This is a genomic window from Pseudomonas sp. PSPC2-3 (assembly GCF_049898265.1).
GTDB classification, from domain to species: Bacteria; Pseudomonadota; Gammaproteobacteria; order Pseudomonadales; family Pseudomonadaceae; genus Aquipseudomonas; species Aquipseudomonas veronii.
Genome location: NZ_JAFCXJ010000002.1, coordinates 114,941 through 172,611 on the forward strand (window position 1 = coordinate 114,941; position 57,671 = coordinate 172,611).

Consider the following 57,671-nt stretch of genomic DNA (forward strand, 5'->3'; position numbering starts at 1 on the left):
TGGCGGCAAACGGGTAACGGCTGGCGAAGGCGGCGTTCCAATGGCTGACGATCGAGCGCTGCCAGTGGCTGTTGAGGCCCGCGGCGGACGGTTGCAACACGCGTTGCCAGGCCTGTTCCAGCGGCTGCACGAACAGCGTCTGCGCCGCCCCGCCCCACTCCGCGCCCAGGCTGGCGGCCAGCAGAGCACCGTAGGATTGGGTGTCGGTGAGGTCGATGCTGCGGCCTTGAAACACGCTTTGTGCCAGGGCCTGGGTCATTTCCAGCGGGTCGGGCGCGGTGCTGATCTGCTGCAGTTTCAAACGCACCCGTGTCACGCGGGTGAGGAAGGCCGGGAGACTGAGGCCGTCTGTGTTGGACTTGTCCAGCAGCGCCAATAACGGGCCGAAGGTCGCCGCCAGCGGCCCCCTGGCGGCCTGGGCCAACGGCTCGATCGCTGGAGCCTTGTCCGGCCCGATCAGCTTTTGCGCGGACTGCACCAGCGAGTCGGCCAGGGCCTGGGGTCGGCTGCCCGCCTGCGCCTGGTAGGCCACGCTGTTCAGCAGCGCGATCAAGGGCGATTGGCGCACGTCGCTCATCAGCGTCAATTGGTCGATTGACTCATCGAGACTCGCGGCCTGCTGCCAGCGCAGGCTGTTGAGCAGATCCTGCCAGGCGCTGGCGTAGTCCTGGAAGTAGCGTTCGGTGAGGCGGGCGCGCAGTTGCTCAGGACTCAGGCGGGTGTCGACATCGGCGGGTTGGTCGCTGAGCACCCAATCGATTTCCTCGCGGCGCGCCTCGGCGATCGCATCGATGGCTTGGCGCACCGAGCCTTCCCAGGCCTGGCGGGTGAACACGCCGGGCACGCTGGCCTCGGTGGTGAACAGGGCCTGGGCGTCGGTGTCGCCGACCAGTTGCTGCAGGCCCAGGGCCGGGTAGTGATGGGCGGCGTCATCGAGCAATTGTTGGTACAGATTGGCTTCGGCATTGCGTTGACCCAATTGGCCGAGCAGGACCTGCCGGACTTGCGCGACCAGCCGCGCATCGGTGTCGATGCGCCAAGTTGGATTGGCGGCCAGGTGTTCAGCGTAAAACTGCCACAGAGTGGGGCCCAGGGCTTGCCAGAGGCCCGCGCGGGAAGGCTCGACTTCGCCGAGGGTTTTCACCAACAGACTGGCGTCGGCTTTTGCCGGACGCGCCATCATCAGGTAGGCCTTGAGCTGGTCGTAGGCAGCACGGGCGCGTTCGGCGCGCTCGGGATTGTCCGGGGCCAGCTTGACCAGGGCCGTGAGCTGTTGGCGTAAAGCGGCGACGGCCGGGTCGCGGATCAGGCGGTTATTGGCTTCGACGTAGCGCGGCCACACGGTTTCAAGCAACACTGGGTTTTGACTCAGGCCGAAGCGCTGATACCACGGAGCGCCGCCTTGAACGCGATCATCCAGGCGCGCCAATTCGCGGACCAGTTCATGGAGGGCCAGGAGCTGTTCGTCGCCTTGTGATGCGCGTTGCAAGGTCGACAACGAGCTGTGTACCTGGGCAATCTGCGTGCGGTTGCTGATGAATGACAGCAGCAGTCCTGCGCTCCACAGCATGGCTAGGCCGAGAGCCAATGCGTAGCCAACTCGCGGCACGCTCCAGCCCAGCCGGCGGCCACGGGGGTTATCGCCGAGTACGCCGTGCCACACCGGGGCCACCGACCACGCCTGTTGTTGATCATGCGGCGAGCGCTGTACCGGCAGGCTGAACCACAACCCCCGCAACGGCACGCCACGGGCAAATTCGCCGGCCAGATGCGCCAAGGTGTGACGCCAACGATCAATGCCCTCGCCCTTTAAATCTCGCGACAAACGCAGCAGAAAATCATCCTTCATCACCGCGTTCATCTGCGCCAAACCCGCGCGACGCAAAGGCTCCAGCAAACGATTCAGCGCGGCGTCCAATACCGCCGCCGAGAAGCGCGCGGGCAACTGACAGCCCACCGGCTGCGCTTTGCGCGTGTCCTGCGCCCATGCACTGCCGCAGACCTGCCAGAGGGATAACGGCAACTGCCAGCGCAAGTCACGGGCAAGGCGCTGCACCTGGCGTACACCTTTGCCCATCGCGACATCGTCGGCGGCCTGGGTTTCGTTCAGCGCCCAGACGACTCCGTCCAACGCACGCCAGCGGCTGAGGCCGCTCCATTGCTTGAGGAAAGACTGATCCAGCGCGGCCTGCGCACTACCGCCCCACAGCAGGACGGTGCCTTGGCCTTCGAGCCATTGGTGAGCGGCCAGGGTGGGGGCGATGGCTTCGATTTCGGTGGGTTCGCCGATGATGAGCAGCAGGCGGGTTTTGTGGCGCCAGAAGAGGCCGTAGTGCTCGCGTAGGTGCTCGCGCACTTTTACCGCATCTGGCGATGCGGGTTCCCGGGTCAATCGCGAGTTCGGCGTTTCGGTGACCGCCCTCACGACCTGCTGTGCCTGGCGAAGCGCCAGACGATCCCAGGCCAGCAAAATGACCGGGCAGAACCAGCAGAGCGCGAACCACACCCCCAGCCCCCACAGCAGCAATTGCTTGAGCGGCATTTTCGGCCAGCCCAGATAGCCGCTGCACAAGCCATACAACAGACCACCGAGCAGTACCAGTAGCGTCATGATCAGCAGATAGCCCAACCCCACGCGAACCAACGAGCCCTTACCCACGTCCTTAACTGTTGCCATAAGGCACCGCCACTCCAATCGCCAATCGTTGGTTTCCATCCTGGCTCAGCCAACCACAGGGCTGACCCGCCTCCCCCGCTTGCAGCAATGCCAGGGACATCCCGATAAACGGCGCCAGGTGCGCCAGCACGCCCCATTGCCCGGCCAGTTGATGTTCGACTGCCGACCAGCCGCCCTCTACAAACGCAGCCTGGCTGGCTCGATCCAGTGCCAGGCAGGTGGTCGGCGCAGATTGCAGTCCGGCGTAACGCTGCATCTGTGCACACAGCTCGGCGGGCGACTGGCTTGCAAGGTATTCACCGCGATGCACCAACTGCTGCCCCTGCCAGCTCACTCGCCAGAAGAAACCCGCTTCACCCCCCAGCTCGCCCTCTTCGGCACTTGCCACCGACGCCACGCCGGCGCACAACAACCAGTCGTCCTCGCCACGACAATCGCGATGGAAGGTATCGATCAGGTCATCCAAATCAGTCAGGTTCTGTAGCAGCAAACGGGCCTCGGGCAACACCACTCCCGCCCGGACCAACGCCTCAACGAAAGCAGCCTGGCCGCTCTCATCCCCCACCCAGGCAATTGCCCGCAACTGTGGCCAGCACTCGGACAACCCCGGGAGGGCCAAGGTTAAACGGGTGAGATGCCGTGCCAGTGCAGGTTCACGCTCGCTGATCAAACTCAGCGACAGTGGGCAACGCAACATGGGCTGTGTAGCGCCGGGTATCGCCAAGGATGGCGAGACGCTTGTCATCAAGTTCAGGTAGTCTTCTTGCATGTCACCCGCCGGGCCGAGCAACAACACATCCTGCACCGGCAAACACAGCGAGCGCCGTTGCCACCAAGCCTGCATGGCGACCTCCAGCGCGCGCAGATACACCTTGCGGTTGAACAGCTCGATCTGCCACACCAACACACGCACCGCCAGGATCAGCGCCCAGCACAGCGGCAGCACCGCACTCCACAGCCACCATTCCAGGCGCGGTTGCTCCTGGGGCCACAGCATCAGCAAAACGGCCGACTGCACTCCCCACGGCAGTGCCAACCCCAACCACCAACTGCGCCAACGCGGCTCGCCCGGTTCGATAACGTCGGGGTACTCAGGCGGACGGTTCATGGCGCAACCACCATTGAAGTGGCCGGCAGGCTGCTGACCAACTGGCAACCACACGCGCAACGATGGCCGTGCAGCGCCACAGGTTTGCCGTCCATGGTTGAACCCGAAGCGCCTTCGATAATGTGCGTAATGCCATGCAGGTTGCAGCGAACTTGATCATCCACGCAGGCCACTGGTTTGCCGAAGGCTTTGTAATGCCCCGACAACACCTCACCGCCAAACGGGTGCAGTGGGTCGCCCATGCGTACCAGGGGCATCATGACACCAGCTCCTTAACCTGTTCGACCAACCCGCCAGTGCGTTTCAGATAGTCCAACATGTTCTGCCTGCGCAGGGCTTCTTCACCCTCGATAATGGCTTGTGTTTGCTGTGCCACCACCTCACCGATCGCGAAGGTCGGTTGCAGGATTTTCTCCGCCCCTGGCAGGAAAGGCTCCACTTTGCCACTGACGACATCGATCACCTGGTAGCCCACTGATGCACCAGCCAGCGTGCCTGCCAGTCCTTTCCAGCCATGACGACGGATGCTGTACACCCCGCCCAGTACCAGTGCGATGCCCACCACACGCCCGGCCACCACCACCGGGGTCATGCGCTTGTTGGTTTCGTCGCCGAAATACACCATGCGGTAACGAAAATAATCCCCCCACAACTCCCGCGAACTCGTAGCGTCGTGCATAAACCAGGCACGCGAGTCATGCATCTGGTCGTCAAACAGCGCGACCAGTGCAGCTTTCTGCGGCGAATCGCTGACGCGAAACTTATTGCTGTTGTTCCCGAGCTCAACAAACAGCTCCTTGGCGCGCATTTCACCCTCGGCCTTGATCCGCTCATACTCCTGCTGCTCGTCGTCGTCATTGAGCAGGTACACCGTGTCCCTAAGCGCCACATCGACGACCCAGCCTGCCACGCTGGTCTGATCGCGCCGCCAACCTTGGTAGTCGTGTTCGAACTCCACAGCGGCCTCGCGGATCTGCTGCTGATCCCTTACCGGTTCGTAAGCCGGCGGGCTGGCCGTTCCCAACAGAAGCTGTGCTTCGTTCTCCTGACCCCGGGCCGCCTTGCGCTTTTCTTTGGCGATGGCTATCTCAGCCTCACGTTTGGCTTTTTGCGCCGCTTCCAGCGATGCATTGGTCTGTGTGGCTTGGCCGTAAAAAGGTTGATTGACGTAACTGCCACGGGCCAGACGCTCGATGCGCCAGCCAGTGAGCCAGGCCAATTGCGCGGCCATAGCGTCTTCAAGGGAGTGGCCCAGGCGTAGGGATGGGCCGTTAGACGGAGTTGGCGGGGTGGTTTCTTCGGTTAGGCCCAGGGTGTTGCGCCAGGCGTTGAAGCGGTCGATGAGCTGATCATCTAACGCAAACTCTTTTAAGTTGTCTGTCGACATGGTGCGCGCCCGCTGAATCTGACGCAGTTTATCCGGCAGCACCGCCTCAGGTACCGTCAACGGCGCACCAGCCGCAAAGGCCTCCGCATACAGGTCATGCAGCACAATCTGCGATAGCAACTCGCCCGAACCGCCTCGGGCCTTGCCCTGATCCCCAGGTGGGTAACCGCCGCCCACATCCGAATGCACACCGGGGTAGACCACCTCCCGGGCATAAGGGGGATAAAGGCCATCTGCATAACGGATCGAGTCCAACGGGAAGCACAAGCGCTGCTCATGGGCCGCGACAAAATGCCGGCAGACCTTGATCCACTCGGGGAATGCCTTGACATCGGGTAACTTCTGAGTGCCATCGGCCCAGTCCATATGCCCGTCGGCAAAGGGCGCGGCATGGGCGCTGCCCACCGAAGCCACGGTGTCGAGCAAGCCAAGAAACTCGATGGTCAACGGCAGTCCCAATAATGCCTGCTCTAGGTGTTCGGCCCCTTGCGGGGTATCGAACAGCTCACTCAACCAGGTAACGAAGGTCCGAGCCTCGGCCGCCCCACGGGAAAAACCATAGACGAACAGCTTGATCGCCAGCACCTTGGGCTGCACGGTCGCGACCCTGGTCCGCAAGGGCTCCAGCAGCGAGGCCATGACCTGGCGCCGGCTGCTTTTACCCTGCGCAGTCAGCGGCCAGGTGCTGGCCATGGCTTTGAGCTTGGCCTGGGCGACTGGCAGATCCAACCCCTGCTTGTTGTTCAGGGCGAAGGACAGCGCATCGGCAATTTGCAATAGCCCCCAATTAACCCGGTCCTCCCCTCGATTGGCGAAGGCCAACCCGCGCATGCTGAAGTCCAGCTCGCCAATTTCAGGAAAGGGGGTGCCCACACCGGGGATGTAATAACGAAAATAGCCACTTTCCGGCTGCTCCAGAGTGGCGTGGTAGAGCCGAGCGATATTGGTCGGATGGGGCGGCGTGGCCTTATGGGTGTCGTAGGGTTCGTTGTTGTTAGTACCGTCAAAGAACAAGCTGATATGCAAGCTATGTGCGCAGGTAGAAGCACCACGTAAACCACGCAGGGCATTCAACTCTTGGCGGTACTGTTCCACCTCGATCATTTGTAGATCGTAGTTGGCACTTACGCTCTGCAAATCGCTGGGCAAGCGCCTTTTCTTGGGAAATATGGCCGGCACATAAACCGACTCAGCGTTCTTCACTTCGGACATACGACTGGCTCCTTCATTTCCAATGGTTCCTTGATGGGGCTATTGGGTGATGGATAGCGCCAACAAGACGTGGAGACCTTGACTTGATAGCAGGGTAAAAAATGCACTTCCAACGCACACAATCTGCCCTCATAAGGAGGGAGCTCTACTATGGTGCTATATCTCCCATAGTTTGCCTCATGCCTAGCCAACGCAACCTCATCAAAATTAAATCCATCAGGTTTACGCTTAATTTTTTCGTAAGGGCTCGGATCAGTTTCCCACTCCACTTCAAGTTTCAAGCCTGGCTGCCATTGCCTTGGCAACATCGCACAGCACATCCCACCACCATAACCATGCGGAGATATATTGGCGCCGCCATAGCCATTCACCGAAAAGTAATTAATGGCCGCTGACGTGTGGTTCACTCCATTCAAATTTCCCGCTAAAAATTTAGACTCCCCCACCGAGCACCCAGCCAGTAACAAAAGCAAACAACCGCCCAACCATCGGCACATAGCACTGCCTTCTAAATAGTTCATCCCATGCTCCTTATTCACACTTAAGCTCTGTAAGAAAAATACCTGCACCAAACCTCTTTCATTCAGAACCTCCTGCGACTCACTGGATAAACATCCTTTCTTGGAAAAAGTCAGACACATAAACCGATTTGGCGCCCTTCACTTCGGACATACGGCTGGCTCCTTCATTTCCAATGGCTCTTTGATGGGGCTATTGGGTGACGGATAGCGCCAACAGGAGGTGGATACCTTGACTTGATTGCAGGGTAAAAAATGCACTTCCAACGCACACAATCTATCCTCATAAGGAGGAAGCTCTACTACGGCGCTATGTTGTTGGTAGTTCGCTTTATGCTTGGCATAAGCTTCTTCATCAGGACCGTACCCGGATGTTTTTCGCTTAAGCCTCGCATAAGGATTAGGATCAGTTTCCCACTCCACTTCAAGCTTCAAGCCTGGCTGCCATTGCCTTGGCAACATCGCACAGCACATCCCACCACCATAACCATGCGGAGATATATTGGCGCCACCATAGCCATTTACCGAAAAGTAATTAATGGCCGCTGACGTGTGGTTCACTCCATTCAAATTACCCGCTAAAAACTTGGACTCCCCCCCCGAGCACCCAGCCAGTAACAAAAGCAAACAACCGCCCAGCCATCGGCACATAGCACTGCCTTCTAAATAGTTCATCCCATGCTCCTTATTCACACTTAAGCTCTGTAAGAAAAATACCTGCGCCAAACCTCTTTCATTCAGAACTTCCTGCGACTCACTGGATAAACATCCTTTCTTGGAAAAGTCAGACACATAAAACGATTCGGCGCTCTTCACTTCGGACATATGGCTGGCTCCTTCATTTCCAATGGTTCCTTGATGGGGCTATTGGGTGATGGATAGCGCCAACAAGACGTGGAGACCTTGACTTGATTGCAGGGTAAAAAATGCACTTCCAACGCACACAATCTATCCTCATAAGGAGGAAGCTCTACTATGGCACTGTGTTGTTGGTAGTTGGTTTTATGTTTGGCCATAAAAATTCGAAATGCATCCGAACCTAAAGGCGGAGATTTTGCATAGGGGTTCGGGTCAGTTTCCCACTCCACTTCAAGCTTCAAGCCTGGCTGCCATTGCCTTGGCAACATCGCACAGCACATCCCACCACCATAACCATGCGGAGATATATTGGCGCCACCATAGCCATTTACCGAAAAGTAATTAATGGCCGCTGACGTGTGGTTCACTCCATTCAAATTACCCGCTAAAAACTTGGACTCCCCCACCGAGCATCCGGCGAGTAAAACAAGAAAACAACCGCCCACCCATTGGTACATAGCGCTGCTTTTTAAATAGCTCACCCTCTACTCCTTATTCGCACCAAAGTTCGGCATGAACCCACTTGCATTGCTCAACAGACAACTAAGGCCTATCAGCTAGACAACATCCGCCCTACTCCAATGCAACTCTGCGTATAATTTCAAGTCACCAAAATAGTTTTCTTGACTGGCTTGCAGCACTACGCGATAACAACATGCAAAACACTGCTCATGGGAAAGTTCCGAAAACCTCGCCCTGGCAACTTCGAACAGATTCTGTGCGTCACTGATGCTGCCCAACCGGTCAAATTGAGCGTCAGCCAAGTTGATGGGAGGAAAGGTTTCAGCCAGGGGCTGATTCGACCGATAGGTACCAGGCTGCCAGACAGGCTGCTGGTCCCGGTTCAGCCAACTCCAGAACAGGGTCACCCGCAGAAATTGCTCTTTCTGTTCTGGGCTCAATACGCTGGCCAACACTTCGGGCATTACGCGGGGGTCATAGAAGCGCAGCAATCCCGACTGGCCTCCCCACTCAAGCTGCGAGAGCCCCTGAAGGGACTTAGCCAAAACATCAAACGGCATAGGTGAAATCAACAGCATGAGGCGTGGCAGATGCCCGACTTGCTCAATCAGTTCTTCCAGCCAGGCTTTGTGCCGCCAGTCGTCGAGGTTGATTCGCATCAAAATGGGCGCCTGCGTCAACAGTGCCTCTTCTGGTGTTGCACTGAATAAAGAAAACCAGCGCATGCCCGGTTCCATAAGGCGAAGGGCCGGCAATAGGGATACATCCCAGGCGGCTTGATCAACCACGACATCGACATGCCCACGTTCGCGGAACCGCACAGGCTTTCTATTTGCTCGATCCAGCGTGTGTAGTGTTCTTGCATTTTTCTACCCTCAGTCGGTGGCGCGCATGACCGCGCCCGCTGCTTGCGTTTGAGCAATTTTCAGGCACTCTTCGCACACCGAATGCGGCAACTCACGCAAAGGAAAGCGCTGGCTGGTCGTGGTTTCCCAGACGTGTTGGCCTTTAAGGTTGAGCTTGCCCGGGGTGTGGATGTCGATAGCGCCGCCGGGTGTGATGCGGATATACCCGCCACCACACGCCAAGGTGATGCCGTTTTTAGCCGTCAGTTGCAGATGCCCCTGTACGGTCTGCAGGGTGATGTCTTGCTGGGCAATCAGATTCAACACGTCGTTGTGGGATTCGATTTCCAGCGGCCCCTTGCCGGACACCAGGCGCATGCCTTCCTGCTGGGCAAGCAGGGAAATGGCCTGATTCGCGTGGACGGACAGCCGTTGAGCGGCTGCCAGGTTGATCTCATCGTTGCTTTGCACATACATCGCCTCGCCGCTTTTGAGCAGCAGGCTTTCAGGGGTTACCGCACCAATGCCCTTGGGCGCACTGAGTAGGATGGCCGAGGCGTTCAGGTCTTTGGCGTTGTCCTGGAACTGTTGCAGACCATCAATGGCGGGTTTGCGACTGCGATGAGACTGGGCGATTGCCTGCCAGTCAGCGATTTGTTGTGTGGCTCCCGCGACCAGATCGGTGGCTGGCGCCATGGTGAGCACATCACCAGAAGCCTTGGCCTGTATATCCGTACTGATGAACAACCCTTTGCCTGCACGAATGCTCCCCCAAGCATCTGTACGTAGCTCAAACCCTTCCCCACGCTTTTTACGCTGACCATCCACCAAATGCCCCAGGTTCAGTTGGCTCTTACCTCCATACTCAGTACTGACCTTGATATGCTCCCGCCCCCGCGTGTCATCCATCCGCAGCTTGTTGTTCGCCGGGGTACGCAGCACGTTGCGTTTGTAGTTACGCAAGGTCACATGATCGACATGCTGGCTATCGTGCAACGCGTGCGCGATGTAGGGCCGGTCTGGGTCGCCTTGTTCAAAGGCGATGGCCACTTCGGTGCCGGGAATCAACGGCAGGTGCAGGCCGTGGGTATCTCCGGCGTAGGGTCGGGCCAGGCGTAGCCATAGGCTTTCTTCGCCGGGTTTCCAGGTGTCGCGGTCGAACAGGAAGTTGACCTTGTAGCGCCCTTCGAGGTCGATGTGGCCGTAGGGGTCGTTGGTCTGTGGGCTGGTGACGCGGGCCGGGACGGTGCCGGCGATTTGGGGTTTGGGCTGCAGTGCGGGGCGAAAGCACACGGTGTCTGAATAGGGTATGGCCTGGAAGGTCGCGACCAAGCTGCTATCGCGGGCGGCGGTGGTGGTCAGGCCGGTGATCACCGCGCCCGGTGTGAAGGCTTGGGGCGCGCCGCCGGTGGTGTGCAGCACCTGCCCCGGCGCTAACGTGGCGCTGCTGGTGATGCCGCTGAGTTGGGTCTGGGCGTTGAGGTAACGCTCGTGGCGCAAGCGTGCGTAGAAGTAGCCGCTTTCACTGAGCAGGTCTTCGTCCTGATCCAGCCGGTCGCCGAGGGTCGTGTAGGGCTCGGCGTAGTGGTAGGCCTCGCCGTAGGTGCCACTGGCGCCGCGGCTCTGGTCGATCTCGCCGCTCAGGTGGGCGCCGGCGTCGCGGGGGTGGTAGGCGCGGATATGCACCTGTTGTTCGACCACCCGGTGGTTCGATTGCAGGTGCCACACCGCGTCCTGCCCGCTGCTGCCCAGCCCGGATTGCGGGCGATACGGCAGCGCGATATCGAACTGGTAGAGGCGCTGATCGTCGCAGAACTCGACCACATCGATACCCAGGCGTTCGTCGCTGGTGAAGCGGTACCAGATGCCGACGTCGGCGAGCAGGCGGTCGATGAAGGCCAGGTCGCTCTCGCCGTATTGCATGACCTGCTCGCGCCTGGGGTAGTCGCGTTTCAGGCTGAACAGAAAGTCCTGGCCTTCAAAGTCGTGGCGGCTGCGCAGGATGCTTTCGACGATCTGCGGCACGGATTGATGCTGGTAGATGCGAAATTGTCTGCCTTGGCCGAGCAGGGCCAGGCGCGACTGCAGAGTGATTTCATAACGGGCCTGGTCGTTCGAGCCGGATTGACGCTTGAAGCCGGTGACCACACCGTGCAAGGTGCGCAGCGGTTTGACCGCGGGCGCGCTGAAGCCTGAGGCCGGTGGTTTTTGCGGGGCGGCGTGCAGGCTGAAACGGGCGTCCTGGCCAAGCAGGGTTTCGGCGGCGAGGTCACGTTCGGTGCTGGTGAATTCCACGCGATAGGTGAAGGGCTGGCTCAGGTGTTCGCGGCCTTCAAAGGCCAACACGTCGAGACGGGCTTCGATGTTGTGCACACTCAGGGTGTGCCGGCCATGATCGAAAAGAACCCTCGGCAGTACGCTGGAAGTCATTCCCTTTACTCCTGGACGCGAAAGCCCAGAGAGTAAAGATTTGTTATCGGTGATTAATGTCGGAAGATTCGACTTTACAAGAGCGACACTTCCCGATCTGGTTTTAGAGCCTAAAAACTATCGATATGTCGATAATCCAAATACAGGTGCTGAGCCAGTTCTCGCGCCCTCCCCAACCGAATCGGCCCGCGCTCGATATCGACCAATAACCCCGGGCACTCCAGCGATGGCAACGCGGCAATCTCCTTGAGTCGCCCGTCAGTCAGCACCAGCAACCGCTGCTGTTCGGTGGGGAAACGCGTTCTGCGTGCCACCAGCCATTGCGCCGCCTCGCCCAGCGCGGCCAACAGCGGCGTACCGCCACCCGCGCCGAGCTGATCGAGCCAGCCAGCCAGGCTTTTCGCGGCTTTCAGGCCCTGCACCTGCCACTTCGGCGACTGCCCGCTCGCCGTCAGCAATGCCATGCGCGCCCGCTGGCGGTAGGCGTCATCCAACAGTTGCGCCAATAACCCTTTGGCATCGGTCAAGGCACGATGCCGCCGCGTCGACGCCGACGCGTCGACAATCACCAACCATAACTCCTGGGCCGAGCGGCTGCGCAGGTGGAAACGCAGGTCCTCACGAGACTGCGGCCGCCCGCCGAGCAAGGTGCCCGGCCAATTGATCGAGCCCTGCTGCGCGCCGCGCGACTTGCCGTGCCTGCCTTTATCCAGTCGCCCCGCCTTGGGCCGGGCATCCGCCCCCGCGTCAGGTCGGGGGCGGATGCCTAAGGCTTTTTTGGCCAGGCGGGCACGTCTCGGCGAGCGCCCGTGGGCAAGGCCGGTGCGGGCATATCGCCCCACTGGCCTTGGCCGGGTGAAGTGTCGGACGCTTGAGGCGCCTGGCCCTCACGGTTGGGCGGGCTGGGCGGCGGGGACTGCGCCTGGCGACGATGGCGCAAGGCAAACTCGGCCACGGCTTCGATATCTTCCTCGGTGATGGCGGTCGCGCCGCGCCAGGCTGCATGCGCTCTTGCGCCACGCAACCAGACAAGGTCGGCGCGCAAACCATCCACGCCCGCGGCAAAGCAGCGTTGGGTGATCTGTGCCAGCGCCTCGTCATCCAATGCAATGGCCTCGAGACAGGCCCGCGCCCGGGTGCAACGCTCGCGCAGGGCGGCCTGCGGTTCGGCCCACAACGCGCAGAAGGCCACGGGGTCGCTGTCGAAGTCGAGGCGCCGGCGGATGATCTGCCCACGCTCGGTCGGCACGGTTTGCCCGCTCAAGGCCACATTGAAGCCGAAGCGGTCGAGCAACTGCGGACGCAACTCACCCTCCTCCGGGTTCATCGTGCCGATCAGCACAAATCGCGCCGCATGCCGGTGGGAGATGCCGTCGCGCTCGATCAGGTTGGTGCCGCTGGCGGCCACGTCCAGCAGCAGGTCCACCAAATGATCGGGCAGCAAGTTGACCTCGTCGACATACAACACCCCACCATCCGCCTTGGCCAGCACGCCGGGTGAAAACTGCGCGCGGCCTTCGCCCAATGCCGCATCCAGGTCCAGGGTGCCGACCAGGCGCTCTTCGGTGGCGCCCAACGGCAAGGTGACGAATTGACCGCTGGCTAACAGGTCCGCCAAGCCACGTGCCAGGGTGGACTTGGCCATGCCGCGCGGGCCTTCGATCAGCACGCCGCCGATCTTCGGGTCGATGGCGGTCAGGCACAGCGCGAGTTTCAGGTCATCGGCACCGACCACGGCCGACAGCGGGAAATGGGGAATATCAGTCATCAGCTGTCTTCTTCTATATCCAGCAACAGGTTTTCCAACGCCTCGCGATACGCCCCCGGCGCTTGCCACATGCCACGCTGCTGGGCTTCGAGCAGGCGCTCGGTCATGTCCCGCAGGGCATCAGGGTTGTGCTGTTGCACAAAGGCGCGGGTGTCGGGGTCGAGTAGGTAGGCGTCGGCGAGCAAGACGTATTGGTGATCGTCGATCAGCGCGGTGGTGGCGTCGAAGGCGAACAGATTGTCCACGGTCGCCGCCATCTCGAACGCACCTTTATAGCCATGACGCTTCACACCTTCGATCCACTTGGGGTTGGCGGCGCGGGCACGGATCACCCGGTTCAGCTCTTCCTTCAAGGTGCGGATCTTCGGCACGTCCGGCTGGCTGTGGTCGCCATGGTAGCTGGCGGCCTTGTCGCCGCTCAGGGTTTCCACGGCGGCGAGCATGCCGCCCTGGAATTGGTAGTAATCGTTGGAATCGAGCAGGTCGTGCTCGCGATTGTCCTGGTTTTGCAGCACCGCCTGCACCTGGCTCAGGCGTTGGGCGAATTGCCCGCGGGCGGCGGTGCCCTCGTCGGCGCCACCATAGGCGTAGCCACCCCAATTCAGGTAGACCTCGGCCAAGTCCTCGCGGCTTTGCCACAAGCGACCGTCGATCGCGCCCTGCACGCCCGCGCCATAGGCACCCGGCTTGGCCCCGAAAATACGCCAGCCCGCCTGTTTCGCCGCCGCGGCCTCGTCCAGGCCGGACTCAAGCAACGCCTGGCGCTCGCAACGGACCTTGGCGGCCAGCGGGTTCATATCGTCAGGCTCGTCCAGCGCCGCCACCGCTTGTACCGCCGCATCGAACAGGCGGATCAGGTTGGCGAAGGCATCCCGGAAGAACCCGGACACGCGCAAAGTCACGTCGACACGCGGGCGGTCCAGCAGGCTGATCGGCAGGATTTCGAAGTCGTCCACCCGCTGGCTGCCCGTGGCCCACACCGGGCGTACCCCCATCAGGGCCATGGCCTGGGCGATATCGTCGCCGCCGGTACGCATGGTCGCGGTGCCCCACACCGACAGGCCGAGCTGGCGCAGGTGGTCGCCGTGGTCTTGCAGGTGCCGCTCGAGAATCAGGTTGGCCGACTGGAAACCGATGCGCCAGGCAGTGGTGGTCGGCAGGTTGCGCACGTCGACGCTGAAAAAATTGCGCCCGGTGGGCAGCACATCCAGACGCCCCCGGCTCGGCGCGCCGCTCGGGCCCGCCGGCACGAAGCGGCCGCCCAGGGCATCGAGCAGGCCGCGCATTTCCGCCGGGCCGCACCCATCCAGGCGTGGCGCCACGACACTGCGCAGACTTTCGATGACGGATTTGACGTCCTCCCAACCGGGCTCTTCCAGCTGTTCCAGCGGCCCCGCCAGCGCCTGCTCGATCAACCGTGCAGCGTACAGTTCCAGGCGCTCGCGGGTATCACCGGCGGTGCGCCACAGCTGTAGATCGATCCTTTGCAAAACCTCCGGGCGGCGTCCGGTCCAGGGTTCGGCCAGGGCGCAGTCCAGCGGGTCGAAACCCAGCTCGAAGGCCTTGGCCAACACCCGTAACAGGCTCGATTGCGCGCCTCGGCCGTCGCCACGCGGGATACGCAGCAACGCGAGCAAGGTGTCGATACGCAAGCGGCCCTGGGGCGACTCGCCGAAGATATGCAGGCCGTCGCGGATCTGCGATTCCTTCAGGTCACACAGGTAGGTATCCAGGCGCGGCAGCCAGATCGCCGCGTCGGCCTCGCTGTCCAGCTCAAGCTCCTGGTCGATACGGGTTTCGCGCACCAGCTTGAGGATGTCCTTTTGCAGCTCGCGGGCGCGGCGCGGGTCGAGCAGTTGCGCTTCGTAGTATTCGTCCGCCAACAGCTCCAGGTCGCGCAGCGGCCCGTAGGTTTCGGCACGGGTCAGCGGCGGCATCAAGTGATCGATGATCACCGCCTGGGTGCGCCGCTTGGCCTGGGCGCCCTCACCCGGGTCGTTGACGATAAACGGATAGATATTCGGCAGCGGCCCGAGCAGCGCGTCGGGCCAGCAATTTTCCGACAGCCCGACGCCCTTGCCCGGCAGCCATTCCAGGTTGCCGTGCTTGCCGACGTGGATCACGCCGTGAGCGCCGTAGGTGTGGCGCAACCAGAAATAGAACGCCAGGTAAGCGTGAGGCGGCACCAGGTCCGGATCGTGGTACACCGCGCTGGCGTCCACCTGATAACCGCGGGCCGGCTGGATGCCGATAAACGTCAAGCCCAGGCGCAGGCCGGCGATCATCAGGCGGCCGTCGCGGCACATCGGGTCGTTGTGCGGCGTGCCCCAGCGTTCCAGCACCGCCTGGCGGTTGGCTTCGGGCAGGCGCTTGAACATCGCCTCGTAGTCGTCCAGGCCCAGGCTTTGGTGGCACGGGCGCAGGTCGAGGTTGTCCAGGTCGTTGGTGACGCCACCGAGCAGTTCGTGGATCAGCGCGGTGCCGCTTTCCGGCAGGATTTCGGGCAGCGGATAACCCTCGGCCTGCAGGGCCCGCAGGATATTCAGCGCCGCCGCCGGCGTGTCCAGGCCGACGCCGTTGCCGATGCGGCCGTCGCGCGTCGGGTAATTGGCCAGGATCAGGGCGATGCGCTTGTCGGCATTCGGCACCCGCGCCAGTTCGACCCAACGGCGCGCCAGTTCAGCGACAAAGTCCATGCGTTCCGGCGCTGCGCGGTAGCACACCACGTCCGACTGGCTGCGCTCACTGCGCCAGGCCAGGTCCTTGAAGCTGATCGGTCGGCTGATGATGCGCCCGTCCAGTTCCGGCAAAGCGATGTGCATCGCCAGGTCGCGCGGGCCGAGGCCTTGTTCGCTGGCCTGCCAGGCGGGTTGGTTGTCCTGGGCGCAAATCGCCTGGATCACCGGGATATTGCGGCGAAACGGGCGCAAATGCGGCGCTTCGGGGCTGGACTGGGCAAAGCCGGTGGTGTTGAGAATCACCGCCGCCCCGACCTCATCCAGCCAGTCCTCGACCACCGCCAGGCAGCCGGGCTCCTTCAGACTGGCCACTGCCATCGGCAACGGACTCAGGCCCGCCGCCTGCAGACGCTGGCAGAACACATCGATAAAACCGGTATTGGCCGCTTGCAGATGGGAGCGGTAGAACAGCACCGCCGCCACCGGGAACTCAGGATTCCAATCCAACTGCCAGTCGTTGAGGCACGCATTGGCTTTACGCGGGTGATAAATCGCGCTGCGCGCCAGGGTTTGCGGCTCGGCCCAGGCATAGTCGCGGCCCAGGTAGGCGCTGGCCAGGCAACGATAAAAATCCAGCGCATTACCCAGGCCGCCCTGGCGCAGGAACTGCCACAGGCGGTCACGCGCTGCGGCATCCACGGTGCTGAGGCCGCTGAGTTCCGGGTCGGGGCGGTCATCCCCCGGCACCAGGATCAGCGTGACCCCGCGCTCGGCCAACGCCACCAGACGCTCGACGCCGTAACGCCAATAGCCGATGCCGCCGTGCAGGGAAATCAGGATGACCTTGGCGTGGCGCAGCACTTCATCGACGTACAGGTCCACCGATGCATGGTTCTGCACCTGCATCGGGTTGGCCAGGCGCAGGCTCGGGTAATCCTCGGGCAACTGCTGGGCCGCTTCGGCCAGCAGCGCCAGGCTGGAGTCGCCGCTGCACAGGATCACCAGCTCGGCGGGGGTTTGCCCAAGGTCGGCAATGTTGTCGTCCGCGACGAAACCGCCGGGCTGGGTCCTGAGCAGGTGCATGGGTTAAACGCTGAGGGCGGCGCGCAATTGCGCTTCGAGGCCCGCCGCGTCGAGGTCCTGGCCGATCAGCACTAGGCGCGTGATGCGCGCTTCATCGGCGCTCCAGGCGCGGTCGAAGTGTTTGTCGAAGCGTGTACCCACGCCCTGGATCAGCAGGCGCATCGGCTTGTTCGGGATCGCCGCGAAGCCTTTGACGCGCAGGATGCCGTGCTGCACCACCAATTGGCTCAGGGCGTCGAGCAGCAGGGCTTCGTCGGACTGGGGCAAGTCGATGGAAATGGAGTCGAACGCATCGTGATCATGATCATGATCGTCTTCACCTTCGTGATGATGATCGTGATGGCTATGGCGACCGTCGATGTGCTCTTCGGAGCCGGCGCCCAGGCCGATCAGCACGTCCAGCGGTACCCGACCGCTGCTGGCTTCGATGATCTTCACCGCCGGCGGCAACTCTTCGGCGACTTCCAGGCGCACGCGGGCCAGGTCGTCGGGGCTGATCAGGTCGCACTTGTTGAGGATCACCAGGTCGGCGCTGGCCAGTTGGTCGGCGAACAGTTCATGCAGCGGTGATTCGTGGTCCAGGTTCGGGTCGAGTTTGCGCTGGGCGTCGACCTGATCCGGGAAGGCGGCGAAGGTGCCGGCCGCCACGGCGGGGCTGTCGACCACGGTGATCACCGCATCGACCGTGCAGGCGTTGCGGATTTCCGGCCACTGGAACGCCTGGACCAAGGGTTTTGGCAGGGCCAGGCCGGAGGTTTCGATGAGGATATGGTCAAGGTCGCCGCGACGGGCAACCAGTTCGCGCATCACCGGGAAAAACTCTTCCTGCACGGTGCAGCACAGGCAGCCGTTGGCCAGTTCATACACGCGGCCGTTGGCTTCTTCCTCGGTGCAACCGATGGAGCACTGCTTGAGGATTTCACCGTCGATGCCCAGCTCGCCGAACTCGTTGACGATCACCGCGATGCGACGGCCCTGGGCGTTATCGAGCATATGGCGCAGCAAGGTGGTTTTGCCCGAGCCGAGAAAGCCGGTAACGATGGTGACGGGGAGTTTGGCCAGTGTTTTCATCGGATGCCCTTGGGGGCGGGCATACGGGACGATAGGCCCTGCGCGACGCGCAGCAGCAGATTTCGTCACCGGATCACCCCGCCCGGTTGAATTGAAAAATCGGTTGCGAGGCAGGTCTCCTGGCTTGGGGCTTGCGGGTCTTGCGACCGGCGCTGGCTGCGCCTTCCCGCCTTGATGGCAGTGGCGTGGCAGTCAGATAAACCCTTCACAGTTGCGGGGGCAGCCGCGGCTTGAACCGCGTTCCCTTCTTAGCTTCGGCCTGGGCCGAAGAACCTCGAGGGTGCAAGGCTACAGGGGCTCAGTCAATTTGACTACCGTCGCCCTGCATGCTTTCCTACACACCTTGTTTCGGGTGCCCTTCACAGGGTGAAACGGGAAACCGGTGCGTCATAGCGATATGACCAGTCCGGTGCTGCCCCCGCAACGGTAAGCGAGCGAAGCGTCACGGCCACTGTGCTTTGTGCATGGGAAGGCGATGCTTTCAGGACTCAGTTCAAGAGTCCCCTCGCAAGCCCGGAGACCGGCCCGAAAAAAATCATCTAACAAACCCGCGGTGGGCGGGCGCTGTTTGAACCCTGCGTGCCTGGCTCGCGGGTTTTGCATGCGCTCGTGTCACCCTGAACCCCTGAAGGGACGCGCCATGTCGATCATCAGCAGCACCTCGTCTAGCACCAGCAGCACCGCCACCCTGAGCCAACGCCTGGGCACCGCCATCGGCGCGTCGATCCTCGGCGCGTGCCTGGTGTATTTCGCCGGATTCTCGCATATCGAAGCGGTACACAACGCCGCCCACGATACCCGCCACAGCGCCGCGTTCCCGTGCCATTGAGACCTGCCGACATGATCAAGCGTATTGCGCAAACCGCAGGTTTCAGTGGGCTGCTGGCCGCCCTGTTGTTGACCCTGCTGCAAAGTTTCTGGGTCGCCCCGCTGATCATGCAGGCGGAAACCTTTGAAAAAGCCCCGGCGGCGACACAAGTGGCACACGAGCACGCTGCTGGCACCGCTGCACACACCCATGACGCCGAAGCCTGGGAGCCGGAAGACGGCTGGCAGCGCGTGCTGTCGACCACCGGCGGCAATCTGGTGGTGGCGGTCGGTTTCGCCTTGATGCTCGCCGGGCTCTACACCCTGCGCGCGCCGACTCGCACGGCTCAAGGCCTGCTGTGGGGCCTGGCCGGTTACGCGACCTTCGTGTTGGCGCCAACCCTGGGCCTGCCGCCGGAATTGCCGGGCACTGCCGCGGCCGACCTGGCACAACGGCAGATCTGGTGGATCGGCACGGCGGCCTCAACCGCGGCCGGTATCGCGCTGCTGGTATTCGGTGGCAACTGGCTGCTCAAAGCGCTGGGCGCGGCAATCCTCGTGGTGCCTCATGTGATTGGCGCTCCGCAACCTGAAGTGCATTCGATGCTGGCCCCTGAGGCTCTGGAAGCGCAGTTCAAAATCGCCTCGCAACTGACCAACGTCGCGTTCTGGCTGGCGTTGGGGCTGATCAGCGCCTGGTTGTTTCGCCGCAACCGCGACGATCGATACATCGCATGAACCTCGTGGTCGGCCTGGGCTGCCAGCGCGGCTGCGAGTTTCAAGCCCTGCTGGACCTGCTGGACGCCGCCCTCGCCGAGGGCGGTATCGAGCGCCATCGCATCACCGCCCTGGCCAGCCTTGATCGCAAGCAGGATGAACCGGGCTTGCTGGCCCTGGCCCAATGGCTGAACCTGCCGCTGCACTGCTTCAGCGCGGCGCACCTGGCGATGTATGACGACCGCCTGAGCCACAGGTCTGCCGTCGCCTTTGCCCATACCGGTTGTTACGGCATCGCCGAAAGCGCCGCCCTGGCCCTGGCCGAACAACTCGGCGACGCCCCTGCGCGCCTGTTGGTCCCGCGCAAAAAATCCGCCCGGGCCACCTTGGCATTGGCCTGCGTCGACTGAAACCGCGATAATCGCCGCTTCCGATCATGAGCGTTCCTCATGCTCGCGCGTTTTTTCACAGGATTTCTCCATGACCGTCTACTTCATCGGCGCCGGCCCCGGCGACCCGGAATTGATCACCGTCAAAGGCCAGCGGCTGATCCGCAGTTGCCCGGTGATCATCTATGCAGGGTCGCTGGTGCCGGCGGCGGTACTGGAGGGGCATCAGGCCGAACAAGTGGTCAACAGCGCCGAACTGCACCTGGAACAGATCATCGAGCTGATCAAGGCCGCCGATGCCAAGGGCCAGGATGTGGCGCGGGTCCACTCCGGCGATCCAAGCCTGTACGGCGCAATTGGCGAACAGATCCGCCTGTTGCGCGAGTTGGGCATTGCGTTCCAGATCATTCCCGGCGTCACCGCCGTGGCCGCCTGCGCGGCGCTGCTGGAGACTGAACTGACCCTGCCGGACATCGCCCAGAGCGTGATCCTCACCCGCTACGCCGATAAAACCCGCATGCCCGCCGGTGAAGACTTCGACAGCCTGGCCCGCCACGGCACGACCATGGCGATTCATCTGGGGGTCAATCACCTGGAGAAGATCGTCGCCGAACTGCTGCCGCACTATGGCTCGGATTGCCCGATTGCCGTGGTACACCGCGCGACCTGGCCGGATCAGGATTGGGCTGTCGGCACCTTGGCGGACATTGCCGAAAAAGTCGCGGCCAAAGGCTTCAGGCGCACGGCGCTGATTGTGGTGGGTCGGGTGCTGGCCAGTGACAGTTTCAGCGCGTCGTCGCTGTATCGGGCCGGGCATGCACACCTGTACCGCCCCTAATCAAAAACATCAAAAAACAAACATAAAACACTGATTTAACTAAACAAACACAAAAAAATGTGGGAGGGAGCTTGCTCCCGATAGCGGCGGGTCAGTCGACTTATCAATCGACAGATACACCGCTATCGGGAGCAAGCTCCCTCCCACACTTAATTTTCAGCGTTAGGTAGGTCGCGTAAGCAGTTGAATTTTAAGCATAAAAAACGGCGCTCACGGGGCGCCGTTTTTTTGCTCGCAGCGAACACCTGACTCAGTAGTAGGCGTTTTCTTTCTGCGTATGGTCAGTCACATCGCGGACGCCCTTGAGCTCCGGAATGCGCTCCAGCAAGGTACGCTCGATGCCTTCACGCAGGGTCACATCCGCCTGGCCGCAGCCCTGGCAGCCGCCGCCGAACTTCAATACGGCGATACCGTCATCCACCACATCGATCAAGCTGACCTGCCCACCGTGGCTGGCCAGCCCAGGGTTGATCTCGGTTTGCAGGTAGTAATTGATGCGCTCGTTGACCGGGCTGTCGGCATTGACGTTCGGCACCTTGGCGTTCGGCGCCTTGATGGTCAATTGGCCGCCCATGCGGTCAGTGGCGTAGTCGACCACCGCGTCGTCGAGGAACGCTTCGCTGAAGGCATCGATATACGCGGTGAAGCTTTTCAGCCCCAGCGCGGTGTCTTCCGGCTTCTCTTCGCCCGGCTTGCAGTAGGCGATGCACGTCTCGGCGTACTGGGTGCCAGGCTGGGTGATAAAGACGCGGATGCCGATACCCGGGGTGTTCTGCTTGGACAGCAGGTCAGCCAGGTAATCGTGGGCGGCGTCGGTAATGGTTATGGCAGTCATGGAAACTCCTCACAGGCTTGCTGGCAGTTTACGCCAAAATATTACGCAGATACAAAGCCCCAGTAATTTTGTCGGAAAAGCCTCGCCATCGCCGTCAGAGGTTTTCATAGCGGTTCATATCCAGCACACCCTCTTCCAACGGCGTGGTTTCGCGGATGTAGGTCGACAGATCGTGGAAGTACTCCCAGAACTGCGGATGACTGCGACGCACACCCCAACGATCGACGATCTTCTCGAAGTGCTGGGCGTCGCGGGCACTTTCCATGGCCGCGACGAACGCCGGCACTTGCTCGGCCGGGATATTGAACATGAAGTTCGGATAACTGCTCAGCACGCCGGGGTAGACCGTCAACGTGTCCAGGCCCGGTTGATAGCGAGAAGCCTCACCCAGCATGAACGCGACATTACTGTGGGCACGGTTACGCAGCAGGCTGTAGACCTCGCGATGACCGGTGCGGGTTTCGATGCGCAGCATGGTCGCTTCCGGCAATTGGTCGATGACCTTGAGCCCCGCCGCCGGGCGTGACGTCAGGCGACTCAGGGCCTGCTCGGCATCGCGCAGCACCGGTTCGAGGCCCGGCCGCGAGCAGTAGGCGCCGACACAGCGATTGATCGGGTCTGGGCTGGCATTGAGGTCGCCATAACGCGCCAGCAACTGGTTGACGAAATCGCGCTTCGGGTCTTTTTCATTCAGTTTCAGGCCGGTGGGTTTATCGTCGTCGATCGACTCATAGTCCATCCACAACTTGACCTTGCCGCCGTTCTGATACCAATCGTCGAGGAAATCGTCCCGCGAATTGGCCGGCATCAGGCGCAGGAAGTTCTGTTCGGCGCCATTGCGGATCAGGTCGAAGTACAAGCGGGTCTGGGCCTGATGGGAGACGTTGCCGAACACGTCGAAGTTGACCACCAATTGGTAGTAGGTGCGCTCCAGCAACGGATAATCGAACAACCACATCGTCTGCGGGACTTCACCGATCAGGCCTTTATTGACCGACGCGCTGTCGAAGTGACGGAAGATGCTCAACAACGCATTGTCGTTGCCGGCCCACAGCGTCGACCAACCGGGCGCCGGCAACTCGCCATAGCGGTAGCGACGCAGCGCTTCGTACTCGTTGCGCTTGTCACGGTACTTGAGCCACAGGCTGAGCACGCTGCCCACGTCGTCGTTCTGCCCGGGCATTGCCAGCAACGGCGTGGCACGGCCGCGATAGAGCGGATCGGTGATGTACAGGTCGTGTTCGGGGGCCTGGAACAGCGCCCAGAAGTTGTCGCGGATCACGTCCGTGGCGATCTGGCCCCGGCACACCGGGCCGCGGATGAAGGTGCGGACAAAGTACTCGGCATTATCGAGCATGAACTGGTAGCGCGCCTGGGCCGGAATCGCCTCGAACGTCTCGAACGGGTTGGCACGACGGCCCGGACCGTAGCCTGGCAAGGCGCTGACCTGCCAGTCGCCGCTGTAGAACAAGGCTTTGACCCGTTCCATTTTCGCCGCGCTGAGCGGGTACGTGATGTGGGTCTTATGGACGATCACCCCTTGTATCGGCCACAGCCGGTAGTAGATCCGGGTACCGGGATCGTCGTTGGGGCGACGGGTATTGATCAGGTCGATCGGCTGCCCACTGGGGGTGCGCGAGCGGACCCACTGGAAGAAATGCCCCGGCTCACCGCCTTCGAAATACAGATGTGCGATAAACAGGTGTTCAAACAGCCAGCGGGCGACCAGGCTTTCGCGGGCGCCGGGGGCGTTGAGCAGGTTTTCCCACTGCAGCACTTGCGCGGCTTCCTGGGCACTTGGCGCCACGCCCTGCTGGTCAATCGGCGCACCGGAGGCCAGCCAGCGTCGCAGGGTCTGGTACTGCTGGTCGCTCAAGCCGGTCACGGCCAGCGGCATGCCTTCATTGGGGTGCACGTCGGCGTAAGTGTCGAACTCCTCTGGCCGCGGGCACATGTTCTCGCGGTTCAGGCCCAGCACGATGTCGTCCGGCAGCTTGCCGTTGGGCTGCAACGGCGCGCGGCTGTGGCCCAGTTCGAGCATGCGCGCCATCAACGCAGCCTGGCTGCCTTGGGCGTCGAGCACGGAAGTGAAGCCTTCGTGCCGCCAGGCAGCCTTGCCGAACGCGTCGTAGAACAGACGCGTCGGCTTGGTCGCCTGACTGCGATCACCATCGTAGACCAGCACCTTGGTCGCCCCCCGCGCCGCGCCCTCGCCACTGCCCAGGTTCAACTGGCAGGCCGAGTCGTAGCAGGCATGGCACGCCACGCACTTCTCAGTGAAGATCGGTTGGATATCACGGGTGTAGGAAAGCGCCGGAGCGGGATCTTGGGCCTGTGTAGTGCTGCCAATCAGCAACAGAACGAAGCTGATGATGATGCGATACGGCATGAGCCTGGTCCCGATATGAAGCCAAAATGGAAAATCCCGCGGATTCTACCGATCTAACACGCGCACCAACATGAACGATATTCATGCAAAACCTGCACATGCTCCAAATCCACACAGGTTTGCTATGATCCACGCCCTCCGTAATGCCTGAACAGAGTAGTCCCATGTCCGATCGTAGCGCTCGTCTGCAAGCCCTTCACCAAGCCCTCAAGGAACGCATCCTGATCCTCGACGGCGGTATGGGCACGATGATCCAGAGCTATAAGCTGGAAGAACAGGACTACCGCGGCAAACGGTTTGCCGACTGGCCGAGCGACGTCAAGGGTAACAACGACCTGTTGCTGCTCAGCCGTCCGGACGTCATCGCCTCCATCGAGAAGGCGTACCTGGATGCCGGCGCCGACATCCTCGAAACCAACACCTTCAACGCCACCCAAGTGTCCCAGGCCGATTACGGCATGGAGTCGCTCGCCTACGAGTTGAACGTAGAAGGTGCCCGCGTCGCGCGCAAGGTGGCCGACGCCAAGACCCTGGAGACGCCGGACAAGCCACGCTTCGTCGCCGGCGTGCTCGGCCCGACCAGCCGTACCTGCTCGCTGTCGCCGGATGTGAACAACCCCGGCTACCGCAACGTGACCTTCGATGAACTGGTGGAGAACTACACCGAGGCCACCAAGGGCCTGATCGAAGGCGGCGCAGACCTGATCCTCATCGAAACCATTTTCGACACCCTCAACGCCAAGGCCGCGATCTTTGCCGTGCAGGGTGTATTCGAAGAGCTGGGCTTCGAATTGCCGATCATGATCTCCGGCACCATCACCGACGCCTCCGGCCGTACCCTGTCGGGCCAGACCACCGAAGCGTTCTGGAACTCGGTCAGCCACGCCAAGCCGATTTCCGTGGGCCTCAACTGCGCCCTGGGCGCCAGCGAGTTGCGTCCGTACCTCGAAGAGCTGTCGAACAAGGCCAACACTTATGTGTCCGCGCACCCTAACGCCGGCCTGCCCAACGAATTCGGCGAATACGACGAATTGCCGGCGCAAACCGCCAAAGTCATCGAGGAATTCGCCCAGAGCGGCTTCCTGAACATCGTCGGTGGCTGCTGCGGCACCACGCCGGGGCATATCGAAGCCATCGCCAAGGCCGTGGCCGGTTACGCGCCGCGCCAGATCCCGGACATCCCCAAGGCCTGCCGCCTGTCGGGCCTGGAGCCGTTCACCATTGATCGCCAGTCGTTGTTCGTCAACGTCGGCGAACGTACCAACATCACCGGCTCCGCCCGTTTCGCCCGGCTGATCCGCGAAGACAACTACACCGAAGCCCTCGAAGTCGCCCTGCAGCAGGTGGAAGCCGGCGCCCAGGTGATCGACATCAACATGGACGAAGGCATGCTCGATTCGAAGAAGGCCATGGTGACCTTCCTCAATCTGATTGCCGGCGAGCCGGACATCTCCCGCGTGCCGATCATGATCGACTCCTCCAAGTGGGAAGTGATCGAAGCCGGCCTCAAGTGCATCCAGGGCAAGGGCATCGTCAACTCCATCAGCATGAAGGAAGGCGTCGAGCAGTTCATCCATCACGCCAAGCTGTGCAAACGCTACGGCGCCGCCGTGGTGGTGATGGCCTTCGACGAAGCCGGCCAGGCCGACACCGAAGCGCGCAAGAAAGAGATCTGCAAACGCTCCTACGACATCCTGGTCAATGAAGTCGGCTTCCCGCCGGAAGACATCATCTTCGACCCGAACATCTTCGCGGTCGCCACCGGTATCGAAGAGCACAACAACTACGCCGTCGACTTCATCAACGCCTGCGCCTACATCCGCGACGAGCTGCCGTATGCGCTGACGTCCGGCGGCGTGTCCAACGTGTCGTTCTCGTTCCGTGGCAACAACCCGGTGCGCGAGGCGATCCACTCGGTGTTCCTGCTGTATGCGATCCGCAACGGCCTGACCATGGGCATCGTCAACGCCGGCCAGCTGGAGATCTACGACCAGATCCCCGCCGAACTGCGCGACGCGGTGGAAGACGTGGTGCTCAACCGCACCCCGGACGGCACCGACGCCCTGCTCGCCATCGCCGACAAGTACAAGGGCGACGGCAGCGTCAAGGAAGCCGAAACCGAGGAATGGCGCGGCTGGCCGGTCAACAAGCGCCTGGAACACGCGCTGGTCAAGGGCATCACCACGCACATCGTCGAAGACACCGAAGAGTCCCGGCAGTCGTTCGCGCGCCCGATCGAAGTGATCGAAGGCCCGCTGATGTCCGGCATGAACATCGTCGGCGACCTGTTTGGCGCGGGCAAAATGTTCCTGCCACAGGTGGTGAAATCGGCGCGGGTGATGAAACAAGCCGTGGCCCACTTGATCCCGTTCATCGAACTGGAAAAAGGCGACAAGCCGGAAGCCAAGGGCAAGATCCTCATGGCCACGGTGAAAGGCGACGTGCATGACATCGGCAAGAACATCGTCGGCGTGGTGCTGGGATGCAACGGCTATGACATCGTCGACCTGGGCGTGATGGTGCCGGCGGAGAAGATCCTGCAGGTGGCCAAGGAACAGAAGTGCGACATCATCGGGCTGTCCGGCCTGATCACCCCGTCCCTCGATGAGATGGTCCACGTCGCCCGCGAAATGCAGCGCCAGGACTTCCACCTGCCGCTGATGATCGGTGGCGCCACCACCTCCAAGGCGCACACGGCGGTGAAGATCGAACCCAAGTACAGCAATGATGCAGTGATCTACGTGACCGACGCCTCGCGCGCGGTGGGCGTGGCCACGCAGTTGCTGTCCAAGGAATTGAAAGCCGGTTTCGTCGAGAAGACCCGCCTGGAATACATCGAAGTGCGCGAGCGCACCTCGAACCGCAGCGCACGCACCGAACGCCTGAGCTACCCGGCGGCGATCGCCAAGAAGCCGCAGTTCGACTGGAGCACTTACACGCCGGTCACGCCGACCTTTACCGGCGCCAAGGTGCTGGACAACATCGACCTCAAGGTGCTCGCCGAATACATCGACTGGACTCCGTTCTTCATCTCCTGGGACCTGGCCGGCAAGTTCCCGCGCATCCTCACCGATGAAGTGGTGGGTGAAGCCGCCACGGCGCTGTATGCCGACGCCCAGGAAATGCTCGCCAAGCTGATCGACGAGAAGCTGATCAGCGCTCGCGCGGTATTTGGTTTCTGGCCGGCCAACCAGGTGAACGATGACGACCTGGAAGTCTACGGCGACGACGGGCAGCCCCTGGCAACCTTGCACCACCTGCGCCAGCAGATCATCAAGACCGACGGCAAGCCGAACTTCTCCCTGGCCGACTTCGTCGCGCCCAAAGACAGCGGCATCACCGACTACGTGGGAGGGTTTATCACCACCGCGGGCATCGGCGCCGAGGAGGTGGCCAAGGCTTACCAGGACGCGGGCGACGACTACAACTCGATCATGGTCAAGGCCCTGGCCGACCGCCTGGCCGAAGCCTGCGCCGAATGGCTGCACCAACAGGTGCGCAAAGACTACTGGGGTTATGCCAAGGACGAGCAACTGGACAATGACGCGCTGATCAAGGAACAGTACAGCGGCATCCGCCCTGCCCCCGGCTACCCGGCGTGCCCCGACCACACCGAGAAAGGCACCCTGTTCCAACTGCTGGACCCCGAGGCCCGCGAGATGCATGCCGGCCGCAGCGGCGTGTTCCTCACCGAGCACTACGCGATGTTCCCGGCGGCTGCGGTCAGCGGCTGGTACTTCGCCCACCCGCAGGCGCAATACTTCGCCGTGGGCAAGGTCGACAAAGACCAGGTGGCGAGCTACACCGCACGCAAAGGCCAGGACCTGGCCGTGACCGAGCGCTGGTTGGCACCGAACCTGGGTTACGACAACTAAGCACGCGCAGATTGTCTATGCTTGCCTCACACATCTTGTGTCGAGGCACGTATGGACGATCCAGCCAACAACAAACCGCCTACCCTGTGGCAGATGCTGCACAGCGTCGTCGCCGCCGCCTTTGGCGTGCAGAGCGGCAAGAACCGCGCCCGCGACTTTACCCATGGCAAGCCCAGCCACTTTGTGGTCCTGGGCATTCTGTTCACAGTGGTGTTTGCCTTGACGCTGTTCGGCATCGTCAAGCTGGTGTTGCTGCTGGCCGGGGTCTAGTGCAGCAACAGACGCATGCTGAAGGGGTAACCATAGGACGCAGGCTTGCCCAGAGCGGACAGTGCGCGGAAATTTACCGTCGGCATGGGCCCCAGCAAGCGCCGCGCCTGGGCGGAATCGATCAGTTGGAATAGCGCCTCCTGGCGGTCGCGCCCGCCGTGAGCGCCGATGTCCACGCCCTTGGCATCATCATTGATCAGCACCATCGCCCACCCGCCCACGGTGAAATGCCCGGCGACCAGGGACGACAACTGCCCGTTCAGACGCGCCTGCAAGATCTCCGGCGAACTGTTGACCGCACTGAACAGCGCGTCCTTGCCAGGCACGCGCCCGCTGTCCCGAAACGCCTGCATGGCACCCAGTGCCATCTGATCGTTGGCCGACCACACCAGCGCCGTGTGCGGGTAACGCTTGAACAGCTGCGTCGCTTGCTCGAAGGCGCGCTCACGGCTCCACTCGCCATAAACCAACTGACGCAGGCGCACCTCGGGGTGTTCGGCCAGCGCCCGGCGCATGCCCTGCTCTCGCAACAGGGCAACGGGAGTGGTCTTGATGCCGGAGAAGGCCAGCAGGTCGAGGGATTCGCCGGGCGCAACACGGCCGTGCTGGCGCAACATGTCCTTGAGCATCAGGTAGCCGGCCTCTTCGTCGTCGGCGACCAGGCTGCCGATCAGATCGATGCCCGTGCGGGCGCCCAACAACTGCACCTGGTCGGCGGTCAGCGCGCTGTTCACCACCAGTAATTTGACCCCACTGCCCTGGGCCATGCGCAGAATCTGCGGGGCGACATACTGCTCATTGACCAGCACCAGATAATCCGGCCGCTCGCGGCCTTGCAGTTCCTCCCGGGCCTGGACCAATGTGGTGTGAAGATCGCGCTCGCCATAGCGCACGCGCAAATCCAGGCCGAGGTCCTTGGCCGCGGCCTGCATGAATTGCGCGTAACTGACCCAAAAGGTTTCCGTCGACATGCCCGGGTTGAGAAACACCACCGACGCTGCCTGGGCCACGCCACAAAATGCTGGCCCCAGCAACCACACACACGTAAACAGAACCTTCACCATGGTTATTCAAGCCTTGAACATTGACCGCCATGATACTGGCAATCGGACAGTCATTCGAGGCTCAGTCAACGCTGTTTACTGGTGGCCGACCCAGAACACCGCCGTCCCTACCACGAGAATGATCAGAAATAGAATGGCCCAGGCATCCACGGTACTGTCGGGTTTACGGGCTTTTGTCGGATGGCTCATCGCATCGCCTCTTGTCGGTTTTATAGGTGATTGCATTCAGACTCGCCCACAGTAAAGTCGATGATTGCCCGCATGACAAATGCGTGTATACCGACAATCGTTCCCATTAGTCGATTTGGTTCTTTGCATATATTCAAACATCACTTTTGCGCATAAACGCAAACTGGTATCGTGCCCCGGCTCCGTTGGGAGTGCGCGGCCGTGCGCGCAGATTTGCCGAGAACAGGACCTATATGTACGTATACGACGAATACGATCAGCGCATCATCGAGGACCGCGTCAAGCAGTTCCGTGATCAGACCCGACGCTACCTAGCAGGTGAACTGAGCGAAGAAGAGTTCCGCCCTCTGCGCCTGCAAAATGGCCTTTATGTTCAGCGCTTTGCGCCGATGCTGCGGGTGGCCGTGCCCTATGGCCAACTGACTTCGCGCCAGACGCGCATGATGGCCAAGATTGCCCGCGACTTCGACAAGGGCTACGCCCACATCAGTACCCGCCAGAACGTGCAGTTCAACTGGCCGGCGCTGGAAGACGTGCCGGACATCCTGGCTGAGCTGGCCACCGTGCAGATGCACGCCATTCAGACCAGCGGTAACTGCCTGCGCAACGTGACCACCGACCAATTCGCCGGGGTTGCCGCCGACGAACTGATCGACCCGCGCCCCTGGTGTGAAATCGTCCGCCAATGGACCACGTTCCACCCAGAATTCGCTTACCTGCCGCGCAAGTTCAAGATCGCCATCAATGGCTCGACATCGGACCGTGCGGCGATCGAAGTACACGACATCGGCCTGGAGCCGGTCTACAACGCCGCCGGCGAGTTGGGCTTCCGTGTACTGGTAGGCGGCGGCCTGGGGCGTACCCCGGTGGTTGGCGCGTTTATCAACGAGTTCCTGCCGTGGCAGGACCTGCTGAGCTACCTCGACGCGATCCTGCGGGTCTACAACCGCTATGGCCGTCGCGACAACAAATACAAGGCGCGGATCAAGATCCTGGTCAAGGCGCTGACCCCTGAGGTGTTCGCGCAGAAAGTCGACGCCGAGATGGAACACCTGCGTGGCGGCCAGACCACCCTGACCGACGCCGAAGTCCACCGCGTGGCCAAACACTTCGTCGACCCCGAGTACAAAGCCCTGGGCAATCAGGACGCCGAACTCGCCGCGCTCGACCAGCAGCACCCAGGTTTCGCCCGCTGGCGTGTGCGCAACACCCTGGCGCACAAAAAGCCGGGCTATGTCGCCGTGACCCTGTCGCTCAAGCCTACCGGCGTCGCCCCCGGCGATATCACCGACAAGCAGCTGGACGCCGTGGCCGACCTGGCCGAGCGCTACAGCTTCGGTCAACTGCGCACCTCCCACGAGCAGAACATCATTCTCGCGGACGTTGAGCAGAGCCAACTGTTCACCCTGTGGGGCGAACTGCGCGAAGGGGGTTTCGCCACGCCGAACATCGGCCTGCTGACCGACATCATCTGCTGCCCGGGCGGCGACTTCTGCTCCCTGGCCAACGCCAAGTCGATCCCGATTGCCGAATCGATCCAGCGCCGTTTCGACGACCTGGACTACCTGTTCGACATCGGCGAGCTGGACCTGAACATTTCCGGTTGCATGAACGCCTGTGGTCACCACCACGTCGGCCACATCGGCATCCTGGGCGTGGACAAGAAAGGCGAAGAATTCTACCAAGTGTCCCTGGGTGGCAGCGCCAGCCGCGATGCGAGCCTGGGCAAGATCCTCGGCCCATCCTTCGCCCAGGAAGCCATGCCCGAGGTGATCGGCAAACTGATCGATGTGTACATCGAGCAGCGCACCGAAGATGAGCGTTTCATCGACACCTACCAGCGCATCGGCATTGACCTGTTCAAGGAGCGCGTCTATGCAGCGAATCATTAAGAACAACGAAGTCGTCGACGAAACCTGGCACCTGCTGCCCAAGGACGCGACCTTCGACGGCATCTCCAACTGCGACGACCTGATTGTGCCGCTGGCGCTGTGGCGCGAGCACGGTCATGCGCTCAAGGCCCGTGACGGCGGCCTGGGCGTGTGGCTGGACGCCGATGAAGAAGCCGAAGAGATCGGTGACGACGTGGCTCACTTCCAGGTCATCGCCCTGAACTTCCCGGCCTTCACCGACGGGCGCAACTACTCCAATGCGCGCCTGCTGCGTGACCGCTACGGTTACAAAGGCGAATTGCGCGCGATTGGCGACGTGCTGCGCGACCAACTGTTCTACCTGCACCGCTGCGGGTTCGATGCCTTCGCCTTGCGCCCCGACAAAGACCCGTATGAAGCGCTGGAAAGCCTCAAGGACTTTTCCGTGACGTACCAGGCTGCAACGGACGAGCCGCTGCCGCTGTTCCGTCGCCGTTAAGCGTTAGCATCGTGAAAAGCCCTGGCATGCCAGGGCTTTTTTATACATCGATTTTGATCGACGCCAGCACCTGCTTCTGCTCCATGGAACACGGCACCCCCTCCGGCTGCGCGCGCACCGCCGCGATCACGCCCAGCAACTGCGCCTTGCTGTGCGCCAGTTGCGCCTGCATCCCTTCGATCTGCTGCACCTTACGCTCCAACGCCTCAATCAGCGCCTCGCGCTTGTGCTCGCCCGGCGCCGGCATCAGCGCCTTGAGTTCCTGCAAGGTAAACCCGGCCTGTTGCGCGCTCTGGATCAGTTGCAGGGTTTGCAGGGCCTCGGGGGCATAACGCCGATAGCCGTTGGCCTGCCTGCCCACCTGGCTGATCAACCCTTCGGCCTCATAAAACCGAATACGCGACGCCGCCAGCCCGCTCTGTTTCGCCAGTTCACCAATATTCATCGCCATGCCCGCTTGACATTAAAGTTAACTTTAAGCTTAGCCTGAGGCCTCCCCCTTCAGGAGTCAACCATGTCACCTTTCGAACCCTTGCAACTGCCCAACGGCCAAGTCCTTGTCAACCGTATCGCCAAGGCTGCGATGGAGGAAAACATGGCCGACGCCCAACAAGCGCCGTCCCGTGAATTGAAGCAGTTGTACCAGGCCTGGGCGGATGGCGAGCCCGGCTTGCTGCTGACCGGTAACGTGATGATCGACCGCCGCGCCATGACCGGCCCCGGCGGCGTTGCGCTGGAGGACGAGCGGTCACTGGACAGCTTTCGCGAATGGGCGGCCGTCGGACGCAACAACGGCGGGCACTTCTGGGTGCAGCTCAATCATCCGGGGCGCCAGACGCCGGCCAACCTGCGCCAGCAAGCCTTGGCGCCGTCCGCCGTGGCCCTCGACCTGGGTATTTTTTCGAAGATGTTCGCCAAGCCCAGGGCTATGTCCGAAGACGAGATCCAGAACGTGATCACGCGCTTTGCCACCAGCGCGCGCCTGGCCGAGAAAGCCGGGTTTACAGGCGTGCAGATCCACGCAGCGCATGGCTACTTGCTCAGCCAGTTTCTCTCGCCCTTGAGCAACCGGCGCACCGATCACTGGGGCGGCTCGCTGCCGAACCGCGCACGCTTGCTGATTGAAGTGATCAAGGCCGTTCGCGCCAGTGTCAGCCCCTCGTTTTGCGTGGGGGTGAAACTCAACTCGGCAGACTTCCAGCGCGGCGGCTTCGACGCGGACGATGCGCGTGCCGTGATTGAGCTGCTCAATGCCCTGCCCATCGACCTGCTGGAGCTGTCCGGCGGCAGCTACGAAGCACCGGCCATGCAGGGCGAAGCCCGGGACGGGCGGACCCTGGCCCGCGAAGCGTATTTCCTGGAAATGGCCCGCGAACTGGCGACCCTCGCAAACATGCCGGTGATGGTCACCGGTGGCATTCGCCGCCTGCCGGTGGTGCAGCAAGTCCTCGACAGCGGCATCGCCATGGCCGGTATCGCCACCGCCCTGACCCTGGAACCGCAACTGATCAAACACTGGCGCGAAGGTCGCGACCCCAACCCGCAACTCACAGCGATCAGTTGGCAGCGCAAGCCCCTCGCCGCCCTCGCCGTGGTGCGTCACCAGATGCGTTGCCTGAGCCGAGGCCATCGCCCCAATCCCAAGGTTGCGCCGTGCATGGCACTGGTCCGCGATCAATGGTTTATCGCCCGGCGCACTCGCCAATACCGCGCAACCATGACGCAATCTTCACATTAAGCACGGAGCATTCGCCGTGATCGAACTGTCCTCTATTGATCAGCCACTTTTAACCTCACTGACGATTGGAGTTCTTCATGGCGAAAATCAACCTGGCCCAGCAATTGGCGACCACCCTTGAACAGGCAGGCATCAAGCGCATCTGGGGCCTGACCGGCGACAGCCTCAATGGCCTCACCGACGCACTGCGCACCATGGACAGCATCGAGTGGATGCATGTGCGCCACGAAGAGGTCGCCGCGTTCGCCGCCGGTGCCGAAGCCGCCGCCACCGGCGAGTTGGCGGTGTGCGCCGGCAGTTGCGGGCCGGGGAATCTGCATTTGATCAACGGCCTGTTCGACTGCCATCGCAACCATGTACCGGTGTTGGCCATCGCCGCACAAATCCCGTCTTCCGAAATCGGCTTGAACTACTTCCAGGAAACCCACCCCCAGGAACTGTTCAAAGAGTGCAGCCACTTCATCGAACTGGTGACCAACCCCGAGCAGATGCCCCAAGTGCTGCATCGCGCCATGCGCGCAGCAATCCTCAACCGCGGCGTGGCGGTGGTGGTGATCCCCGGGGATGTGTCGCTGCTGGAAGTGGAAGACACGCTCAAACCCTGGCCGGCCCTGCATGCGCCGCGCACCCTGCCGGCGGAACAGGACCTGCAACGCCTCAGCGAAATCCTCGACAGCAGCCAGAAAGTCACCTTGCTGTGCGGCAGCGGATGCGCTGGCGCCCATGCCCAAGTGGTGGCCCTGGCCGATGCCTTGGGCGCGCCGGTGGTACACGCCTTGCGCGGCAAAGAGCACGTGGAATGGGACAACCCGTTCGACGTGGGCATGACCGGCCTGATCGGTTTCAGCTCCGGTTACCACGCCATGCTCAATTGCGACACGCTGATCATGCTCGGCACCGATTTTCCGTACCGCCAGTTCTACCCCACCGACGCGAAGATCATCCAGATCGATCGCAACCCCCAGGCACTGGGCCGGCGCGCCACCCTGGACCTGGGCATCGCCGCTGACGTGAGCGAGACGATCGATGCACTGCTACCGCGCCTGACCCGCAAGGCCGACCGCAGCTTCCTCGAAACGTCCTTGAAACACTACGAGAAAGCCCGCCAGGGCCTCGATGACCTGGCGCAAGCGTCGAAGGCCAACCGGCCGATTCACCCGCAATACGTGGCGCGCCTGCTCAGCGAACTGGCCGACGACGATGCGATCTTCACCGCCGACGTCGGCTCGCCCACCGTGTGGGCGGCGCGCTACCTGAAAATGAACGGCAAACGGCGCCTGATCGGCTCGTTCAACCACGGCTCGATGGCCAACGCCCTGCCCCAGGCCATCGGTGCCCAGGCGGCTTTCCCCGGGCGACAGGTGATCTCAATGTCCGGCGACGGCGGTTTTACCATGTTGATGGGGGATTTCATTTCGTTGGCGCAGCTGAAACTGCCGGTGAAAGTCATCGTGTTCGATAACGCATCACTCGGTTTTGTCGCCATGGAAATGAAAGCCGCCGGCTACCTTGAGGCCGGCACCGAGCTGAAAAACCCGGACTTCGCCGCCATGTCCAACGCCATGGGCATCCTGGGCATTCGCGTGGAGCAATCCGAAGACCTCGAACCGGCCCTGCGCCGCGCCCTGGCCCATGACGGCCCGGTGCTGGTGGACGTGGTGACGGCGACCCAGGAGCTGGTGATGCCACCCAGTATCAAGCTGGAACAGGCCAAGGGTTTCAGTCTGTACATGCTCAAGGCAGTGATGAGCGGGCGCGGGGATGAAGTGATCGAGCTGGCGCGCACCAACTGGTTACGCTGACGTGAACACAGGCTGACGGGCTTGCTCGCGATTGCGCGGCTTCAGTGCATGCATCTTCAACTGATACATCGCCATCGCGAGCCAGCCCGTTTCCACATCGGCGATCAGCCGTGCTGTTTTTCTACCCACTTGCCGTAGGCATCGATAAACGCCTGCAGGAACGGCTTGGTTTTCTCCGACAGCTTGCCCGCCTCGTCGAACACACTGCCCGCGCCGCCCAGGTAGGCTTCCGGCTGCTGCATGCACGGCACGTCGAGGAACACCAGGGACTGGCGCAGATGGTGGTTGGCGCCAAAGCCGCCGACAGCCCCCGGCGACACACTGATAATCGCCCCCGGCTTGCCGCTCCAGGCGCTTTGCCCGTAAGGGCGCGAGCCCACATCGATGGCATTCTTCAGCGGGGCGGGCACGGAGCGGTTGTATTCGGGGGTCACGAACAGCACTGCGTCGGATGAACGCACTTGTTGACGGAAAGTACTGTAGGCTGCGGGCGGTGATGCCCCGTCGATGTCCTCGTTGTAGAGCGGCAAATCGCCAATTTCGACAATGTTCAATGTGAGGTTGGCGGGGGCCAGTTCGGCCAATGCCAGGGCGACCTTGCGGTTGATCGACTCTTTTCTCAAGCTGCCCACCAGGACGGCAATCGTGTAGACCTTGCTCATTGAGGTTTCCCGACGTCTGACTAAAGGAGCTTGTAGTTATAGAGCCTTCGCGACGCGTTCACCAGAAGGTTTTGATAATTCCCCCGGCGTCTGCCTCGCGACCACCCGCGTAGGAAGCGTCTGAAAACATCAACGAATAGTATTTTTTTTCCATAGGTAAACTACCCCGCTCCATGACGGTCTACAGAACCGCAAATCGAGTGTTTATCTCCAGAGGTTCTAAACAGATGGCAGCAGTACTTGTCGGACAGTTCCATGCCAGAGACGCAGAAGGACGCGTGTATTCGGTGCATGAGTTCCAGGAATCCACCCCGCCGCTAGACGGCCTGGCTGGCTCGGCGCCCACCACAACCTACAAGCTGGCCATTGGCGACCGTGTAGAAAAACTGGAAGGCGATGAATTCAAATTGATTCAGTCCGGGACCATTATCGTCCGCGAATCGGAAACCGTCCGCGCGCAATAAGCTTGAGCCCCCGAGCGTACCTGCTCAGTCCTGGCCATTGACGGCATTGACTGGGCCGGGCGATCACGGGCGGCGAACCTCCGTCACTTCAATCCCCGGGTCTCCCTCAACCTGTTTGAGCGTGACCATCAGTCGCCCCTTCTCGCCCTCGACGTCATACATCAAGCGCTTGTAGCCCGGCGTACCATACGCGGGATACGCCACCACCTGCCTGACCAGCGTGATGCCCAACACCGCACCCACCTGCGCGCCCACCTGTTCCTGGGAACGGATGAACGCATCGAGTGCGAGGTTTTCGGACGTAGTGTCGTCGGGATTGCTCAAGAGATAAGCGGCCACGCCTCCCACGGTCACCAGGACCAGCAGTTGCCTGGCCGTTACCCCGAAGAAGTTCGCGGGCATCGGCATTTGAGACCAGACCTGTTTTTGTTGTAAGTACCGGGTAACCGGCATTGGTCGTTGATGATCAGACCAACCATTCTAAACAGGTCGATGGGTAATGCCAGATGAATCAGTTGTCGCCGTAGGTAATATCCTTGTTATCCCCGACACCGCCCAACGTCCGATCCTTGCCGAAGGAGAACAGGTCGAACGGAACCTGGGGTTGGCTCGGCGGAAAGTGATACTGATAAGCAACACCCCACGGATCGGTCAGCAGCTCCTCGTTGACATAGGGGCCTTTCCAATTCGCGTCGGCGGCAGGCGGCTTGATCAACCCCTCCAGGCCTTCCTCATCGGTCGGATAGCGGCCAGTGTCTTGATGGAAGTGCTCGACGGCCTTGCCCAGCTCGGCGACCTGGGCCTTGGCCGTAGCGATTTCCGTCAGGGTCATCTCGCCAAACAGCCGCGGCCACAATGCCAGGGCCAACACGCCGATGACGACGAGTACCACCAGCACCGCCCACCGCGTAAAGCCGCCGTGGGTGTGCCGGTTGCCGACTATGACTGGTGCAGACATTCTGAGCTCCCTTGTCGCTCGGTTGATACGCTCGTTATATGCCCTGCTTGTTGCAGTTGCGCAAGGCTAACGTAAGTCGATGCGAATCAACGCTCCCGCTGTTTTTTTCCAGGCCATTGAATCCCGGCCCTGCTGACCCTAGACTCCGGCCATGCGTTTACGTCATATCGAAGTGATTCAGGCCATCTTGCAGACCGGACACCTCGGCACGGCCGCCGAATGGTTGCAGCTTTCTGTGGGCGATGTGGACGCGACGCTCAAGGACGCCGAGCAGCAATTGGGCTTTATGTTGTTCGCCAGCGTGCGCGGACGCCTGCAGCCAACACGGGAAACCCTGGAGTTACAGGCGCAAATCGCCCATGTGTATGAAGCGCTGGAGCCGGTACAACGCTTGGCCAGCCGCCTGAAGCACCATCACGCGCCAACCCTGCGTGCCCTGTGTACGCCGCCCCTGGCCAATCAACTGCTGCCGCAAAGCATCGCCGTGCTGCGCCGACGCTTCCAGGACACGCCGTGCAACCTGTCGAGCCAGCCGACCCGCGAGATCGTCAGGAGCCTATTGCTGCACGAGGCCGACGTGGGCCTGAGCCTGCATGACCCAGAACATCCGCAAATCCAAAGCAGCGTATTGGCCCAGGGCAAACTGCAACTGCTCGCGCCCCATGGCTGGCTCAAACCCAAGCAGAAGTACATCGCCCTGCAGGACCTGGCCGGGCAGTCGATGATCGGGCTGGAGGGCCAGGACCCGCTCAGTCGCCTGCTCGACGCCAAACTGCAAGCCCTGCGCCCGCTGCCGGTGGTGCAGACGCGGGTGCAGACTTACCAGATGATGCGCAGCATGGTGGAGGCCGGCGAAGGCCTGGCGATCGTCGATCCGTTCACCGCGTTCGGCGCCCGGGAGGCCGGGCTGGACGCGTGCCCGGTATCGCCGCCGATCATGGTCAGCCTGTATGCGCTGACCCTCAGGGAGGGCGTGACCTCACCGGCACTGAATGCACTGCTCGAGATTGTCACGCAGAAAGCCGAAGGCCTGCTCGCGAGCTGAACGCGTCAGACCGCCTCGACTTCCGCCTTGAACAAGCGATACCAGAAAATCGCCACCTCACGGGTTTGCGGGTCGATCCCGCGATAGCGCAGGTGGTCGATCCCGCCCACCACATACCCACAACGCTCATACAGGCGGCAGGCGCCGAGGTTGTTGTTCTGGGTCTCCAACATCATGCCCGGCAGGTTTTTCTTGCGACTCCAGAACTGCGCCACGTCCAGCAGCGCCTTGGCCACGCCGTGACGGCGCGCGGGCAACGCCACGGCCAGCTCATCGACGTGCGCGAAGCCATTCCAATTGGTACTGACCACGACATGCCCGACCGGTCTGTCGTCCAGAAAGGCCATGAAGATCGCGCTGTCGGGCGCGTCGCGAAAGCTGGCGAACTCCTCCGGGTCGATGCCGTAGCACTTGCGGTACGGCAGGATGCGCTCCACGAGCCACTGTTCGACCCGCTTGCCCAGCTCCGGCACGCCATAGGCGCTGACCTCAAAACTGAAATCATTGCCCCACACGTAGGCGTCGAAGCCCTCGTCGGCGACCCGCACACTGAGCCCTGGATACTTCGGGTTCATTACAGCTTGCATAAACATCCTTATCCCTTGATGCAATCGACGGTGTAACAACGACCACTGCCGTCGTCTTCGTGTTGCAACCCATGAACATCCGCGACAAAGCCGGGAAAACTGCTATCGAACGTGCGGGCAAAGGCCAGGTAGTCGATGATCGAACGCGTTGACTCGGTAAAGCGCTCACCCGGCATGATCAACGGAATGCCCGGCGGATAAGGCACCAGCATCACCGCGGCGATGCGCCCAGCCAAGGCATCGATGGACACCGCCTCGACGTCGCCCCTGACCAATTGGTCATAGGCGTCGGCCGGTTTCATCGCGATGTCGGGCAACACGGTGTACATCCGCTTGAGGTGTTTGGCGGTGGCGTTGCTACGGTAACAGCTATGTAATTGGTCGCACAGATCGCGCAGCCCCAGGCCTTGATAACGCACCGGGCCCTGGGCAAATACCGAAGGCAGGCAACTGGCAAGGCTGACATTGGCGTCGTAGTTGCGTTTGAATTCCAGTAATTCGGTGAGCAAGGTACTCCATTTGCCCTTGGTGATGCCCATGGAAAACAGCACGAGGAACGAATACAGGCCGGTTTTTTCCACCACCAGGCCACGCTCCCAGAGGAATTTGCTGACCACCGCAGCGGGAATTCCGCAGTCGCTCAACGCGCCGCCGGCAGTGAGCCCGGGCATCACCAACGTGACTTTGATGGGGTCCAGCAGCACGTAATCTTCGGCCACGTCGCCAAAGCCATGCCAGTCATCCTCGGGCTGCAACAGCCAATCCGCCGTGGCGACCCGGTCGATGCCGGCCACGGACGGCGGCTGCCAGATGGAAAACCACCAGTCTTCGGCGGCGATGTGCTGGCGCAGGTTGGCCAGGGCACGGCGGAAGCTCAAGGCTTCGTCGAACATTTCCTGCAGCAGCGAGCGCCCCGCCGGGCCTTCCATCATCGCCGACGCCACGTCCAGCGAGGCGATGATGCTGTATTGCGGCGAGGTGGAGATATGCATCATGAACGCTTCGTTGAACCGATCGCGGTCCAACTGCCGCGCGCCGCCGTCCTGCACATGGATCATCGAGGCCTGGCTGAATGCCGCCAGCAACTTGTGCGTGGAATGCGTGGTGAACACCAGCGGGCTGTCCGGCGTGCGCGACGTGCCCATGCCATAGCGCCCGGCAAAGAACTCGTGGAACGCCGCGTAGGCGTACCAGGCCTCGTCGAAGTGCAGCACCTCGACACTGTTGCCCAATTGCTGCTTGATCAGCTCGGCGTTGTAGCACAGGCCGTCGTAGGTGGAGTTGGTGACCACCGCCAGCTTCACTTTCGCCGGCCGCCCGCGGGTCAATGGGCTGGCCTCGATCTTGGCGCGGATCGACGCAGGGCTGAATTCACTGAGGGGAATCGGGCCGATAATGCCTAGCTCGTTGCGCTCCGGGCACAAATACAGCGGGATCGCGCCGGTCATGATGATCGAGTGCAACACCGATTTGTGGCAGTTGCGGTCGACCAGCACCAGATCATCTCGAGCGACCATCGAGTGCCAGACGATCTTGTTGGCGGTCGAGGTGCCATTGATCACAAAGAAGGTGTGATCGGCACCGAAATTCCGCGCAGCACGCGCTTCGGCTTCGGCCAGCGGCCCGGTGTGATCGAGCAGCGAGCCCAGCTCCGGCACAGACACGGACAGGTCGGAGCGCAGCGTGTTTTCCCCGAAGAACTGATGAAACGCCTGCCCCACCGGGCTTTTGCGATAGGCCACGCCGCCACCGTGACCGGGGGTGTGCCAGGAATAATTGGAGTCGGCGGTGTGTTGCACCAGGGCTTTGAAGAAGGGCGGCAGCAGGCCATCGAGGTACGTGCGCGCGGCTCGGGCGACTTGCCTGGCGAGAAACGGCACGGTGTCTTCGAACAGGTAAAGAATGCCGCGCAGTTGGTTGAGTTCGCTCATCGCATCAGCCGGGGCGTTTTCCAGGGTGACTTGTTCACCCAGGGCGAAAATCGGCAGGTTGGGCGCCCTCAGTCGCGCCAGGCGGATCAGTTCGACCATGTTTTGCAGCAGGTGGGTGTTTTCCCCAGCACCTTCGGCGGCGATCAGCATGCAGGCCAGGCCATGGTGGGTCGAGGCCACCAGCCGGCCTTCGGCGTAGTCCACCGCAGAAAAGATACTGAAGCCCTCTTGTTCCAACTCTTGAGCGATACCCCGAACCCGGTCGCCGGCAACGGTGTCGGCCTTGATGTCGCGATGCACGATAAGGATGGGGAACTTCAGGTCTTTGTACATGGGGGCTTTGAGTCCTGAGGATGATGCACTCAGGGTAGAAGCTGTGAGCGGATGTAGCGAATGAAGATTTTGAAAGCAGCGACTTACCAATGTGGGAGGGAGCTTGCTCCCTCCCACATTGTTGGATTGCGCTCAGCCAGATTATTGCTGGGTCAGTTGGGTCCACAACGCCGGCGCGCCCGCCGACTTGGCAATCGCTTCAAGCCGCGCCGCATGCTCGGCGAGGTCCTGCGCGCTGGCGCGGATGATCGGCGTCGGTTTGCGATCCGCCGGCAGGCGACGAATTTCCGAAGGGCGATTGCCCGAACCTTCCGCCGAACCGGCACCGTCGGAGGCATTGCCGGCCAGGGACAGGCTGGTCTGCCCGCCGGTCATGGTCAGGTAAACGTCGGCCAGGATCTCGGAGTCGAGCAACGCGCCGTGCAGCTCACGGCCGGAGTTGTCGACGCCATAGCGTTTGCACAAGGCATCCAGGCTGTTGCGCTGGCCCGGGTGACGCTCACGGGCCATCATCAGGGTGTCGAGGATCGAGCAGTGCCGGGAAATATCCGCGCGATCCGTCTGCCCCATCAGGGCAAATTCGTTATTGATGAAGCCGACGTCGAACGCCGCGTTATGGATGATCAACTGCGCGCCGTTGATGAACTCGAAGAACTCGTCGGCGACTTCCGCGAAGCGCGGCTTGCCTTTGAGGAATTCGTCGGTGATACCGTGGACGCCGATCGCGCCCTCGTCACTTTCGCGGTCCGGTTGCAGGTAGACGTGGAAGTGACGACCGGTGAGGCGACGGCCCATGAGTTCGACACAGCCGATTTCAATGATCCGGTGACCATCGGTCACCGGCATGCCGGTGGTTTCGGTATCGAGTACAACAGATCGGATGGCCATCAGGGTTCAGCTCTCAACGGTGTGGTGTATTTCAAGGGGCGCAATCTTAACACGTCAGCCGGCATCAGCCCTGCTTGTAGCCCCGCACTTCGTCGACGCCACGGTTGGCCAACTGGTCGGCACGCTCGTTGCCATGGTGGCCGATGTGCCCGCGCACCCATTTCCAGGTGATGTTATGGCGGTTGCATTGCTCATCGAGCAGTTGCCACAGGTCGGCGTTCTTGACCGGCTCTTTGGCCGCCGTCTTCCAGCCGCGCTTCTTCCAGTTGACCATCCACTCGTTGATACCCTTCATCACATATTGCGAGTCGGTCACCAGCAGCACGTCGCAACGCCGCTTGAGCTCTTCGAGGCCGCGAATGGCGCCCATCAGCTCCATGCGGTTGTTGGTGGTGTTGGCTTCGCCGCCCCACAGTTCCTTCTCCACGCCCTTGCACACCAGCAAGGCGCCCCAGCCGCCGGGGCCAGGGTTGCCTTTACAGGCGCCATCGGTGAAGAGTTCAACGCTATCGGTCATCGGTTACATCCATCAAAACGGGTTGCCGGGCTTAGGCCGGCAGTATCCCGAGGCCGACTGATCCGGCCTGAAATCAAAAAGAGGGTTCTACGGTTGGCTTTGCTTGCGGTTGACCTTGGCCATCGGCATCGGCACCAGTTTGCCCATGGGTTGGCGTAGCACCTGACGCACCGGCCGCAGCCCGACCACGATCTTGCGTGCGACCAGTAAATAGAAGCCGCCACCCGACAGCTGCCAAGCCCCCGCCCGACGCTCCCAGCCGGCCAGACGGGCCTGCCACTTGGTCGACGCCAGCGGCGGACGATAGCACCCGAAGCGGCGTTTCTCCAGCGCGAAGCCCAGCAGGTTCAGCCAGTCCCCCACCCGCGACGGCGAAATGCAACGGGCCTGGCGCAGGCCGTCATGGGCGAACACATGGCGCAGGCCCCAGCTGCTCCAGGGGTTGATACCGACAATCAGCAAATGGCCACCTGGGCGCACGCTGCTGGCGGCTTCGCGCAACAAACCATGGGGTGACAGGCAGAAATCCAGGCCATGCTGCAGCACCACCACATCGGCGGCGTGCTCGCTCAACGGCCAGGCCTGCTCTTCGCAGACGATCTCCACCCCCGGCAACGGCGCGCCCAGGCGCACATTGCGTTGCACCTGCGGCGCGGACGGCGGCGTCTGGGCCGACGGGCCGTAATGCACCAGGTAACCGCCAAAGAACCGGCCCAGCTCGTCTTCGAGCATGCGCCGTTCTTCATCCAGCAAAAATTGCCCGATCGGCCCGGACAGCCAGTCACGGGCCGCGCTGATCAGGGCCAGCCATTCAGGATCGGCCTGGGCGAACGCTTTATCAGTCATTGCATTCTCCAACTCGCCTAGACGTTCTAAGATGCACCAATGTGTTCAGCTTGGCGAATCGAAGAATGATACAGATCAGTGCCCTGCCCGCCTTCACCGATAACTACATCTGGTTGTTACAGGAACCCCAGTCCCGCCGCTGCGCCGTGGTCGACCCCGGCGATGCCGCCCCCGTGCTGGCCTGGCTCAAGCAGAACCCGGGGTGGACGCTCAGCGACATCCTCGTCACCCACCATCACCATGATCATGTGGGCGGCGTCGAAGCGCTGAAACGCGTGAGCGGCGCCACGGTCTACGGCCCGGCCCACGAAACGATCCCGGCGCGGGACGTTGCCCTGCAGGACAACCAGCGCATCAGCGTGCTGGGTTGGGACTTCGCTGTGTACGCCGTCCCCGGCCACACCCTCGGCCATATCGCCTTTTACCACCCAGGCGTGCTGTTCTGCGGCGACACGCTCTTCGCCGCCGGTTGCGGCCGCCTGTTCGAAGGCACGCCGGCGCAAATGCATGCCTCGCTGCAACGCCTGGCCGCCCTGCCCGCCGACACGCGGGTGTACTGCACCCATGAATATACACAGAGCAATCTCAGGTTTGCCCAGGCCGTGGAACCGGACAACGCCGATATCGCCGAACGGGTGGAAAACGTCAACCGACTGCGCGCCCGTGGCGAGATCACGCTGCCGTCCAACCTGGCCCTGGAAAAACGCACCAACCCGTTTCTGCGTACCGCTGAAACATCCGTTAAACAAAAAGCGGACGAACGGAACGGCCGCGACAACCGCTCTGGGGACGAGGTATTTGCTAGCTTGAGGGCTTGGAAAGATAAGTTCTAACGTGACGCAATCTGATACGTAATTTCTGAATGGTTGACCGGAACCAAAGCGCTTTCTAGAATCGCCCGACATTTTTGCCCGGAACTTACTTCCAGCCAATGTCGTCATCTACTCGTAAATCCAATCATTCAGACGCATTGACCCGCCTGGCTCAAGCCGTGGCGGTGGCTGTCTCCGCAACTCTGGCGGGCTGCCAATCGACAAATTTCGCTGCACAATCCACCGTGCAACCCAAACCGAATCTTGCTGCCAAGATCAAGCAAAAACCTATTTGGCTCTCAGAGAAGCCGAGCCCCGAAGCGCCCCAGGATGTCTGGGAACGCATGCGTCGGGGCTTTCAATTGCAGGACGGTCTCGGCGTCAACCCGCGTATCGAGCAACAACGCCTGTGGTTCGCCAGCAACCCGTCCTTCCTGGAGAACGCCGGCGAACGCGGCAGCCTCTACATTCATTACATCGTCGAACGCCTTGAAGAACGCAACATGCCCCTGGAGCTGGCGCTGCTGCCAGTGATTGAAAGTGCCTACAACCCAATGGCCTATTCGCGCAGCGATGCCGTCGGCTTGTGGCAGTTCATTCCCTCCACCGGGCGTTACTTCAACCTGCGCCAGACCCGCGCCTACGACGGTCGTCGTGATATCACCGCGTCCACCACCGCCGCCCTGGACTATCTGACACGTCTGCATGACATGTTCAACGGCGACTGGCTGCTGGCCCTGGCCGCGTATAACGCTGGCGAAGGCACGGTAAGCCGGGCGATCGAGCGCAACGAGAAGCTCGGCCTGCCGACCGACTACTGGAACCTGCCCCTGCCCCAGGAAACCAAGGACTACGTGCCCAAGTTCCTGGCGCTGTCCCAGGTGGTGCTGGCCCCGGATGCCTACGGCGTCAACCTGAACCCGATTGCCAACACGCCGTACTTCGAAGTGGTTGAAGTCAAGCAAAGCATGGACCTGTCACGGGTCGCCGCGCTGGCCGAGATCGACGAAGACGAACTGTTCCAGCTCAACCCGGCCCTGAAGCAACGCACCACCCTGGACGGCCCCCAGCATTTGCTGGTGCCCAGCTCCAAGGCGCAACTGCTGACCAGCAGCCTTTCGGCGATGAAGCCTGAAGAATTGCTGGCATTACGCCCTAAAAAGCCGGTTTTCGACGAAGTCGAGAGCAAATCCGTGGCCGGCCGCAGCCGTAGCTACAAAGTGCGCAACGGCGACAACCTGACGCTGATCGCCAAGACCAACAAGGTCGACGTGCATGACCTGCAGCGCTGGAACAAGCTCAACGGCCAGGCACTCAAGGTCGGCCAGACCCTGGTGATGCAGGACACGCGCAAGCTGGCGGCCAAGGCCGACAGCAAGAAGCCAGTGCAGTACAAGGTCAAGAAAGGCGACTCGCTGTATATCGTCGCCAAGCGTTTCAACGTCGAGATGCAACATCTCAAGCGCTGGAACCCACGCACTGGCATGGCGCTCAAGCCTGGGCAGATGCTGGTGGTTTCCGGGCCAAGATAAACCGCAGGCAAGCGCGCTCCTGTGGGAGCTGGCTTGCCTGCGATGCAGACACCGAGGTGTATCAGTTACATCAGGGTGATGCCATCGCAGGCAAGCCAGCTCCCACATTTGATCTCTACGCCGCTCAATACCTCGCCAGCCTCCTGCCACCCTTCCCAACAGCCTTTTTCCAACCGGAACAAGCTGTTACTGTACCGATCATAAAGCCCAAGCTGCCTGGATCGGATCTCTGACTTGACGCGTCCCCTCCTTCTACTAATAAGTCTGGCCTTGAGCTTTGCTGCGCACGCGACGATTACCGAAAGCCACGGTTATGCGCAGTTCGGCACGCTCAAGTACCCGACCAAATTCACCCACTTCGATTGGGTAAACCCTGCAGCGCCGAAAGGCGGGACGTTGCGGGTCATGGCGTTTGGCACGTTCGACACCCTCAACCCTTATACCTTCAAGGGTTCGAGCCCGGTTTCCACACCGAACTTCCTGCAATACGGCGTCAATGAGCTGAACGAACCGTTGATGGTCGGTACCGGCCAGTACGCGCCGTCCGGCGATGAGCCGACCTCCAGCTACGGGCTGATTGCCCAATCGGTGGAGTACAGCGAGGACCGCAGCTGGGTGGTGTTCAACCTGCGCCCGGAAGCGCGCTTTCACGATGGCAAGCCGATCACCGCGTATGACGTGGCGTTTTCCTATCGCACCCTGCTGACCGAAGGTCATCCGCAGTACCGCACCAACCTGCAGGAAGTCGCGCGGGTCGACATCCTCAACCGCCACCGTATCCGTTTTGTGTTCAAGCGCGCCGGCAACCCGTTGCTGATCCTGCGCCTGGGCGAACTGCCAGTGCTGCCCCAGCATTACTGGAAAAACCGCGACTTCAAGGCCACCACCTTCGAACCACCGCTGGGCAGCGGGCCCTATCGCCTCAGCAAGGTCACCCCGGGCCGGCAACTGGTGTTCGAGCGGGTCAAGGATTATTGGGGCAAGGACCTGCCGGTCAACCAGGGTTTCTATAACTACGACAAGGTCGAAGTGGAGTTCTACCGCGACAGCGACGTCGCCTTCGAAGCCTTCAAGGCCGGCGAGTTCGATATCTATATCGAGCATCAGGCCAAAAACTGGGCGAATGGTTATGACTTCCCGGCGGTCAGCCGCGGCGACGTGATCAAGGCGCAGATCGCCCACCAGATCCCGACCCAAAGCCAGGGCCTGTTCATGAACACGCGGCGCCCGACGTTCAGCCAGGCCAAGGTGCGTGAAGCCCTGGGGCTGATGTTCGACTTTGAATGGACCAACCGCACCCTGTTCAGCAACGCCTATAAACGCACCTTGAGCTATTACCCCAACAGCGAATTTTCGGCGACCGGCGTCCCGGTCGGCCATGAATGGTTGATGCTCTCGCCCTACCGCGACCAACTGCCGGCCAATCTCTATACCCAACCGTTCAGCCTGCCCCAGACCGACGGGCACGGCATCCCCCGCGACACCTTGCGCCGTGCCCTGGCCCTGCTCGGCGAAGGCGGCTGGAAGCTGTCCGGGCAGCGCCTGCTCAACAAGGACGGGCAGCCGCTGCGCTTCGAGATCCTGCTGGTCAACCCGAACCTGGAGCGCATCTTGCAGCCCTACGTGGAAAACCTGAACAGTATCGGTATCGACGCGCACCTGCGCACGGTCGACCGGGCGCAGTACAAACAGCGCCTCGATCAGTTCGATTTCGACATGATCCTGATGACCCTCAACCAGACCCTCAGCCCCGGCCTTGAGCAGTGGCAGTACTTCCACTCCAGCCAGGCGGCGATCAAGGGCAGCAAGAACTACGCCGGCATCGCCAACCCGGTGGTCGACCGCCTGCTCGAGCAACTGCTGGCGGCACAAACCCGCGACGAACAACTGGCCGCCGGCCGGGCCCTGGACCGGGTCCTGCTGTGGCAGCATTACAGCATTCCCAACTGGTACCTCAACTATCATCGCCTGGCCTACCGCAACCGGTTCGCCTTTGTCACCACGCCGCCCTACAGCCTGGGCCTGAGCGCGTGGTGGCTGAAAGCTTCGGAGAAAGCCCAATGATGTCTTTGCGTACAGCACTGCTCGGCAGTCTGTTGCTCTGCACGGCGGCCAACGCCGCCCCGCAACATGCGCTGACCCTCTACAACGAGCCGCCCAAGTACCCCGCCAGCTTCAAGCACTTCGACTACGTCAACCCCGACGCGCCCAAAGGCGGCACCTTTCGCGAGTCGAGTATGGGCGGTTTCGACAGCCTCAACCCCTACATCAGCAAGGGCGTGCCGGCGGACAATATCAGCCTGATCTACGACACCCTGGCCATGCAGAGCCTGGACGAACCCATCACCGAATACGGCCTGGTGGCCGGCAAGATCGAAAAAGCCCCGGACAACAGTTGGGTGCGCTTCTACCTGCGCCCCGAAGCACGCTTCCACGATGGCCACCCGATCCACGCCGAAGACGTGGTGTTCACCTTCCAGACGCTGATGAAGGAAGGCTCGCCGCTCTACCGCACTTACTACGCCGACGTCGACGAAGTGGTCGCCGAAGACCCGCTGCGAGTGCTGTTCAAGTTCAAGCGCACCAACAACCGCGAATTGCCGCTGATCCTCGGGCAACTGCCGGTATTGCCCAAGCATTGGTGGGCCACCCGCGACTTCACCAAGGGCAACCTGGAAATCCCGCTGGGCAGCGGGCCGTACAAGGTCGCCGAGGTCAAGGCCGGGCGCATGATCCGCTACGAGCGGGTCAAGGACTACTGGGCCAAGGACCTGCCGATCACCCAAGGTTTCTACAACTTCGATCAGCGCATCACCGACTATTACCGTGACAACACGGTAGCCCTGGAAGCCTTGAAGGCCGGGCAGTTCGACTACTGGCTGGAGTTCAGCGCGAAGAACTGGGCCAACGCCTACAACATTCCGGCGGTGGCCGAGGGGCGCCTGGTCAAGGAAGAGATCCCCAACGGCAACCCCACTGGCATGCAGGGTTTCGTGTTCAACACACGCAAGCCGATGTTCCAGGACGTGCGCGTGCGCAAGGCCATCAGCCTGTTGCTGGATTTCGAATGGAGCAACAAGCAGCTGTTCAACGGCGCCTACACCCGCACCCGCAGCTACTTCGAGAACTCGGAGATGGCCGCCACCGGCCTGCCCGGCCCGGACGAACTGGCGATCCTCGAACCGCTGCGCGACAAGATCCCCGCCGAAGTCTTCACCCAGGCCTTCGAACCGTCCAAGACCGACGGCAGCGGCATGATCCGCACCCAGCAGCGCGAGGCCTACCAGCTGTTGCAGGAAGCCGGCTGGCGCATCGTCGACGACAAGATGGTCGACGCCGCCGGCAAACCGGTGAGCATTGAATTTTTGCTGGCGCAGACCGAGTTCGAACGCATCCTGCTGCCCTTCAAGCGCAACCTGGCAGACCTGGGCATCGACCTGGTGATTCGCCGGGTCGACGTCTCGCAATTCGTCAATCGCCTGCGCTCGCGGGATTTCGACATGCTGGTGGGCAGCTTCCCGCAGTCCACCTCGCCGGGTAATGAACAACGCGAATTCTGGAAATCCTCCAGCGCCGACAAGCCCGGCAGCCGCAACTACATGGGCCTCAAGGACCCGGCCGTCGACCAACTGGTCGAAGAACTGATCGACGCCGACTCGCGCAAAAGCCTGATCGCCCATGCCAAGGCCCTGGATCGCGTGTTGCAATTTGGCTACTACGTGATCCCCAACTGGCACATCAAGACCTTCCGCGTGGCGTACTGGGACCATCTCGGTCATCCCAAAGTGCCACCGCGTTATGACGTCGGCACCGCCACCTGGTGGGCCAAACCCGACGTCAAACCTGCCACCACCCTGGACACGAGCGCCGACCCGGCGAGCGGAGGCGATTAAATGCTGGCCTATATCATTCGCCGCCTGTTGCTGATCATCCCCACGCTGTTCGGGATTCTGCTGATCAACTTCGTCATCATCCAGGCCGCCCCGGGTGGCCCGGTGGAGCAGATGATCGCCAAGCTCGAAGGCTTCGAAGGCGCCACCAGCCGCATTGCCGGCGGCGGCGCCGAAGTCGCGGTGGCCGGCTCCAGCTACCGTGGCGCCCAAGGCCTGGACCCGGCACTGATCAAGGAAATCGAAACCATGTACGGTTTCGACAAGTCGGCACCGGAACGCTTGTGGATCATGGTCAAGAACTACGCCCGGCTGGATTTCGGCGACAGCTTCTTTCGCGACGCCAAGGTCATCGACCTGATCAAGGAAAAGATGCCGGTGTCGATCTCCCTCGGGCTGTGGAGCACGCTGATCATGTACCTGGTCTCGATCCCGCTGGGGATCGCCAAGGCCACGCGACACGGCAGCCACTTCGACGTATGGACCAGCTCGGCGATCATCGTCGGCTACGCGATCCCGGCGTTCCTGTTCGCGATCCTGCTGATCGTGGTGTTTGCCGGCGGCAGTTACTTCGACTGGTTCCCCTTGCGTGGGCTGACCTCCAACAATTTCGATGAGCTGAGTTGGGGCGGCAAGATCCTCGACTACTTCTGGCACCTGGCCTTGCCCATCACCGCGCTGGTGATCGGCAACTTCGCGACCATGACGCTGCTGACCAAAAACAGCTTTCTCGACGAGATCAACAAACAGTACGTGGTCACCGCCAAGGCCAAGGGCCTGACCAACCACCGCGTGCTCTACGGCCATGTGTTCCGCAACGCCATGCTGCTGGTGATCGCCGGTTTCCCCTCGGCGTTCATCGGGATCTTCTTCACCGGCTCGCTGCTGGTGGAAGTGATCTTCTCCCTCGACGGCCTCGGCCTGATGAGCTTTGAAGCCGCGATCAATCGCGATTACCCGGTGGTGTTCGGCACGCTGTTTATCTTCACCCTGCTCGGGCTGGTGGTGAAACTGATCGGTGACCTCACCTACACCCTGGTCGATCCGCGTATCGACTTCGCCAGCCGGGAGCATTGAGATGAATCTGTCCCCCCTCAATCGCCGCCGGTTCGAGCGGTTCAAGGCAAACAAACGTGGCTGGTGGTCGCTGTGGCTGTTCCTGATCCTGTTCGGCCTGAGCCTGGGCGCCGAGCTGATCGCCAACGACAAACCGCTGGTGGTGCATTACGACGGCGACTGGTATTTCCCGGCGCTCAAACGCTACCCGGAAACCACCTTCGGCGGCGAGTTCCCCCTGGAGGCCAACTACAAGAGCCCGTATATCCAGGAGCTGCTCAAGGCCAAGGGCGCGTGGACGCTGTGGGCGCCGATCCCGTTCAGCTATCAGAGCATCAACTACGACCTGAAGGTACCGGCCCCCGCGCCGCCGTCTTCGGTCAACCTGCTGGGCACCGATGACCAGGGCCGCGACGTCTTGGCGCGGGTGATCTATGGCTTTCGCGTGTCGGTGCTGTTTGCCCTGACCCTGACCGTGCTCAGCTCGATCATCGGCGTGATCGCCGGGGCCCTGCAGGGCTTCTATGGCGGCTGGGTCGACCTGGCCGGGCAACGCTTCCTGGAGATCTGGTCGGGCTTGCCGGTGCTGTACCTGCTGATCATCCTCGCCAGTTTCGTGCAGCCCAACTTCTGGTGGCTGCTGGGGATCATGCTGCTGTTCTCGTGGATGAGCCTGGTGGACGTGGTCCGCGCCGAGTTCCTGCGTGGGCGCAACCTGGAATACGTGCGCGCGGCCAGGGCGCTGGGCATGCAGAACGGCGCGATCATGTTCCGCCATATCCTGCCCAATGCCATGGTCTCGACCATGACCTTCATGCCGTTCATCCTCACCGGCGCCATCGGCACCCTGACCGCCCTGGACTTCCTCGGCTTCGGCCTGCCGGCGGGTTCGCCGTCGCTGGGGGAACTGGTGGCCCAGGGCAAATCCAACCTGCAAGCGCCGTGGCTGGGCATGAGTGCCTTTGCCGTGCTGGCGATCATGTTGAGTTTGCTGGTGTTTATCGGCGAGTCCGCTCGCGATGCCTTCGACCCGAGGAAATGAGATGAATCAGGACAATCTGATCGAAGTCCGCGACCTCTGCGTCGAGTTCGTCACCGGCGAGCATCACCACCGCGTGGTGAACCACGTCAGCTTCGACATCAAGCGCGGCGAAACCCTGGCGCTGGTCGGCGAAAGCGGCTCCGGCAAATCGGTGACCGCCCACTCGATCCTGCGCCTGCTGCCCTACCCCTTGGCACGGCACCCCGCGGGCACCATCGAATACGTCGGCCAGGACCTGCTGACCCTCAACGAAAAAACCATCCGGCATATTCGCGGCAACCGCATTGCGATGATCTTCCAGGAGCCGATGACCTCGTTGAACCCGCTGCACTGCATCGAGAAGCAGATCAACGAAGTGCTCGGCCTGCACAAAGGGCTGACCGGCAAAGTCGCGACCCGGCGCACCCTCGAGTTGCTCGAACTGGTGGGCATTCCCGAGCCGCATAAACGCCTCAAGGCGCTGCCCCACGAACTGTCCGGCGGCCAGCGCCAACGGGTGATGATCGCCATGGCCCTGGCCAACGAGCCGGAGCTGTTGATTGCCGACGAACCGACCACCGCCCTCGACGTGACGGTGCAGTTGAAGATCCTCGAGCTGCTCAAGGAACTGCAGGCGCGCCTGGGCATGGCGTTGCTGCTGATCAGCCACGACTTGAACCTGGTGCGGCGCATTGCCCACCGTGTGTGCGTGATGCAACAGGGTTGCATCGTCGAGCAAGCCGATTGCGAAACCTTGTTCCAGTCGCCGCAGCACCCTTACACCCAGGAGCTGCTCGCCGCCGAACCCAGCGGCGGGCCGGCCGCCACCGCCGTCGGGCCACCGTTGCTGGAAGTGGACGACTTGAAAGTCTGGTTTGCGATCAAGAAAGGCTTTTTGCGCAACACCGTCGATTACGTCAAGGCGGTGGACGGCATCAACTTCAGCCTGCCCCAGGGGCAAACCCTGGGCATCGTCGGCGAAAGCGGCTCGGGCAAGTCCACCCTCGGCCTGGCGATCCTGCGCCTGATCGCGAGCAAAGGCGGGATTCGCTTCGAAGGCCAGCAACTCGACCGCCTGACCCAGCAACAGGTGCGCCCGTTGCGCCGGGAAATGCAGGTGGTGTTCCAGGACCCGTTCGGCAGCCTCAGCCCGCGCATGTGCGTCAGCGAGATCGTCGGCGAAGGCCTGCGCATTCACAAGATGGGCAGCCCGGCGGAGCAGGAAGCGGCGATCATCGCAGCGCTCAAGGAAGTCGGCCTCGACCCGCAGTCGCGGCATCGCTACCCCCACGAGTTCTCCGGCGGCCAGCGCCAACGCATCGCCATTGCCCGCGCCCTCGTGCTCAAGCCGCGCCTGATCCTGCTCGACGAACCGACCTCGGCGCTCGACCGCACGGTGCAGCGCCAAGTGGTGGAATTACTGCGCGGTTTGCAGGCCAAGTACAACCTGACCTATCTGTTCATCAGCCATGACCTGGCGGTGGTCAAAGCGTTGAGTCACCAGTTGATGGTGGTCAAGCATGGGCAGGTGGTGGAACAGGGCGACGCGCCGGCGATTTTCGCCAACCCGCAGCATGCCTATACCCGGCAGTTGCTGGAGGCGGCGTTTCTGGTGCCGACGCCTTAGCCCAGGGCCGTGACCTATCCGTTCAGCGCGAAAGGATAGGTCGCTCGCCTCAGGCCGCCAGCCCGCGCCCGGCCCGCTCCAGGTTGCGCCACAACCAGCCCGGCAATACGTCCGGGTCCAGGCTGTCGATCAGGTTCTTCAAGCCCAGCCCCAACTCCGTGTCGCCTTCAATCACCAAGCGACGCCGGAAGAACAAGGTGTCCGGATCTTCCTGGCGACTGGCCAGCAACAAGAACTCGCGCCAGTTACCACTGATGGTCACCTGGGCCTCGGCTTTTTCAGCGATGCGCAAGCCATCCCGCGCCAGCGTCAGGTACCAGCACAGCCCAAGGTCGGGGATGCGCAGGCACATCCAGCGCCCGCGCAGCAGGTCGAAGCCGCCGTCGCGCAACGGCTCGGCCAGGCAGCGGTTGAGGCCTTGCTGCAAGGCCAGGCGCTGCACCCGAAACGGCACGTGGCGCACCAGCGGCAACAAGCGATCGGCGCCCTTGAGCAGCCATTGTTTGCGACTCAACACAGGCCCACCTCCTCGACCCGCAGCATGCCGGCCTGGCCATGCCAGTAACCGTTGCAACCGTCGACGCACAACGGCGGCATCGCGCCCTGGCGCACCTGGTCGAACGCCTGGACCACACCGACCATCCCTTCGGCGCGTGGGCTCAGGCGCAACAGGTCAGCGCCACACGCGACCAGGCCGGGGTAATCGGCGAGCAGGTTGGTGACATCGGCCGACATCGTCTGAATCCCGTTCAAGGTGAACAACGGTTGCCCTTCCTGGCTGGTCAGGGCCATGCCGTCGGGGTAGTTGATGCAACAGAACTGGCAATCGTCCTTGGGCCGGTTTTCCGCGCGGGCGGTGAAGCAACGGGCCGAGTACGCCAGGGGCAAATGCCCATAGGCGAAGATCTCCACTTCGGGCAGCGGCCGGCCGAGTTCGCGCACCTGTTCCAGCACATCGGCGATCAGGCTTTGCGAGCACTCCACCGGCGGCACCCAGCGCTGCATGCCCGCATCGAGCAATTGCGCCAGGGCGTGGCCGTTGTACAGGTTGAGCGCCGGGCCGCCGACAAAAGGCAACTTGCGCTCGATCAGCAACTGCACCGCGCCCATGTCGTTGGCCTCGACCAGCACCTCGCCGTTGTCGCACAGGCGGCGCAGGCTCGACAGTTCAGAGGCGGCTTCGATCAAGGTCAGGCTCGACAGCACGATCTGCGCCGAGCTGCACGACTGCAACTCGCGGCCCAGGCCCAACCATTGATCCAGGGAAAACGCGCGGCGTTTGGAGCACACGGTTTCACCCAGGTAAATCACGTCCAGGGGCAAGCCGGCCATGTCTGAATAGAAGCGCCCCAAGTGTTCCTTATCCCAATAAAACAGCACCGGTCCCAGGCTGAGCTTCATCTGTGTTTCCTCATTGCCATGCGCGATGGTAAGCACCCAGGGTGGTCTGGCTGCCTTCGGAAAGTCCGGCCAGCACCTGGCGCCACTGGTCCTTGACCACAAAATTGGCCGGGGCGCTGCGGTGGGCGTCGAGGGCGGCGCGCCAGACTCGGGTGACTTGTTCCACATAGGCCGGGCTGCGTTGCCGGCCTTCGATCTTCACCGCCTCCACGCCGATGGCGCTGAGTTCGGGCAACAGGTCCAGGGTGTCGAGGCTGGTCGGTTCTTCGAGGGCATGGAAGCGCTTGCCGCCGACCAGGAAGCGGCCTTTGCACAAGGTCGGGTAGCCGGCCGGTTCCTCCGGGGTGTAGCGGTCGATCAGCACTTCACTGAGCCGCGCGCTGAGGCCATCGGCGTCGTCGCTCCAGCGCACCGCCTTGGCCGGCGAGCACACGCCGCACAGGTTGGGCGACTCACCGGTGATATACGACGACAAGTGGCAACGCCCTTCGGCCATGATGCACAGGCTGCCGAAGCCGAACACTTCGATCGGCACCACGCTGCTCGCCGCCACCTGTTTGACCTGGGCCAGCGACAGCACCCGCGGTAGCACCGCGCGGCGGATGCCATAACGTTCGACGTAGAACTTCAGCGCCGCCGCATGGGTGGCCGAGCCCTGCACCGACAAGTGCAACGCCATCTGCGGATGATGCGCGGCAGCATAGCCGAGCACACCCGGGTCGCCGGCGATCAGCGCATCCACGCCATGATCGGCCGCACGGTCGACGGCGCGTTGCCAGCGTGACCAGATCTTCGGTTGCGGGTAGGTATTGACCGCCACATACAGCTTGCGCTGGTGCTGGCGGATATGGGCGACGGCGGCGTCGAACTGCTTGTCGTCCATGTTCAGCCCGGCGAAATGCCGGGCATTGGTGTCATCGCGAAAACCGACATACACCGCATCGGCGCCTTGGCGCACCGCGGCTTTCAGCGCAGGCAGGTTGCCTGCCGGGCAGACCAGTTGCATGGAGACTCCTCATTGAAACTCGGCGAAGGACAAGAAAGGCACCGGTGCATCCTTGAGCAGCAGTTGCTCGCGCTCGACAATCACCAGGCCATCGGCCCAGCAGGCGGCGGTGAGCATCGCCGAGCTTTGCTGGGGGTGCAGGACGGCGCGCAATTGCCCATCCGCGCCGGGGCTCAAGCGCGCGCGCAGGTACTGGCGGCGCTTGTTAGGGGTAGGCCATTCAAAACCGGCCGGCACCTGGACCGGCACCGGCAACACGCGCTCGACGCCCTGGGCGCGCAACAGGAACGGGCGCACCACCACCAACGCAGTGATCAGCGCGGCAGACGGGTTGCCGGGCAGGCCGATCCACGGTTTGCCCGCCACTTCGCCAAACGCCAGAGGCTTGCCGGGCTGGATCGCCAGGCGCCAGAAATCCACGCGACCGAGTTCCTGGATGGCTTGTTTGAGATGATCCTCCTCGCCCACCGACACGCCGCCGGTGGTCAGCAGCAGGTCGCATTCGGACGACGCGAGGATCAACGCGTCGCGGCTGGCGGCCAACGCGTCGGCCATCACCCCGTAGTCGAGCACCTCCACGCCCCAACCGCGCAATAACGCGGTCACCAGGTGGCGGTTGCTGTTGTAGATCTGCCCCGGCGCCAGCGACTCGCCCGGCTCGCGCAGTTCATCGCCGCTGCTCAGCAGGCACACGCGCAGGGGGCGATAAACCTTGACCCACGGAATGCCGGCCGACGCCAGCAGGCCGACTTCCTGGGCGCGCAGGCGCTGGCCGACACGCAACAGGCGTTGCCCGCGCTGCATTTCTTCACCGCGCTTGCGCACGTGTTCGCCCAGGCGCAGCGGCGGGCACCAGATACGCTGGCCGTAGACGCGGCAACGCTCCTGGGGCACCACGCTGTCGGCGCCGGGCGGCAGCGGCGCACCGGTGAAAATCCGTACTGTCTGCCCGGCCTGTAAAAGCTCATCGCTGCTGTGCCCGGCAGCAATCCGCCCGGCCAGCACCAAGTAGCCGCCCTGCTCCGGCACATCGGCGGCGCGCAGGGCGTAGCCGTCCATGGCGCTGTTGTCCCAGCACGGCAGGTCGAGAGGTGAAAACAATTCTTCGGCGATCACCCGACCCGCGGCCTGGCCGAGGGGGATGACTTCGGTGGGCGGCGCAGGTGGCGCCTGCGCCAGCAGTTGCTCGATCGCCTCGTCCACCGGCATCAATTGCCCGCTGTCGCACACGCGGGTGTTCATGACCGCGCCTCGCAGGCGCTGAGCGCTTGTTCGAACTGAGGCTTGAGGTGCGCAACGAAGTTGCACGGGCCGGTGCGGCTGTCCAATTGACTGAGCAGAATCTGGTCCCAGGCAGTACGGCACGCGCCGGGCGAACCGGGCATGCAGCACACCAGCACGCCATTGCTCATGCCCGCCAGGGCGCGGGACTGCAAGGTGGACATGCCGATTTCCGCCAGGGACACCTGGCGGAACAGCTCGCCGAACCCGTCCACTTGTTTATCCAGCAGCGGCAACACCGCTTGCGGCGTGTTGTCGCGAGCGGTGAAGCCGGTGCCGCCGGTCATCAGGATCACTTGCACCTGAGGGTCGGCGATCCACTGCGAAACGCGGGCGCGGATCTGGTAGATATCGTCCATCACCAGGCCACGGTCGATCAGCACATGGCCGGCACCTTCTAGGCGCTCTACCAGGGTCTGCCCGGAGGTATCGGT

49 protein-coding genes and 2 riboswitches (2 of these 51 running past the window's edge) are annotated in these 57,671 nt (G+C 62.1%); of the genes, 19 read left to right on the forward strand and 30 right to left on the reverse strand.

The window, feature by feature from the left end; all coding sequences use genetic code 11:
- The 13 genes from ACP7E3_RS04460 to cobW form a co-directional block, all read right to left on the reverse strand.
- A protein-coding gene (locus ACP7E3_RS04460) for an ImcF-related family protein (RefSeq protein ID WP_426122386.1) crosses the window boundary here: on the reverse strand, positions 1–2,677 show its 5' portion. Its footprint begins 635 nt before the window's first position; 2,677 of the gene's 3,312 nt are visible here — the first part of the coding sequence; its start codon is at positions 2,675–2,677; its stop codon lies off the left edge, out of view.
- Entirely contained in the window at positions 2,664–3,674 is a 1,011-nt protein-coding gene (locus ACP7E3_RS04465; RefSeq protein ID WP_426122715.1) for a hypothetical protein, read from the reverse strand. The genes ACP7E3_RS04460 and ACP7E3_RS04465 overlap by 14 nt, the downstream gene beginning before the upstream one ends.
- A gap of 107 nt (positions 3,675–3,781) precedes the next feature.
- Positions 3,782–4,045: a PAAR domain-containing protein gene (locus ACP7E3_RS04470; RefSeq protein ID WP_046383149.1), complete on the reverse strand. Its 264-nt coding sequence runs from the start codon at positions 4,043–4,045 to the stop codon at positions 3,782–3,784.
- Positions 4,042–6,384: a T6SS phospholipase effector Tle1-like catalytic domain-containing protein gene (locus ACP7E3_RS04475; protein WP_426122388.1), complete on the reverse strand. Its 2,343-nt coding sequence runs from the start codon at positions 6,382–6,384 to the stop codon at positions 4,042–4,044. Before ACP7E3_RS04475 ends, ACP7E3_RS04470 begins: the two co-directional genes overlap by 4 nt.
- Complete coding sequence (locus ACP7E3_RS04480; RefSeq protein WP_426122390.1) at positions 6,372–6,905, reverse strand: DUF3304 domain-containing protein; 534 nt, start codon at positions 6,903–6,905, stop codon at positions 6,372–6,374. Before ACP7E3_RS04480 ends, ACP7E3_RS04475 begins: the two co-directional genes overlap by 13 nt.
- A gap of 138 nt (positions 6,906–7,043) precedes the next feature.
- The gene (locus ACP7E3_RS04485; protein WP_426122392.1) at positions 7,044–7,727 is read right to left on the reverse strand and encodes a DUF3304 domain-containing protein; all 684 of its coding nucleotides are present in this window, start codon (positions 7,725–7,727) and stop codon (positions 7,044–7,046) included.
- On the reverse strand, positions 7,715–8,242 hold the full coding sequence (locus tag ACP7E3_RS04490) for a DUF3304 domain-containing protein (RefSeq protein WP_411220337.1): 528 nt from the start codon (positions 8,240–8,242) through the stop codon (positions 7,715–7,717). Before ACP7E3_RS04490 ends, ACP7E3_RS04485 begins: the two co-directional genes overlap by 13 nt.
- Before the next feature lie 75 nt (positions 8,243–8,317).
- A complete protein-coding gene (locus tag ACP7E3_RS04495; protein WP_426122717.1) occupies positions 8,318–8,959 on the reverse strand; it encodes a DUF4123 domain-containing protein in 642 nt (213 codons plus the stop codon).
- Between the two features lie 138 nt (positions 8,960–9,097).
- Positions 9,098–11,497 (reverse strand): type VI secretion system Vgr family protein, encoded by a 2,400-nt coding sequence (locus tag ACP7E3_RS04500; protein ID WP_426122394.1) that lies wholly within the window; start codon positions 11,495–11,497, stop codon positions 9,098–9,100.
- Positions 11,498–11,607: 110 nt separating this feature from the next.
- Positions 11,608–12,210, reverse strand: coding sequence for a vWA domain-containing protein (locus ACP7E3_RS04505; RefSeq protein WP_256823334.1), 603 nt, complete (start codon positions 12,208–12,210; stop codon positions 11,608–11,610).
- Positions 12,211–12,263: 53 nt separating this feature from the next.
- On the reverse strand, positions 12,264–13,265 hold the full coding sequence (locus tag ACP7E3_RS04510) for an ATP-binding protein (protein WP_079444074.1): 1,002 nt from the start codon (positions 13,263–13,265) through the stop codon (positions 12,264–12,266).
- Entirely contained in the window at positions 13,265–17,026 is a 3,762-nt protein-coding gene (gene cobN / locus ACP7E3_RS04515) for a cobaltochelatase subunit CobN (RefSeq protein ID WP_426122396.1), read from the reverse strand. The genes ACP7E3_RS04510 and cobN overlap by 1 nt, the downstream gene beginning before the upstream one ends.
- Before the next feature lie 3 nt (positions 17,027–17,029).
- On the reverse strand, positions 17,030–18,097 hold the full coding sequence (cobW, locus tag ACP7E3_RS04520; protein ID WP_046383143.1) for a cobalamin biosynthesis protein CobW: 1,068 nt from the start codon (positions 18,095–18,097) through the stop codon (positions 17,030–17,032).
- A 92-nt stretch (positions 18,098–18,189) separates the two neighbouring features.
- A riboswitch (cobalamin riboswitch) is annotated at positions 18,190–18,389 on the reverse strand.
- A gap of 41 nt (positions 18,390–18,430) precedes the next feature.
- A riboswitch (cobalamin riboswitch) is annotated at positions 18,431–18,640 on the forward strand.
- Between the two features lie 97 nt (positions 18,641–18,737).
- On the opposite strand from cobW, the gene ACP7E3_RS04525 reads away from it, so the two are divergent.
- From ACP7E3_RS04525 to cobM, 4 genes are all read left to right on the forward strand, one after another.
- Positions 18,738–18,926, forward strand: a complete 189-nt coding sequence (locus ACP7E3_RS04525; protein WP_426122398.1) for a CbtB domain-containing protein — start codon at positions 18,738–18,740, stop codon at positions 18,924–18,926.
- An 11-nt stretch (positions 18,927–18,937) separates the two neighbouring features.
- Positions 18,938–19,642, forward strand: coding sequence for a CbtA family protein (locus tag ACP7E3_RS04530; RefSeq protein ID WP_057005417.1), 705 nt, complete (start codon positions 18,938–18,940; stop codon positions 19,640–19,642).
- Positions 19,639–20,031: a cobalamin biosynthesis protein gene (locus ACP7E3_RS04535; RefSeq protein ID WP_128192522.1), complete on the forward strand. Its 393-nt coding sequence runs from the start codon at positions 19,639–19,641 to the stop codon at positions 20,029–20,031. Before ACP7E3_RS04530 ends, ACP7E3_RS04535 begins: the two co-directional genes overlap by 4 nt.
- A 70-nt stretch (positions 20,032–20,101) precedes the next feature.
- Complete coding sequence (gene cobM, locus ACP7E3_RS04540) at positions 20,102–20,848, forward strand: precorrin-4 C(11)-methyltransferase (RefSeq protein WP_108526425.1); 747 nt, start codon at positions 20,102–20,104, stop codon at positions 20,846–20,848.
- A gap of 250 nt (positions 20,849–21,098) precedes the next feature.
- Here cobM and nfuA read toward each other — a convergent pair whose 3' ends face one another.
- Positions 21,099–21,683: a Fe-S biogenesis protein NfuA gene (gene nfuA / locus ACP7E3_RS04545; protein WP_003190728.1), complete on the reverse strand. Its 585-nt coding sequence runs from the start codon at positions 21,681–21,683 to the stop codon at positions 21,099–21,101.
- A gap of 94 nt (positions 21,684–21,777) precedes the next feature.
- Positions 21,778–24,072 carry a fatty acid cis/trans isomerase gene (locus tag ACP7E3_RS04550; protein WP_108526423.1) on the reverse strand — a complete coding sequence of 765 codons (2,295 nt, stop codon included), beginning with the start codon at positions 24,070–24,072 and terminating at the stop codon, positions 21,778–21,780.
- 164 nt (positions 24,073–24,236) lie between these two features.
- Here ACP7E3_RS04550 and metH point away from each other — a divergent pair, with 164 nt between their 5' ends.
- Positions 24,237–27,947: a methionine synthase gene (metH, locus tag ACP7E3_RS04555; RefSeq protein WP_017846602.1), complete on the forward strand. Its 3,711-nt coding sequence runs from the start codon at positions 24,237–24,239 to the stop codon at positions 27,945–27,947.
- Between the two features lie 51 nt (positions 27,948–27,998).
- A complete protein-coding gene (locus ACP7E3_RS04560; protein ID WP_017846603.1) occupies positions 27,999–28,217 on the forward strand; it encodes a DUF2970 domain-containing protein in 219 nt (72 codons plus the stop codon).
- On the opposite strand, the gene ACP7E3_RS04565 is transcribed toward ACP7E3_RS04560, so the two are convergent.
- Positions 28,214–29,281: an ABC transporter substrate-binding protein gene (locus ACP7E3_RS04565; protein ID WP_057005420.1), complete on the reverse strand. Its 1,068-nt coding sequence runs from the start codon at positions 29,279–29,281 to the stop codon at positions 28,214–28,216. The genes ACP7E3_RS04560 and ACP7E3_RS04565 overlap by 4 nt on opposite strands.
- A 422-nt stretch (positions 29,282–29,703) precedes the next feature.
- Between ACP7E3_RS04565 and ACP7E3_RS04570 the strand changes: the two genes are divergently transcribed.
- Positions 29,704–31,362, forward strand: coding sequence for a nitrite/sulfite reductase (locus ACP7E3_RS04570; RefSeq protein WP_046383137.1), 1,659 nt, complete (start codon positions 29,704–29,706; stop codon positions 31,360–31,362).
- On the forward strand, positions 31,346–31,840 hold the full coding sequence (locus ACP7E3_RS04575) for a DUF934 domain-containing protein (RefSeq protein WP_017846607.1): 495 nt from the start codon (positions 31,346–31,348) through the stop codon (positions 31,838–31,840). Before ACP7E3_RS04570 ends, ACP7E3_RS04575 begins: the two co-directional genes overlap by 17 nt.
- Positions 31,841–31,880: 40 nt before the next feature.
- On the opposite strand, the gene ACP7E3_RS04580 is transcribed toward ACP7E3_RS04575, so the two are convergent.
- Entirely contained in the window at positions 31,881–32,285 is a 405-nt protein-coding gene (locus tag ACP7E3_RS04580; protein ID WP_057005451.1) for a MerR family transcriptional regulator, read from the reverse strand.
- Positions 32,286–32,354: 69 nt separating this feature from the next.
- Between ACP7E3_RS04580 and ACP7E3_RS04585 the strand changes: the two genes are divergently transcribed.
- The gene (locus tag ACP7E3_RS04585) at positions 32,355–33,578 is read left to right on the forward strand and encodes an NADH:flavin oxidoreductase/NADH oxidase family protein (RefSeq protein WP_426122403.1); all 1,224 of its coding nucleotides are present in this window, start codon (positions 32,355–32,357) and stop codon (positions 33,576–33,578) included.
- A 77-nt stretch (positions 33,579–33,655) separates the two neighbouring features.
- Positions 33,656–35,380, forward strand: coding sequence for a ubiquinone-dependent pyruvate dehydrogenase (gene poxB, locus ACP7E3_RS04590; protein ID WP_057005422.1), 1,725 nt, complete (start codon positions 33,656–33,658; stop codon positions 35,378–35,380).
- Positions 35,381–35,484: 104 nt separating this feature from the next.
- On the opposite strand, the gene ACP7E3_RS04595 is transcribed toward poxB, so the two are convergent.
- The gene (locus ACP7E3_RS04595) at positions 35,485–36,042 is read right to left on the reverse strand and encodes an NADPH-dependent FMN reductase (RefSeq protein ID WP_017846611.1); all 558 of its coding nucleotides are present in this window, start codon (positions 36,040–36,042) and stop codon (positions 35,485–35,487) included.
- A 227-nt stretch (positions 36,043–36,269) separates the two neighbouring features.
- Here ACP7E3_RS04595 and ACP7E3_RS04600 point away from each other — a divergent pair, with 227 nt between their 5' ends.
- Complete coding sequence (locus ACP7E3_RS04600; protein WP_046383133.1) at positions 36,270–36,506, forward strand: hypothetical protein; 237 nt, start codon at positions 36,270–36,272, stop codon at positions 36,504–36,506.
- 63 nt (positions 36,507–36,569) lie between these two features.
- Here the strand turns inward: ACP7E3_RS04600 and ACP7E3_RS04605 are convergent, their stop codons facing one another.
- Together ACP7E3_RS04605 and gspG are read right to left on the reverse strand one after the other, a co-directional pair.
- Positions 36,570–36,914: a hypothetical protein gene (locus ACP7E3_RS04605; protein WP_017846613.1), complete on the reverse strand. Its 345-nt coding sequence runs from the start codon at positions 36,912–36,914 to the stop codon at positions 36,570–36,572.
- Between the two features lie 103 nt (positions 36,915–37,017).
- Positions 37,018–37,464: a type II secretion system major pseudopilin GspG gene (gene gspG, locus ACP7E3_RS04610; RefSeq protein WP_046383132.1), complete on the reverse strand. Its 447-nt coding sequence runs from the start codon at positions 37,462–37,464 to the stop codon at positions 37,018–37,020.
- A 151-nt stretch (positions 37,465–37,615) separates the two neighbouring features.
- Here gspG and ACP7E3_RS04615 point away from each other — a divergent pair, with 151 nt between their 5' ends.
- Positions 37,616–38,509 carry a LysR substrate-binding domain-containing protein gene (locus ACP7E3_RS04615; protein WP_017846615.1) on the forward strand — a complete coding sequence of 298 codons (894 nt, stop codon included), beginning with the start codon at positions 37,616–37,618 and terminating at the stop codon, positions 38,507–38,509.
- 5 nt (positions 38,510–38,514) lie between these two features.
- Here the strand turns inward: ACP7E3_RS04615 and ACP7E3_RS04620 are convergent, their stop codons facing one another.
- The 5 genes from ACP7E3_RS04620 to ACP7E3_RS04640 form a co-directional block, all read right to left on the reverse strand.
- A complete protein-coding gene (locus ACP7E3_RS04620; protein ID WP_102618072.1) occupies positions 38,515–39,084 on the reverse strand; it encodes a GNAT family N-acetyltransferase in 570 nt (189 codons plus the stop codon).
- Positions 39,085–39,104: 20 nt separating this feature from the next.
- Positions 39,105–41,360 carry an Orn/Lys/Arg decarboxylase N-terminal domain-containing protein gene (locus ACP7E3_RS04625; protein ID WP_046383130.1) on the reverse strand — a complete coding sequence of 752 codons (2,256 nt, stop codon included), beginning with the start codon at positions 41,358–41,360 and terminating at the stop codon, positions 39,105–39,107.
- A gap of 141 nt (positions 41,361–41,501) precedes the next feature.
- Positions 41,502–42,242, reverse strand: a complete 741-nt coding sequence (gene dnaQ, locus ACP7E3_RS04630) for a DNA polymerase III subunit epsilon (RefSeq protein ID WP_164887049.1) — start codon at positions 42,240–42,242, stop codon at positions 41,502–41,504.
- A 70-nt stretch (positions 42,243–42,312) separates the two neighbouring features.
- Positions 42,313–42,765 (reverse strand): ribonuclease HI, encoded by a 453-nt coding sequence (rnhA, locus tag ACP7E3_RS04635; RefSeq protein WP_017846619.1) that lies wholly within the window; start codon positions 42,763–42,765, stop codon positions 42,313–42,315.
- A gap of 87 nt (positions 42,766–42,852) precedes the next feature.
- Entirely contained in the window at positions 42,853–43,611 is a 759-nt protein-coding gene (locus tag ACP7E3_RS04640; RefSeq protein WP_017846620.1) for a class I SAM-dependent methyltransferase, read from the reverse strand.
- A 65-nt stretch (positions 43,612–43,676) separates the two neighbouring features.
- On the opposite strand from ACP7E3_RS04640, the gene gloB reads away from it, so the two are divergent.
- The 7 genes from gloB to ACP7E3_RS04675 all read left to right on the forward strand — a co-directional run bounded on the left by gloB (position 43,677) and on the right by ACP7E3_RS04675 (position 53,549).
- Positions 43,677–44,444 carry a hydroxyacylglutathione hydrolase gene (gene gloB / locus ACP7E3_RS04645; protein WP_057005425.1) on the forward strand — a complete coding sequence of 256 codons (768 nt, stop codon included), beginning with the start codon at positions 43,677–43,679 and terminating at the stop codon, positions 44,442–44,444.
- Between the two features lie 98 nt (positions 44,445–44,542).
- Positions 44,543–45,955, forward strand: coding sequence for a transglycosylase SLT domain-containing protein (locus tag ACP7E3_RS04650; RefSeq protein ID WP_426122409.1), 1,413 nt, complete (start codon positions 44,543–44,545; stop codon positions 45,953–45,955).
- Between the two features lie 234 nt (positions 45,956–46,189).
- A complete protein-coding gene (locus tag ACP7E3_RS04655; RefSeq protein ID WP_046383127.1) occupies positions 46,190–48,019 on the forward strand; it encodes an extracellular solute-binding protein in 1,830 nt (609 codons plus the stop codon).
- Entirely contained in the window at positions 48,016–49,848 is a 1,833-nt protein-coding gene (locus ACP7E3_RS04660; RefSeq protein ID WP_426122411.1) for an extracellular solute-binding protein, read from the forward strand. The genes ACP7E3_RS04655 and ACP7E3_RS04660 overlap by 4 nt, the downstream gene beginning before the upstream one ends.
- Complete coding sequence (locus ACP7E3_RS04665) at positions 49,849–50,922, forward strand: microcin C ABC transporter permease YejB (RefSeq protein ID WP_017846625.1); 1,074 nt, start codon at positions 49,849–49,851, stop codon at positions 50,920–50,922.
- A gap of 1 nt (position 50,923) precedes the next feature.
- Positions 50,924–51,943 (forward strand): ABC transporter permease, encoded by a 1,020-nt coding sequence (locus ACP7E3_RS04670; RefSeq protein WP_017846626.1) that lies wholly within the window; start codon positions 50,924–50,926, stop codon positions 51,941–51,943.
- A 1-nt stretch (position 51,944) separates the two neighbouring features.
- Positions 51,945–53,549, forward strand: coding sequence for an ABC transporter ATP-binding protein (locus ACP7E3_RS04675; protein WP_128192527.1), 1,605 nt, complete (start codon positions 51,945–51,947; stop codon positions 53,547–53,549).
- A gap of 49 nt (positions 53,550–53,598) precedes the next feature.
- On the opposite strand, the gene ubiT is transcribed toward ACP7E3_RS04675, so the two are convergent.
- The 5 genes in view from ubiT to moaB are tightly spaced (at most 10 nt apart) and all read right to left on the reverse strand, a layout consistent with a single transcriptional unit that may run on beyond the window.
- The gene (gene ubiT / locus ACP7E3_RS04680; protein ID WP_017846628.1) at positions 53,599–54,066 is read right to left on the reverse strand and encodes a ubiquinone anaerobic biosynthesis accessory factor UbiT; all 468 of its coding nucleotides are present in this window, start codon (positions 54,064–54,066) and stop codon (positions 53,599–53,601) included.
- A complete protein-coding gene (locus ACP7E3_RS04685) occupies positions 54,060–54,950 on the reverse strand; it encodes a U32 family peptidase (RefSeq protein ID WP_046383125.1) in 891 nt (296 codons plus the stop codon). Before ACP7E3_RS04685 ends, ubiT begins: the two co-directional genes overlap by 7 nt.
- A gap of 10 nt (positions 54,951–54,960) precedes the next feature.
- Positions 54,961–55,956 carry a ubiquinone anaerobic biosynthesis protein UbiU gene (gene ubiU, locus ACP7E3_RS04690; protein ID WP_017846630.1) on the reverse strand — a complete coding sequence of 332 codons (996 nt, stop codon included), beginning with the start codon at positions 55,954–55,956 and terminating at the stop codon, positions 54,961–54,963.
- 9 nt (positions 55,957–55,965) lie between these two features.
- The gene (gene glp / locus ACP7E3_RS04695; RefSeq protein WP_046383124.1) at positions 55,966–57,198 is read right to left on the reverse strand and encodes a molybdopterin molybdotransferase MoeA; all 1,233 of its coding nucleotides are present in this window, start codon (positions 57,196–57,198) and stop codon (positions 55,966–55,968) included.
- Positions 57,195–57,671, reverse strand: the 3' portion of a protein-coding gene (gene moaB, locus ACP7E3_RS04700) for a molybdenum cofactor biosynthesis protein B (RefSeq protein ID WP_046383123.1). The gene runs 78 nt beyond the window's last position; only the last 477 of its 555 coding nucleotides appear in the window; its start codon lies off the right edge, out of view; its stop codon occupies positions 57,195–57,197. The genes glp and moaB overlap by 4 nt, the downstream gene beginning before the upstream one ends.

Bases quoted from the DNA above. Each gene is read 5' to 3' on its own strand.
- ACP7E3_RS04665 (WP_017846625.1), top strand. From the start codon at position 49,849: ATGCTGGCCTATATCATTCGCCGCCTGTTGCTGATCATCCCCACGCTG.
- ACP7E3_RS04560 (WP_017846603.1), top strand. From the start codon at position 27,999: ATGGACGATCCAGCCAACAACAAACCGCCTACCCTGTGGCAGATGCTG.
- ubiU (WP_017846630.1), bottom strand. From the start codon at position 55,956: ATGCAACTGGTCTGCCCGGCAGGCAACCTGCCTGCGCTGAAAGCCGCG.
- ACP7E3_RS04485 (WP_426122392.1), bottom strand. From the start codon at position 7,727: ATGTCCGAAGTGAAGAGCGCCGAATCGTTTTATGTGTCTGACTTTTCC.
- ACP7E3_RS04580 (WP_057005451.1), bottom strand. From the start codon at position 32,285: ATGAATATTGGTGAACTGGCGAAACAGAGCGGGCTGGCGGCGTCGCGT.
- ACP7E3_RS04575 (WP_017846607.1), top strand. From the start codon at position 31,346: ATGCAGCGAATCATTAAGAACAACGAAGTCGTCGACGAAACCTGGCAC.
- ACP7E3_RS04660 (WP_426122411.1), top strand. From the start codon at position 48,016: ATGATGTCTTTGCGTACAGCACTGCTCGGCAGTCTGTTGCTCTGCACG.
- ACP7E3_RS04480 (WP_426122390.1), bottom strand. From the start codon at position 6,905: ATGAACTATTTAGAAGGCAGTGCTATGTGCCGATGGTTGGGCGGTTGT.
- gloB (WP_057005425.1), top strand. From the start codon at position 43,677: ATGATACAGATCAGTGCCCTGCCCGCCTTCACCGATAACTACATCTGG.
- ACP7E3_RS04530 (WP_057005417.1), top strand. From the start codon at position 18,938: ATGATCAAGCGTATTGCGCAAACCGCAGGTTTCAGTGGGCTGCTGGCC.
- glp (WP_046383124.1), bottom strand. From the start codon at position 57,198: ATGAACACCCGCGTGTGCGACAGCGGGCAATTGATGCCGGTGGACGAG.
- ACP7E3_RS04640 (WP_017846620.1), bottom strand. From the start codon at position 43,611: ATGACTGATAAAGCGTTCGCCCAGGCCGATCCTGAATGGCTGGCCCTG.
- ACP7E3_RS04605 (WP_017846613.1), bottom strand. From the start codon at position 36,914: ATGCCGATGCCCGCGAACTTCTTCGGGGTAACGGCCAGGCAACTGCTG.
- ACP7E3_RS04465 (WP_426122715.1), bottom strand. From the start codon at position 3,674: ATGCTGTGGCCCCAGGAGCAACCGCGCCTGGAATGGTGGCTGTGGAGT.
- ACP7E3_RS04625 (WP_046383130.1), bottom strand. From the start codon at position 41,360: ATGTACAAAGACCTGAAGTTCCCCATCCTTATCGTGCATCGCGACATC.
- ACP7E3_RS04550 (WP_108526423.1), bottom strand. From the start codon at position 24,072: ATGCCGTATCGCATCATCATCAGCTTCGTTCTGTTGCTGATTGGCAGC.
- ACP7E3_RS04615 (WP_017846615.1), top strand. From the start codon at position 37,616: ATGCGTTTACGTCATATCGAAGTGATTCAGGCCATCTTGCAGACCGGA.
- ACP7E3_RS04565 (WP_057005420.1), bottom strand. From the start codon at position 29,281: ATGGTGAAGGTTCTGTTTACGTGTGTGTGGTTGCTGGGGCCAGCATTT.
- ACP7E3_RS04685 (WP_046383125.1), bottom strand. From the start codon at position 54,950: ATGAAGCTCAGCCTGGGACCGGTGCTGTTTTATTGGGATAAGGAACAC.
- ACP7E3_RS04535 (WP_128192522.1), top strand. From the start codon at position 19,639: ATGAACCTCGTGGTCGGCCTGGGCTGCCAGCGCGGCTGCGAGTTTCAA.
- ACP7E3_RS04495 (WP_426122717.1), bottom strand. From the start codon at position 8,959: ATGGAACCGGGCATGCGCTGGTTTTCTTTATTCAGTGCAACACCAGAA.
- cobN (WP_426122396.1), bottom strand. From the start codon at position 17,026: ATGCACCTGCTCAGGACCCAGCCCGGCGGTTTCGTCGCGGACGACAAC.
- ACP7E3_RS04525 (WP_426122398.1), top strand. From the start codon at position 18,738: ATGTCGATCATCAGCAGCACCTCGTCTAGCACCAGCAGCACCGCCACC.
- ACP7E3_RS04675 (WP_128192527.1), top strand. From the start codon at position 51,945: ATGAATCAGGACAATCTGATCGAAGTCCGCGACCTCTGCGTCGAGTTC.
- ACP7E3_RS04500 (WP_426122394.1), bottom strand. From the start codon at position 11,497: ATGACTTCCAGCGTACTGCCGAGGGTTCTTTTCGATCATGGCCGGCAC.
- rnhA (WP_017846619.1), bottom strand. From the start codon at position 42,765: ATGACCGATAGCGTTGAACTCTTCACCGATGGCGCCTGTAAAGGCAAC.
- metH (WP_017846602.1), top strand. From the start codon at position 24,237: ATGTCCGATCGTAGCGCTCGTCTGCAAGCCCTTCACCAAGCCCTCAAG.
- ACP7E3_RS04650 (WP_426122409.1), top strand. From the start codon at position 44,543: ATGTCGTCATCTACTCGTAAATCCAATCATTCAGACGCATTGACCCGC.
- nfuA (WP_003190728.1), bottom strand. From the start codon at position 21,683: ATGACTGCCATAACCATTACCGACGCCGCCCACGATTACCTGGCTGAC.
- ACP7E3_RS04475 (WP_426122388.1), bottom strand. From the start codon at position 6,384: ATGTCCGAAGTGAAGAACGCTGAGTCGGTTTATGTGCCGGCCATATTT.
- ACP7E3_RS04600 (WP_046383133.1), top strand. From the start codon at position 36,270: ATGGCAGCAGTACTTGTCGGACAGTTCCATGCCAGAGACGCAGAAGGA.
- ACP7E3_RS04670 (WP_017846626.1), top strand. From the start codon at position 50,924: ATGAATCTGTCCCCCCTCAATCGCCGCCGGTTCGAGCGGTTCAAGGCA.
- ACP7E3_RS04585 (WP_426122403.1), top strand. From the start codon at position 32,355: ATGTCACCTTTCGAACCCTTGCAACTGCCCAACGGCCAAGTCCTTGTC.
- cobW (WP_046383143.1), bottom strand. From the start codon at position 18,097: ATGAAAACACTGGCCAAACTCCCCGTCACCATCGTTACCGGCTTTCTC.
- ACP7E3_RS04595 (WP_017846611.1), bottom strand. From the start codon at position 36,042: ATGAGCAAGGTCTACACGATTGCCGTCCTGGTGGGCAGCTTGAGAAAA.
- poxB (WP_057005422.1), top strand. From the start codon at position 33,656: ATGGCGAAAATCAACCTGGCCCAGCAATTGGCGACCACCCTTGAACAG.
- ACP7E3_RS04620 (WP_102618072.1), bottom strand. From the start codon at position 39,084: ATGAACCCGAAGTATCCAGGGCTCAGTGTGCGGGTCGCCGACGAGGGC.
- cobM (WP_108526425.1), top strand. From the start codon at position 20,102: ATGACCGTCTACTTCATCGGCGCCGGCCCCGGCGACCCGGAATTGATC.
- ACP7E3_RS04510 (WP_079444074.1), bottom strand. From the start codon at position 13,265: ATGACTGATATTCCCCATTTCCCGCTGTCGGCCGTGGTCGGTGCCGAT.
- ACP7E3_RS04570 (WP_046383137.1), top strand. From the start codon at position 29,704: ATGTACGTATACGACGAATACGATCAGCGCATCATCGAGGACCGCGTC.
- gspG (WP_046383132.1), bottom strand. From the start codon at position 37,464: ATGTCTGCACCAGTCATAGTCGGCAACCGGCACACCCACGGCGGCTTT.
- ACP7E3_RS04470 (WP_046383149.1), bottom strand. From the start codon at position 4,045: ATGATGCCCCTGGTACGCATGGGCGACCCACTGCACCCGTTTGGCGGT.